56 protein-coding genes (2 of these 56 only partly in view) are annotated in these 55,224 nt (G+C 60.5%); 26 read left to right on the top strand and 30 right to left on the bottom strand.

Features of this window, described 5'->3' with window-relative positions; all coding sequences use genetic code 11:
• Together OC71_RS12845 and OC71_RS12850 are read right to left on the bottom strand one after the other, a co-directional pair.
• Positions 1-328: the 5' portion of a methyl-accepting chemotaxis protein gene (locus OC71_RS12845; protein ID WP_041069482.1), read on the bottom strand. The gene continues 1,154 nt to the left of window position 1, outside the view; the window shows 328 of its 1,482 coding nt (coding positions 1-328); the start codon lies at positions 326-328; its stop codon lies off the left edge, out of view.
• Positions 329-451: 123 nt separating this feature from the next.
• Entirely contained in the window at positions 452-1,258 is an 807-nt protein-coding gene (locus OC71_RS12850; protein WP_041069485.1) for a TatD family hydrolase, read from the bottom strand.
• Between the two features lie 237 nt (positions 1,259-1,495).
• On the opposite strand from OC71_RS12850, the gene OC71_RS12855 reads away from it, so the two are divergent.
• The 3 genes from OC71_RS12855 (at position 1,496) to OC71_RS12865 (ending at position 4,018) form a co-directional block, all read left to right on the top strand.
• Positions 1,496-2,917, top strand: a complete 1,422-nt coding sequence (locus OC71_RS12855; RefSeq protein WP_041069488.1) for a transglycosylase SLT domain-containing protein — start codon at positions 1,496-1,498, stop codon at positions 2,915-2,917.
• A gap of 108 nt (positions 2,918-3,025) precedes the next feature.
• Positions 3,026-3,460 carry a DoxX family protein gene (locus OC71_RS12860; protein ID WP_041069491.1) on the top strand — a complete coding sequence of 145 codons (435 nt, stop codon included), beginning with the start codon at positions 3,026-3,028 and terminating at the stop codon, positions 3,458-3,460.
• Between the two features lie 249 nt (positions 3,461-3,709).
• Positions 3,710-4,018, top strand: a complete 309-nt coding sequence (locus OC71_RS12865; RefSeq protein WP_041069494.1) for a hypothetical protein — start codon at positions 3,710-3,712, stop codon at positions 4,016-4,018.
• A gap of 5 nt (positions 4,019-4,023) precedes the next feature.
• On the opposite strand, the gene greB is transcribed toward OC71_RS12865, so the two are convergent.
• From greB to OC71_RS12880, 3 genes are read right to left on the bottom strand one after another with little or no spacing between them, the layout of a single operon-like run.
• Positions 4,024-4,521 (bottom strand): transcription elongation factor GreB, encoded by a 498-nt coding sequence (gene greB / locus OC71_RS12870; protein ID WP_007964774.1) that lies wholly within the window; start codon positions 4,519-4,521, stop codon positions 4,024-4,026.
• A 34-nt stretch (positions 4,522-4,555) separates the two neighbouring features.
• A complete protein-coding gene (locus tag OC71_RS12875; RefSeq protein WP_041069498.1) occupies positions 4,556-7,060 on the bottom strand; it encodes an ABC transporter permease in 2,505 nt (834 codons plus the stop codon).
• Positions 7,060-7,743 carry an ABC transporter ATP-binding protein gene (locus OC71_RS12880; RefSeq protein WP_041069503.1) on the bottom strand — a complete coding sequence of 228 codons (684 nt, stop codon included), beginning with the start codon at positions 7,741-7,743 and terminating at the stop codon, positions 7,060-7,062. Before OC71_RS12880 ends, OC71_RS12875 begins: the two co-directional genes overlap by 1 nt.
• Positions 7,744-7,753: 10 nt before the next feature.
• Here OC71_RS12880 and OC71_RS12885 point away from each other — a divergent pair, with 10 nt between their 5' ends.
• The 3 genes from OC71_RS12885 to OC71_RS12895 all read left to right on the top strand — a co-directional run bounded on the left by OC71_RS12885 (position 7,754) and on the right by OC71_RS12895 (position 9,819).
• Positions 7,754-8,359 carry an arylesterase gene (locus OC71_RS12885; RefSeq protein WP_041069506.1) on the top strand — a complete coding sequence of 202 codons (606 nt, stop codon included), beginning with the start codon at positions 7,754-7,756 and terminating at the stop codon, positions 8,357-8,359.
• 57 nt (positions 8,360-8,416) lie between these two features.
• Entirely contained in the window at positions 8,417-8,710 is a 294-nt protein-coding gene (locus tag OC71_RS12890; RefSeq protein ID WP_003226812.1) for a hypothetical protein, read from the top strand.
• A gap of 137 nt (positions 8,711-8,847) precedes the next feature.
• Positions 8,848-9,819 (top strand): L,D-transpeptidase family protein, encoded by a 972-nt coding sequence (locus OC71_RS12895; RefSeq protein WP_041069516.1) that lies wholly within the window; start codon positions 8,848-8,850, stop codon positions 9,817-9,819.
• A 123-nt stretch (positions 9,820-9,942) separates the two neighbouring features.
• Here OC71_RS12895 and oprI read toward each other — a convergent pair whose 3' ends face one another.
• Positions 9,943-10,194 carry an outer membrane lipoprotei OprI gene (gene oprI / locus OC71_RS12900; protein ID WP_025113130.1) on the bottom strand — a complete coding sequence of 84 codons (252 nt, stop codon included), beginning with the start codon at positions 10,192-10,194 and terminating at the stop codon, positions 9,943-9,945.
• Positions 10,195-10,829: 635 nt separating this feature from the next.
• Here oprI and OC71_RS12905 point away from each other — a divergent pair.
• Positions 10,830-11,111: a GNAT family N-acetyltransferase gene (locus OC71_RS12905; protein WP_025113131.1), complete on the top strand. Its 282-nt coding sequence runs from the start codon at positions 10,830-10,832 to the stop codon at positions 11,109-11,111.
• Positions 11,112-11,173: 62 nt separating this feature from the next.
• Here the strand turns inward: OC71_RS12905 and OC71_RS12910 are convergent, their stop codons facing one another.
• Together OC71_RS12910 and OC71_RS12915 are read right to left on the bottom strand one after the other, a co-directional pair.
• The gene (locus OC71_RS12910) at positions 11,174-12,250 is read right to left on the bottom strand and encodes a 3-deoxy-7-phosphoheptulonate synthase (protein ID WP_003226802.1); all 1,077 of its coding nucleotides are present in this window, start codon (positions 12,248-12,250) and stop codon (positions 11,174-11,176) included.
• A 129-nt stretch (positions 12,251-12,379) separates the two neighbouring features.
• Positions 12,380-12,823, bottom strand: coding sequence for a PilZ domain-containing protein (locus tag OC71_RS12915; protein WP_041069521.1), 444 nt, complete (start codon positions 12,821-12,823; stop codon positions 12,380-12,382).
• On the opposite strand from OC71_RS12915, the gene OC71_RS12920 reads away from it, so the two are divergent.
• The 5 genes from OC71_RS12920 (at position 12,822) to cysB (ending at position 16,791) form a co-directional block, all read left to right on the top strand.
• Positions 12,822-13,208 (top strand): co-chaperone YbbN, encoded by a 387-nt coding sequence (locus OC71_RS12920; RefSeq protein ID WP_041069524.1) that lies wholly within the window; start codon positions 12,822-12,824, stop codon positions 13,206-13,208. The two genes, OC71_RS12915 and OC71_RS12920, sit on opposite strands and share 2 nt — an antisense overlap.
• Entirely contained in the window at positions 13,209-14,165 is a 957-nt protein-coding gene (locus OC71_RS12925) for a putative 2-dehydropantoate 2-reductase (protein WP_041069526.1), read from the top strand.
• Positions 14,166-14,195: 30 nt separating this feature from the next.
• On the top strand, positions 14,196-15,101 hold the full coding sequence (locus OC71_RS12930; RefSeq protein WP_041069529.1) for a 5'-nucleotidase: 906 nt from the start codon (positions 14,196-14,198) through the stop codon (positions 15,099-15,101).
• A gap of 98 nt (positions 15,102-15,199) precedes the next feature.
• On the top strand, positions 15,200-15,703 hold the full coding sequence (locus OC71_RS12935) for a universal stress protein (RefSeq protein ID WP_041069532.1): 504 nt from the start codon (positions 15,200-15,202) through the stop codon (positions 15,701-15,703).
• A gap of 113 nt (positions 15,704-15,816) precedes the next feature.
• Positions 15,817-16,791, top strand: a complete 975-nt coding sequence (gene cysB, locus OC71_RS12940; protein ID WP_007908591.1) for an HTH-type transcriptional regulator CysB — start codon at positions 15,817-15,819, stop codon at positions 16,789-16,791.
• A gap of 9 nt (positions 16,792-16,800) precedes the next feature.
• Here cysB and OC71_RS12945 read toward each other — a convergent pair whose 3' ends face one another.
• Together OC71_RS12945 and OC71_RS12950 are read right to left on the bottom strand one after the other, a co-directional pair.
• Complete coding sequence (locus tag OC71_RS12945) at positions 16,801-17,283, bottom strand: GreA/GreB family elongation factor (RefSeq protein WP_041069537.1); 483 nt, start codon at positions 17,281-17,283, stop codon at positions 16,801-16,803.
• A 2-nt stretch (positions 17,284-17,285) separates the two neighbouring features.
• A complete protein-coding gene (locus OC71_RS12950; RefSeq protein ID WP_041069540.1) occupies positions 17,286-17,696 on the bottom strand; it encodes a hypothetical protein in 411 nt (136 codons plus the stop codon).
• 124 nt (positions 17,697-17,820) lie between these two features.
• On the opposite strand from OC71_RS12950, the gene earP reads away from it, so the two are divergent.
• Together earP and OC71_RS12960 are read left to right on the top strand one after the other, a co-directional pair.
• Positions 17,821-18,963 (top strand): elongation factor P maturation arginine rhamnosyltransferase EarP, encoded by a 1,143-nt coding sequence (gene earP, locus OC71_RS12955; protein ID WP_041069542.1) that lies wholly within the window; start codon positions 17,821-17,823, stop codon positions 18,961-18,963.
• A gap of 48 nt (positions 18,964-19,011) precedes the next feature.
• A complete protein-coding gene (locus tag OC71_RS12960) occupies positions 19,012-19,581 on the top strand; it encodes an elongation factor P (protein WP_003226785.1) in 570 nt (189 codons plus the stop codon).
• Positions 19,582-19,644: 63 nt separating this feature from the next.
• Here the strand turns inward: OC71_RS12960 and OC71_RS12965 are convergent, their stop codons facing one another.
• The 4 genes from OC71_RS12965 to OC71_RS12980 form a co-directional block, all read right to left on the bottom strand.
• A complete protein-coding gene (locus tag OC71_RS12965; protein WP_041069545.1) occupies positions 19,645-20,658 on the bottom strand; it encodes an alpha/beta hydrolase in 1,014 nt (337 codons plus the stop codon).
• Between the two features lie 33 nt (positions 20,659-20,691).
• Complete coding sequence (locus OC71_RS12970; protein ID WP_041069547.1) at positions 20,692-21,111, bottom strand: organic hydroperoxide resistance protein; 420 nt, start codon at positions 21,109-21,111, stop codon at positions 20,692-20,694.
• A gap of 271 nt (positions 21,112-21,382) precedes the next feature.
• Positions 21,383-21,838, bottom strand: coding sequence for a MarR family winged helix-turn-helix transcriptional regulator (locus tag OC71_RS12975; protein WP_041069550.1), 456 nt, complete (start codon positions 21,836-21,838; stop codon positions 21,383-21,385).
• A 73-nt stretch (positions 21,839-21,911) separates the two neighbouring features.
• A complete protein-coding gene (locus OC71_RS12980; RefSeq protein WP_041069552.1) occupies positions 21,912-22,868 on the bottom strand; it encodes a LysR family transcriptional regulator in 957 nt (318 codons plus the stop codon).
• 112 nt (positions 22,869-22,980) lie between these two features.
• On the opposite strand from OC71_RS12980, the gene OC71_RS12985 reads away from it, so the two are divergent.
• Entirely contained in the window at positions 22,981-23,730 is a 750-nt protein-coding gene (locus tag OC71_RS12985) for a sulfite exporter TauE/SafE family protein (protein ID WP_041069555.1), read from the top strand.
• Here OC71_RS12985 and OC71_RS12990 read toward each other — a convergent pair.
• Complete coding sequence (locus OC71_RS12990) at positions 23,720-24,574, bottom strand: LysR substrate-binding domain-containing protein (protein WP_047295460.1); 855 nt, start codon at positions 24,572-24,574, stop codon at positions 23,720-23,722. The two genes, OC71_RS12985 and OC71_RS12990, sit on opposite strands and share 11 nt — an antisense overlap.
• A 96-nt stretch (positions 24,575-24,670) precedes the next feature.
• Between OC71_RS12990 and OC71_RS12995 the strand changes: the two genes are divergently transcribed.
• Both OC71_RS12995 and OC71_RS13000 read left to right on the top strand, forming a co-directional pair.
• Complete coding sequence (locus OC71_RS12995; RefSeq protein WP_041069561.1) at positions 24,671-24,892, top strand: DUF1127 domain-containing protein; 222 nt, start codon at positions 24,671-24,673, stop codon at positions 24,890-24,892.
• Positions 24,893-24,956: 64 nt separating this feature from the next.
• Positions 24,957-26,183: a winged helix-turn-helix domain-containing protein gene (locus OC71_RS13000; RefSeq protein ID WP_041069564.1), complete on the top strand. Its 1,227-nt coding sequence runs from the start codon at positions 24,957-24,959 to the stop codon at positions 26,181-26,183.
• Positions 26,184-26,281: 98 nt separating this feature from the next.
• Here OC71_RS13000 and OC71_RS13005 read toward each other — a convergent pair whose 3' ends face one another.
• Positions 26,282-27,628 carry a class II 3-deoxy-7-phosphoheptulonate synthase gene (locus tag OC71_RS13005; RefSeq protein ID WP_041069567.1) on the bottom strand — a complete coding sequence of 449 codons (1,347 nt, stop codon included), beginning with the start codon at positions 27,626-27,628 and terminating at the stop codon, positions 26,282-26,284.
• 153 nt (positions 27,629-27,781) lie between these two features.
• Between OC71_RS13005 and OC71_RS13010 the strand changes: the two genes are divergently transcribed.
• Entirely contained in the window at positions 27,782-28,537 is a 756-nt protein-coding gene (locus OC71_RS13010) for a spermidine synthase (RefSeq protein ID WP_041069570.1), read from the top strand.
• Positions 28,538-28,650: 113 nt separating this feature from the next.
• Here the strand turns inward: OC71_RS13010 and OC71_RS13015 are convergent, their stop codons facing one another.
• Positions 28,651-29,442, bottom strand: a complete 792-nt coding sequence (locus OC71_RS13015; protein ID WP_041069573.1) for a crotonase/enoyl-CoA hydratase family protein — start codon at positions 29,440-29,442, stop codon at positions 28,651-28,653.
• 421 nt (positions 29,443-29,863) lie between these two features.
• On the opposite strand from OC71_RS13015, the gene OC71_RS13020 reads away from it, so the two are divergent.
• Complete coding sequence (locus tag OC71_RS13020; RefSeq protein ID WP_007964821.1) at positions 29,864-31,537, top strand: DEAD/DEAH box helicase; 1,674 nt, start codon at positions 29,864-29,866, stop codon at positions 31,535-31,537.
• Between the two features lie 117 nt (positions 31,538-31,654).
• On the opposite strand, the gene OC71_RS13025 is transcribed toward OC71_RS13020, so the two are convergent.
• Positions 31,655-32,422, bottom strand: a complete 768-nt coding sequence (locus OC71_RS13025; protein WP_041069576.1) for a class III extradiol ring-cleavage dioxygenase — start codon at positions 32,420-32,422, stop codon at positions 31,655-31,657.
• A 103-nt stretch (positions 32,423-32,525) separates the two neighbouring features.
• On the opposite strand from OC71_RS13025, the gene OC71_RS13030 reads away from it, so the two are divergent.
• Positions 32,526-33,182: a thiopurine S-methyltransferase gene (locus OC71_RS13030; RefSeq protein ID WP_041069579.1), complete on the top strand. Its 657-nt coding sequence runs from the start codon at positions 32,526-32,528 to the stop codon at positions 33,180-33,182.
• A gap of 198 nt (positions 33,183-33,380) precedes the next feature.
• Here OC71_RS13030 and htpX read toward each other — a convergent pair whose 3' ends face one another.
• On the bottom strand, positions 33,381-34,268 hold the full coding sequence (gene htpX / locus OC71_RS13035; protein ID WP_041069582.1) for a protease HtpX: 888 nt from the start codon (positions 34,266-34,268) through the stop codon (positions 33,381-33,383).
• 303 nt (positions 34,269-34,571) lie between these two features.
• The gene (locus tag OC71_RS13040; protein ID WP_003226761.1) at positions 34,572-35,783 is read right to left on the bottom strand and encodes a pyridoxal phosphate-dependent aminotransferase; all 1,212 of its coding nucleotides are present in this window, start codon (positions 35,781-35,783) and stop codon (positions 34,572-34,574) included.
• Between the two features lie 223 nt (positions 35,784-36,006).
• Between OC71_RS13040 and msrB the strand changes: the two genes are divergently transcribed.
• From msrB to OC71_RS13055, 3 genes are all read left to right on the top strand, one after another.
• Entirely contained in the window at positions 36,007-36,402 is a 396-nt protein-coding gene (gene msrB, locus OC71_RS13045) for a peptide-methionine (R)-S-oxide reductase MsrB (RefSeq protein WP_041069831.1), read from the top strand.
• Between the two features lie 191 nt (positions 36,403-36,593).
• Positions 36,594-37,079 carry a glutathione peroxidase gene (locus OC71_RS13050; protein WP_027613435.1) on the top strand — a complete coding sequence of 162 codons (486 nt, stop codon included), beginning with the start codon at positions 36,594-36,596 and terminating at the stop codon, positions 37,077-37,079.
• Positions 37,076-37,537 carry a MarR family winged helix-turn-helix transcriptional regulator gene (locus OC71_RS13055; protein ID WP_041069585.1) on the top strand — a complete coding sequence of 154 codons (462 nt, stop codon included), beginning with the start codon at positions 37,076-37,078 and terminating at the stop codon, positions 37,535-37,537. Before OC71_RS13050 ends, OC71_RS13055 begins: the two co-directional genes overlap by 4 nt.
• Here the strand turns inward: OC71_RS13055 and OC71_RS13060 are convergent.
• Positions 37,521-39,842, bottom strand: a complete 2,322-nt coding sequence (locus tag OC71_RS13060) for a response regulator (RefSeq protein WP_041069588.1) — start codon at positions 39,840-39,842, stop codon at positions 37,521-37,523. The two genes, OC71_RS13055 and OC71_RS13060, sit on opposite strands and share 17 nt — an antisense overlap.
• Before the next feature lie 166 nt (positions 39,843-40,008).
• Between OC71_RS13060 and OC71_RS13065 the strand changes: the two genes are divergently transcribed.
• Positions 40,009-40,899, top strand: coding sequence for an ATP-binding protein (locus OC71_RS13065; protein ID WP_041069591.1), 891 nt, complete (start codon positions 40,009-40,011; stop codon positions 40,897-40,899).
• The gene (locus OC71_RS13070) at positions 40,896-41,378 is read left to right on the top strand and encodes a GAF domain-containing protein (protein ID WP_039770434.1); all 483 of its coding nucleotides are present in this window, start codon (positions 40,896-40,898) and stop codon (positions 41,376-41,378) included. The genes OC71_RS13065 and OC71_RS13070 overlap by 4 nt, the downstream gene beginning before the upstream one ends.
• Here the strand turns inward: OC71_RS13070 and OC71_RS13075 are convergent, their stop codons facing one another.
• The 8 genes from OC71_RS13075 to OC71_RS13110 form a co-directional block, all read right to left on the bottom strand.
• Positions 41,379-44,324: an HD domain-containing phosphohydrolase gene (locus tag OC71_RS13075; protein ID WP_041069603.1), complete on the bottom strand. Its 2,946-nt coding sequence runs from the start codon at positions 44,322-44,324 to the stop codon at positions 41,379-41,381. It abuts the gene before it with no gap.
• Between the two features lie 48 nt (positions 44,325-44,372).
• Positions 44,373-48,017, bottom strand: a complete 3,645-nt coding sequence (locus OC71_RS13080; protein WP_041069606.1) for a transporter substrate-binding domain-containing protein — start codon at positions 48,015-48,017, stop codon at positions 44,373-44,375.
• Positions 48,018-48,025: 8 nt separating this feature from the next.
• Entirely contained in the window at positions 48,026-48,652 is a 627-nt protein-coding gene (locus tag OC71_RS13085; RefSeq protein WP_041069609.1) for a response regulator transcription factor, read from the bottom strand.
• Between the two features lie 347 nt (positions 48,653-48,999).
• The gene (locus OC71_RS13090; protein WP_003226741.1) at positions 49,000-50,328 is read right to left on the bottom strand and encodes a deoxyguanosinetriphosphate triphosphohydrolase; all 1,329 of its coding nucleotides are present in this window, start codon (positions 50,326-50,328) and stop codon (positions 49,000-49,002) included.
• Positions 50,329-50,404: 76 nt separating this feature from the next.
• On the bottom strand, positions 50,405-51,568 hold the full coding sequence (locus OC71_RS13095) for an EAL domain-containing protein (RefSeq protein WP_041069612.1): 1,164 nt from the start codon (positions 51,566-51,568) through the stop codon (positions 50,405-50,407).
• A 124-nt stretch (positions 51,569-51,692) separates the two neighbouring features.
• Complete coding sequence (locus OC71_RS13100) at positions 51,693-52,031, bottom strand: hypothetical protein (protein ID WP_041069615.1); 339 nt, start codon at positions 52,029-52,031, stop codon at positions 51,693-51,695.
• Positions 52,028-52,414 carry a phage holin family protein gene (locus tag OC71_RS13105; RefSeq protein ID WP_041069617.1) on the bottom strand — a complete coding sequence of 129 codons (387 nt, stop codon included), beginning with the start codon at positions 52,412-52,414 and terminating at the stop codon, positions 52,028-52,030. Before OC71_RS13105 ends, OC71_RS13100 begins: the two co-directional genes overlap by 4 nt.
• 2 nt (positions 52,415-52,416) lie before the next feature.
• Positions 52,417-52,731 (bottom strand): YqjD family protein, encoded by a 315-nt coding sequence (locus tag OC71_RS13110; protein WP_025113166.1) that lies wholly within the window; start codon positions 52,729-52,731, stop codon positions 52,417-52,419.
• Between the two features lie 305 nt (positions 52,732-53,036).
• On the opposite strand from OC71_RS13110, the gene OC71_RS13115 reads away from it, so the two are divergent.
• Positions 53,037-54,245 carry an ammonium transporter gene (locus OC71_RS13115; protein ID WP_041069622.1) on the top strand — a complete coding sequence of 403 codons (1,209 nt, stop codon included), beginning with the start codon at positions 53,037-53,039 and terminating at the stop codon, positions 54,243-54,245.
• Here the strand turns inward: OC71_RS13115 and OC71_RS13120 are convergent.
• Positions 54,242-55,224, bottom strand: the 3' portion of a protein-coding gene (locus OC71_RS13120) for a monovalent cation:proton antiporter-2 (CPA2) family protein (RefSeq protein ID WP_041069626.1). It continues 730 nt past the right edge of the window; only the last 983 of its 1,713 coding nucleotides appear in the window; its start codon lies off the right edge, out of view; the stop codon is at positions 54,242-54,244. The genes OC71_RS13115 and OC71_RS13120 overlap by 4 nt on opposite strands.

Below are 55,224 nucleotides of genomic sequence, written 5' to 3' on the forward strand. Positions count from 1 at the left end.
TTAACGGGTTACTGCCGAACAATGGCAGGTGATTGATTTCGTTCCAGCCGTTGTCGTCGCTGATCTCCAGCACCGGCTGATCGTTGAGGCGCGGCGCTTCCCCGCGTTTGAAGGTCAGAATCTGATCAGCCTTGGGCAATGCCTGCCCGGCCGGCCAGGCCTTGAGCAATTGTGCCTGGGCCTGGGCGGATGCCTGCGCCGCGTGGCTGCGCGCCTGCTGTTCCAGTTGCACGGCGTACAGCACCAGCAGCAGGGTGGTGACGAAAGCGACCGCATTGACCGCCCAGAATTTGTATTTCAGCGAGATATTGCTAAGCCAGGCACCCATGGAGGTCTTCTCTGATAGCGGAAACAGTTTTGGCAAGGTGCCAGCATTGTGCCGCTATGCAGATCTGCGGATCTTGATACACATCAAAAGAACGCATCGCTCCCACAGGAGAATTTCGGTGTGTCAGGGAAGCGCGGGGAGGTTGAAGAACGCGCGGGCACACGCGGTGGTGTGCGCTGCCAGGTCTTCCTCGCTCTCGCCTCGGTGCAACGCCACTTCGCGCAATACTTCGGTCAGATACGCCGGCTCATTGCGGCCGTTCTTCGGCTTTGGCCGCAAGGTGCGGGGCAGCAGATACGGCGCGTCGCTTTCGAGCATCAGTCGTCCGCGTTTGATCTCCTTGACCAGCGAGTGCAGGTGCGTGCCGCGGCGCTCGTCGCAGATCCAGCCGGTGATGCCGATGTGCAGGTCCAGATCCAGGTAACTGAACAAGGCTTTTTGCTCGCCAGTAAAGCAGTGCACCACAGCGGCGGGCAATTGATCACGGAAGTCCCGGAGGATCTCCAGCAAGCGCTGACTGGCATCGCGTTCGTGGAGGAACACCGGCAATTGCAGTTCTACTGCCAGCGCCAGATGTTCTTCGAGGACTTTTTCCTGTTGCGGGCGCGGCGAGAAATCACGGTTGAAATCCAGCCCGCATTCACCCACGACGACCACGTTTGGCTCGTGCAGCAGACTGCGCAACCGGCGCGCGCTGTCAGCATTCCAGTCACTGGCCGAATGCGGGTGAATGCCAGCGGTGGCGAACAGCTGTTGGCCACCGTCATCCAGTTGCCGGCACAGCTCCAGCGCCTGTTCGCTACCTTCGACGCTGGTGCCGGTCAGCACCAGTTGGCAGACCCCGGCAGCGTAGGCGCGGTCGAGCACGGCCTGATGTTTTTCAGCAAAACTGGGGTTGGTCAGGTTGACGCCGATATCGATGAGTTGCATGGTTCTACCTCGGGCCGAAGGCCGGAAAGCATACCAGAGCTGTAGATTTATAAGAAAAGCCAAGAACTACAAAGAGTTATAGCTGTCTTTTGATGCCGTGACAGAGCCCGGGTTGGCGCAAAAGCCATCACTGTGCCAGTCTCTCGCACTTTGCCAGCGCTCCAGGCGCTCTGTTTTCGTCGGCGATTTTGACCGTTCAGCGGTTAAAAAACGCCCCGTATTCTTTCCGGAGAGTGGATGCATCGTCCCTCGGTTTTGCTCCTGTTGTGTGCGTCGTTGCTACTGCCGATAACGGCGGTTGCGCGCTTGCCCGGGCCACAGCAAGCCGTACCGGCCGCCAAGGTCCGCGACCTGTCGGAGATACGCAGCAGCCGCGTACTGCGAGTGCTGGTCAACCAGAGTCGCAACAGCTCTGGAGAAGTCCAGGGCCAGGCCATCGGTGTCGAATACCATCGCCTGCGCGCCTTCGAGCAGTACCTCAATGGCCACGCCCGCGACGGCCAGGAAGTCACTCTCAAGATCATTCCCAAAGCCAAGGATCAACTGCTCGGCGCGTTGCAACGCGGCGAAGGTGATCTGGTGGCGCCCGGCGAGCTGCTTGATCTGCAGCCGGGCCACTCGGTGGCCAGCAGCGAGCCGATCGCCAGCAATGTGCCGCTGGTGCTGGTCGGTATCAAGGGCGAGCGTCGTTACACCAAGGTCGAGCAGCTTTCCGGCAAGACCCTGGCCTTGCCAACCGGCAGTGCGGCAGGGGACGCGGTGAGCCAGCTCAATCAGAAACTGGCGCTGCACAAACTGGCGCCGATCAAGATCGAATGGGTCGATCCGACGCTGGCGGTCGAGGACGTGCTGGAGATGGTGCAGGGCGGAATTTTCCACCTGACTATCGTTGAGCAACCGATCGCCGAGCGCTGGGGCAAGATCCTGCCCAAGCTGCGTTTTGACCGGCAATTGATGATCAGTGAACCGGGTGAGGAGTACTGGTTTGTGCGCCGTGATGCCTCGATGCTGCGGGCGAGCATCGATCGCTTTCTGGTCGGCTACAGGAAGCCGGCGAACGAGGATGCCGAATTCCTGCGGATCTATCGGCGCCTCTACCAAGTGCACTATCCGTTGGCCAAGGCTGACCGTCAGCGTCTGGAAAAACTGCGCCCGACCCTGCAAAAACACGCCGACGCGCAAAGCATGGATTGGCTGAATCTGGCGGCGCTGGCCTTCAAGGAGTCGGCCCTGCAACCCGGCGCCCGCAGCGGCAGCGGCCCGACCGGGCTGATGCAGATCACTCCGTCCGCGGCGCAGCGGGTCGGTGTGAACAACATCCAGAATCTCGATGCGAATGTGCAGGCCGGGGCCAAGTATCTGGCGATGATCCGTCGCAAGTTTTTCAACAGTCCGAAACTCAATGAGCGCGAGCGCATGGCGTTCACCCTGGCGGCCTACAACATCGGCCCGGAGCGGGTGCAAGGCATGCGCGCCGAGGCGCGCCGGCGCGGGCTGAATCCGAACCAGTGGTTCTTTCAGGTCGAGCGCATCGCCATGGAGCAGGTGGGCATGGGCCCCGTCAGCTATGTTAATAGCGTGAACAAGTATTACCTGGCGTTCGACCGGGAGCGGGAGTCGCTGGAGCCCCGGGGACAGAAAGTCGCCTCACGTAAATGATCTAATAATTTGATTGTTATGGCGGAATAATTGCGCTTTTAACATGAATTTAACTGATTAATATAGCGGCCAATCCCAACACACTTCTCGCAAAACAAGGAATGCCTCATGAGCTCACTGATCAACAAGGTTCTGTTCACCCGCGCCGGTTACGGCCTGACCATTCTGCGCATCGCGGTCGGCGTGATCTTCGCCGCGCACGGTTCGCAAAAACTGTTTGGTCTGTTCGGTGGTTACGGTCTGGCGGGCACCGCGCAATACATGGACAGCATCGGTCTGCACCCGGGTTACCTGATGGCCACGCTGGCCGGTGGTACTGAGTTTTTTGCCGGTCTGGCGTTGATTATCGGCCTGCTGGCGCGCCCGGCGGCGCTGGGTCTGACCTTCCTGTCGCTGGTGGCGATCTTCACCGTGCACATCAGCAACGGTCTGTTCATGGCCAACAACGGTTACGAGTTCGCCCTGGCGTTGCTCGGTGGCAGCCTCGCGGTGATGATCGAAGGCGCCGGCAAGCTGTCGGTGGATCGCGCCATCGCCGGTTGAGCGCTCTGGATCAAGCAAAAGGCCCGCATTGTGCGGGCCTTTTTTTGTTGTGGCTGATTCTTGACACTCATCGGTCACGTTCTCTAGGATGTTGCTCATGCGCCGATTTAAACAGCTACTTGCGGGGCGCCAGGTGACTCAGACAGTTGCCGTCAGAAGCCGGAACAAGGCTTCGAAATACCGCTAAAGCGCTGGTTCGGTGTTGCCTCTCACCTGCCATGCAGACTTTTGAGGCAGAGACACGACACGATGAATGCACTACGCCCTCCAACACGTCCCGCGCCGATCACGGCACATATCACCCAACGCAATCCAAAAATCCTGCTTGGCGGCAAACACCAGCCGACGCTGTTGCGTTATCTCGATGGCTGGCCACGTCGCAGCGGCGGTCCTGCCGCGTTCCTGATCCAGTTCGTTGAAGACGGCGAGTCGCTGGCGCGCTTTGCCAGTGACAGTTTTGACCTCGCCGTGATTCAGGCACCAAGCGCTGAAGACGCTCCGGAAATGATCAAGCAACTGACCCGCGTTGCACGGCAGGGTTTGATCACCCGCCGCTGAAACGCTCAGGGATAGTCGATCGCCACGATATAGACAAACTGCTCACCGGTTGGCGTCTGCACCCGAACCTCGGCGTCCAGCGCCTTGCCGATCAAGGCACGAGCCAGCGGTGAGTCAATGCTGATCAGACCCAGTTTCAGATCCAGTTCATCCGGGCCGACGATGCGGTAGCGCGATTGCTTGCCGTCTTCGTCCTCGATGGTCACCCAGGCACCGAAGTACACCTTGTTCGGATCGCTGGGTTTTTCGCTGACGACCTTCAGTGCTTCGAGTCGCTTGGTGAGAAAACGCACGCGGCTGTCGATCTCGCGCAGCATTTTCTTGCCGTAGGTGTACTCGGCGTTTTCCGAACGATCACCCTGCGCCGCTGCCTCGCTGACTGCCTGCGTCACTTGCGGGCGGCGCACATGCCACAGTTCATGGAATTCGGCGCGCATCCGCGCTTCACCTTCAGGGGTGATCAGCGCGGTGCCGGCGGTGCGGGGAGGGCGATAACGGCTCATGGTAACTTCTTGTGGTGACGAAGGCTGGAGTCTATCAACCCTCGCGCAAGACTGTCAGCGGACTCGCATTCAGTGCTCGACGCGTGCCGAACACGCCGGCACCGCCAATCAGTGCGGCGCCAATCAATGGCAGCACCAGCAGCCATGGATGCGGATGCCATGGCAGATCGAAGGCAAAGCGATACAACACCAGACTCACGACTTCCGAACCGATCGCCGCCAGCAAACCGCTGACCGCGCCGAGCAGACCGAACTCGATACGCCGCGCCTTGACTAGCAACTGCCGTTGCGCGCCCAGTGCGCGTAACAACGCGCCTTGGCGAATGCGCTCGTCCAGCGTGGCCTGCAAGCCAGAGAACAGCACCGCCATCCCCGCCGCCAGCACAAATAACAACACGTATTCCACCGCCAGGGTGACCTGAGCGAGGATGCTGCGCAGCTGTTCGAGCAAGGCTTCGACCTGAAGGATGGTCACCGCCGGGAATGCCCGTGACAGTTCGACAATCTGCTGATCGTGACCGGGTGCCAGATAGAAACTGGTCAGGTAAGTCGCCGGCAGATCCCTCAGGGTGCCGGGCTGGAAGATCATGAAGAAGTTCGGCTGGAAGTTGTCCCAATTGATTTCGCGCAGACTGGTGACCCTGGCTTCACGATTGACCCCGCCCACGCTGAACACCATGCGATCGCCGAGTTTGAGCTTGAGGCTTTCGGCGACTTTGCCTTCCACCGACACGCCCGGTATGTCTTCCGAGGGTTGCCCGGTCCACCACACACCGGCGGTGAGCGTGTTGCCGGCCGGCAAGTCGGCGGCCCAGGTCAGGCTCAAGTCGCGTTGCACTGCGCGGTCGCCGGCGGAATCCTTGCTGACGATCTGCTGCACCGGTTCGCCGTTGATGCTGATCAGCCGTCCGGGCACCACTGGGTACAACGGTGCCGCTTGAGCCGAGACTTTGATCAGGTGGTCGGTGAAGGCTTGTTTGTCCGCTGGCAGGATGTTCAGGGCAAAGTAATTCGGTGCGTTTTTCGGCAACTGGTTTTGCCAGGTGTCGAGCAGCTCGCCGCGCAGCAGAGCGATCAATGCCATCGACAACAGGATCAGACCGAACGCCAGCGCCTGCCCGGCCGCCGCCAGCGGATGACGCAACAACTGACCCAGACCGAGGCGCCACGGCAGCGGCGCACGGGCGAGCATCCGTCGCAGGCTGTTGAGCAGCAACAACAGCAAACCACCCAATACCAGCGCCGCGATTACACCGCCGCCCAGCAGGGCGAAAGTCAGCAACAGATCCAGACTCAGGCGCCACATGATCAGACCCAGTGCGCCCAGTGCCGCGCCGTAGACCATCCAGGTACTCGACGGAATCGGCAGCATGTCACGGCGCAGCACGCGCAGTGGAGGTACCCGACCCAGCGCAGCAAGCGGTGGCAGGGCGAAACCGGCGAGTGCGACCAGGCCCGTACCGATGCCGGCCATCGCCGGAAACAGGCCGCCTGGCGGGATATCCGCGGGCAGAAGATCATGCAGTAGAGCAAACAGCCCCAGTTGTGCCAGCCAGCCAAGCACCGCGCCACTGAGGGCGGCGAACAAACCCAGTACGCTCAGTTGAATACTGAACAACAGCATGGTTTCTCGACGCGACAAACCGAGGCAGCGCAGCAAGGCACTGGCGTCGAAGCGACGACTGGCAAAGCGGTTTGCAGACAGTGCCACGGCCACGCCGGCCAGCAGTACCGCGACCAGACTGGCCATGTTCAGATAACGCTCGGCCTTGCCCAGTGCGCCGCCAATCTGCCGGTTGCCGTCACGCGCATCCTGAATGCGCTGATTGGCGGCAAGGCCCGGTTTGAGCAATTGCCGATAGGTTTCCAGCGCCTGCGGTTCGCCGCGCCACAGTTCGCGATAACTCACGCGGCTGCCGGGTTGCACTACGCCGGTGGCGGCGAGGTCATCGAGGTTGATCATCACCCGAGGCGTGAGGCTGTAGAAGTTGCCGGCGCGATCCGGTTCGTAGGTCAGCACGCGGGTCAGTTTCAGCGTTTTCATGCCGACGTCGATGCTGTCGCCGATTTTCAGGTCCAGGGCGGTCAGCAAGCGTGCCTCGACCCACGCTTCACCGGGTTGCGGTTCGCCGCCGGTTGTCTCGGCGGCAAGCGGCGCCGGGGCACTTTTCAGTTCGCCGCGCAGTGGATAAGCGCGGTCGACGGCTTTGATGCTCGATAACTGAATGCCGTTGTCGGTGGCGACGACGCTGGAAAACTCCACCACCTGTGCATGATTCAAACGCAGCTCGGTGCCGCTGCGAATCTGTTCGTCGCGGGCTGGCGAACTGCCTTCGAGGACCAGGTCGGCGCCAAGGAACTCGGTGGCGCGCAGCATCATTGCGCCGTTGAGACGGGCGCCGAAGTAACCGATGGCGGAACTCGCGGCCACCGCCACCAGCAGGGCGAAGAACAACACGCGAAGTTCGCCGGCGCGAGCATCGCGCAGCAATTGGCGAAGGGCGAGACTGAACAGGCGCAAGAGCGGCAGACGTGCCATCAAGGCTCCAGAGGGGCGACCAGCAGCCCGGCTTCAAGTCGAATCAGGCGCCGGCAGCGATGGGCCAGGCGTTCGTCGTGGGTCACCAGTACCAGCGTGGTGCCGCGTTCCTTGTTCAGTTCGAACAGCAAGTCGCTGATGCGCTCGCCGGTGTGGCTGTCGAGGTTGCCGGTGGGTTCGTCGGCGAACAGCACGTCGGGCTCGGCAGCGAAGGCGCGGGCAATCGCCACGCGCTGCTGTTCACCACCGGAGAGCTGGCGCGGCGAGTGCGTCAGGCGCTGGCCGAGGCCGACGCGCTGCAACAATTCAGTGGCGCGCTCACGGGCGTCCTTGCGGCCATCGAGTTCCAGCGGCAGCATGACGTTTTCCAGGGCGTTGAGGCTGTCGAGCAACTGGAACGACTGAAAGACGAAGCCTACGTGCTCGGCACGGATGCGCGCGCGCTGGTCCTCGTCGAGACTGCTCAGGCCTTGTCCGGCGAGAATGACTTCGCCGCTGCTCGGCAAATCGAGACCGGCGAGCAGGCCGAGCAGGGTGGATTTGCCGGAACCGGACGCGCCGACGATGGCCAGGCTGTCACCCTGGTTCAGTTCCAGGCTGAGTTCGTGCAGGATAGTCAGTTCACCTTCCGCGCTGGGAACCACTTTGCTGAGGTTCTTCGCGGTGAGAATGCTTGCGCCCATGGAGAATCCGATGCGTGTGTGGTTTTTGAGTGCTGGCCTGGCCTTGATGTGCATGGCCCAGAACGCAGCGGCGGGTACTGTCCTGATCGTTGGCGATAGTATCAGCGCCGGTTTCGGACTGGATACCCGCCTGGGGTGGGTATCGCTGCTCGAGCAACGGCTCAAGGCTGAAGGTTTTGACGACAAAGTGGTCAATGCCTCCATCAGCGGTGACACCAGTGCCGGAGGCCAGGCGCGCCTGCCGGCGCTGCTTGCAGAGCATAAGCCGGAACTGGTGATCCTCGAATTGGGCGGCAATGACGGCCTGCGCGGAATGCCGCCAACGCAATTGCAACAAAACCTTGCGGCAATGATCGACAGCTCGCGCCAGACCGGTGCCAAGGTGCTCCTGCTCGGCATGCAATTGCCGCCCAACTACGGCAAGCGTTACACCGATGCCTTTGCCGAGGTCTACGGCAAACTTGCGGACGAGAAAAACATCCCGCTGGTACCGTTTTTCCTCGAAGGCGTGGGCGGGCATCCCGAGCTGATGCAGGCCGATGGTCTGCACCCGGCAGTCGGGGCTCAGGGCAAGTTGCTGGAAAATGTCTGGCCGACACTAAAACCGCTGTTATGAGGCTTTTCTAGTGGCAGGCTTTCGGCTAATGTGGCGCCCCCTTATTTGGAGCCCCCGATGCCGCGTCCTGCCTGGTCCCTGTTTGCCTACCAACTGATCGAGCCTGACGAACAGCTGGATCTGTTCGCCTGCCAGGAAGTGCGGGTGCATCTGGTGACCCGTCAGCTCGAACTCGGTGGCTCGGCAGACCGCACGTTGTGTGGCAGTCTGCTTCCAGCACAACCGCGTTGGTCGAGTGTGGATCGTCGGGTGTTTCAGGATCAGCGTCTGTGTTCGTTGTGCCGGGCGATTCTCGAGTCGCAGAAGCGCGGCACCTCGCCGATCTGGCCTGAGTTGCGATTCGAACTCTAGGATCAACAAATCGCAGCCTGCGACAGCTCCTACATGAAGACTTCTGGCTGGCCATCGGCGCATCTCCCCGAATTCCCGAGGTGCGGTGTACAATCGCGCCCTTATACCCCTTGTTGATCATGCGAAGGATTTTCCGGATGTTGCCGCGCTTTCCTGCCGTCACCCGCTGCCTGTCACTTGCCGCCCTGTGTGTGGCCGGTCCCGTTGCTGCATTGGAGTTTCCCCTGCCACCGCCTGGTGAGGACATCATCGGCCAGGTGCAGGTGATCAAGGCCAAGTACGAAGACACTTTCGCTGACCTGGGGACCAAGTACGACCTGGGCTATTCGGAAATGGTCGCGGCCAACCCGGGTGTCGATGCCTGGCTGCCGGGCGCGGGTACTGAAATCGTTCTGCCGACGCGGTTCATTCTGCCGCCGGGGCCGCGCGAGGGCATCGTGATCAACCTCGCCGAATACCGTCTCTACTACTACCCGAAAGGCCGGAACGTGGTGTACACCTTCCCGCTGGGTATCGGCCGTGAAGGTTGGGGGTCGCCAATCGCGCATACCTCGATCACCGCCAAGACGCCGAACCCGACCTGGACCCCTCCTGCGTCGATCAAGGCCGAGCACGCCGCTGATGGTGATCCGCTGCCGAACGTGGTGCCGGCCGGTCCTGACAATCCGCTGGGCCCGTTCAAGTTCACCCTGGGCACCCCGGGCTACCTGATCCACGGCTCGAACAAGAAGTTCGGCATCGGCATGCGCACCAGCCACGGCTGCTTCCGGATGTTCAACAATAACGTCCTGGAAATGGCGGCCATGGTGCCGGTCGGGACTTCGGTGCGCATCCTCAATGACGCGTACAAGTTCGGCAGCAGTGGCGGCAAGGTCTATCTGGAAGCGCACACGCCAATCGACGACAAGGGCAATCCGTCGGTGGTCGACAAGCACACGGCGGTGATCAACGCGATGCTCAAGCGCGAAGACGTGACCAACAATCTGCGCGTGAACTGGGATGTGGTGCGTGATGTGGTGGCGGCCGAAGACGGTTTGCCAACCGAAATCGGCACGCCGAATACCTCGGCTCCGATTGTCTCGAGTGCGCCGATCGACCTGCAGCAATAAGCTCGATCCAGACCCGCCGATGCAAGAAGCGTCGGCGGGTTTTTTATTGTCCGGACAAAAGCTGCAGGCACAAAAAAGCCGACCCAGAAACTGGGTCGGCTTGATAACAATCCCGAGGGATTATTACTTGCGGCTAGCTTTGTCCAGCATACGCAGAGCACGCTCGTTAGCTTCGTCAGCAGTCTGTTGTGCTTTTTGAGCAGCAGCCAGAGCTTCATCAGCTTTACGGTATGCTTCGTCTGCACGAGCCTGGGCGCGAGCAGCTGCGTCTTCAGTAGCGGTCAGACGTGCTTCGGTTTCTTTCGATGCGCTGCTGCAACCGGTAGCCAGAACTGCGGCCAGAGCCAGAGCAGAGAATTTCAGAACGTTGTTCATCGTGTTCCCCTTCAAGGACTTTCAATTAAGTGGCTTTCTCCTCCGATTGAGGAAATAGCCGGCGTACATACTACCCATTACTTGTAGTAAGTAAACTGACGTAGCGCAAGAAGCAAAAAAAATTGTAGGCGTTGATTCTTTTTCGAGCAACTTTTAACGGGGCTGATTAAAAAATATCCAGCTGCAAGCCCCTGCCTGAGCGAGTTAATGAGAAAAAGTTCCCGCTGTCACGTGCTGTTTTCGGCGTCTTGCACCAAGTCTGCCTAGATGAATTCGTCTACACTTTTGTTCCGATTTTGCATGACGCCTCACATATCTTTGTCGCTCTTGAGGTGACTTTAAAGAAGAGCCTGCGTCTTAAGTCTCGACATCCGGCAATGTTCAGGTGAGCGCCTCGGGATATGTTCCCCGCGCCTGCCACTACGCCCATCGGAGTTATCCGTACAACCTGCACGATGACGAGCGCACCTTGAGCATTTTTGCCAATGGTGCCTACTATTTATCACGTGCTCGGTTGCGCGAGATCGGTGTGGCTTTTCTCGGTGTCCATCAGGCACGGGGTGGCGTAGATGTTCCTTCGCCGGAAAAACATCGGTAAGGTAGGGGTCAGAATTCAAGACCCGCGAGGAGTAGTGATGAGCGAGGCGTTGTCCATCCACCATGACCAGGCTGGTCATCAGTTCGAGACCAATGTGGACGGTCATCGTGCCTACCTGACCTATATGGATCTGGGGAAACAGACCCTGGATATCTACCGCACCTTCGTGCCCAACGCCCTGCGCGGTCGAGGCATCGCGGCAGCGCTGACCGAAAGCGCGCTGCAGTACGCCGAGGAAATGGGTTATACGGTGATTCCTTCGTGCTCCTACGTCGAGCGCTATATGGAGCGCCATCAGAAGCGCGCTGCGAAAATCTGATCACCCCTACACACAAAAACGCCGGGCAATGCCCGGCGTTTTTTATGCCTGCGAAACGCTGATCAGCTGCGCTGACGCTTAGGCAGCACATCCTTGAGCTTGGCGTGCATGCTGCGCAGGGTGTTCTCGGTGGCGGACCAGTCGATGCAGGCATCGGTGATCGACACGCCGTATTGCAGGTCGGCGAGGTCTTTCGGGATGGCCTGGCAGCCCCAGTTCAGATGGCTCTCGACCATCAGGCCAATGATCGACTGGTTGCCTTCGAGGATCTGGTTGGCGACGTTCTCCATCACCAGCGGTTGCAGGGCCGGATCCTTGTTGGAATTGGCGTGGCTGCAATCGACCATGATGTTCGGCTTGATCTTCGCCTTGTTCAGCGCCTGCTCGCACAGGGCGACGCTGACCGAATCGTAGTTCGGCTTGCCGTTGCCACCACGCAGCACCACGTGACCGTAGGCGTTGCCCTTGGTGGTGACGATCGACACGCCACCTTCCTGGTTGATACCGAGGAAGCGGTGCGGGCTGGAAACCGATTGCAAGGCGTTGATCGCCACGGTCAGGCCGCCATCGGTGCCGTTCTTGAAGCCGACAGCCGAAGACAGGCCGGAAGCCATTTCACGGTGGGTCTGGGATTCGGTGGTACGCGCGCCGATGGCCGACCAACTGATCAGATCCTGCAGGTACTGCGGGGAGATCGGGTCGAGGGCTTCGGTGGCGGTCGGCAGGCCTTTCTCGGCCAGGTCCAGCAGCAACTGGCGACCAATGTGCAGGCCGTCCTGAATCTTGAACGAGTCATCCAGGTACGGATCGTTGATCAGGCCTTTCCAGCCGACGGTGGTCCGTGGCTTCTCGAAATACACGCGCATGACCAGATACAGGGTGTCGGAGACTTCCTCCGCCAGCACCTTGAGGCGGTCGGCGTATTCGTGGGCAGCCTTGATATCGTGGATCGAGCACGGGCCGATCACTACGAACAGACGGTGGTCGGTGCCATCAAGAATGTTGCGAATGACTTCGCGGCCCTTGGTGACGGTGCGCAGCGCAGCATCGCTCAGAGGGATATCACGCTTGAGCTGATCGGGAGTGATCAGGGTCTCGTTAGAGGCGACGTTTAGGTCGTTGATCGGTAAATCAGCCATCGTTTACTCGTCAGGTCACGGGTGCCGGCCGCCAGCGATCCCCGCGCGGCGGAGCACAGCAGATTTAAGCGCGTCGGGGAGCCGAACCTTAGCGCGTCAGACGCGGCTCGACAATGGGCAAGCGCCGCTTTAATCCAGCACTGGCTGGGCAAAAGCCTTGCGCACGCTGTCGTGGGAGAACTCGTTGGCGTGTTGTTCGACCCATTGCAGGGCCAGCGCCTGAATGTCCTGCAGGTCGTCATGGGCCTCGTTCATGCGGCAATAACGTTCGATCTGGCACACCTGTTCGCCCATCCGGGCGCTGAACAGCGTCTGCTCATCAGTGAACGCGATCCCCACCAGATAGCCCTTTTTGCGTCGCAGGCACCACGCCACATAGCCCGGAAAACAGAGGTCGGCATTGAGCGTCGGCAAGCGCACTTCAAGGGCGGTGCCGTGGCGCCAGGCGCGGTGATAATTGCAAGCGATCCCGCCGAGGCTGATAGTGTGCAGCTGTTGCCTGGAAATACACTCGGGCTTGAGCAAGGTTAATTCAACCGGCACTTCGTCCGGATGAGGAATGAAACGTCCCATGAGCACAGACTCCCTGTGTCGGCCATTTGACATTGTTTCCCCCAGTATAGTGGTCGAATCGGAGCTGACCGATTTCGACGCCGACCAGCGGCTGCTGGCGATGAGCGGCGTTTCGCTGGTGATTTTCACCAGCGTCGGCTGTTCCAGTTGCCGCTATGCCAGAGAGGTGTTGCCCGGGTTCGCGCTGGCGGTGGATCGCCTGTGCTGGATCGATGCGGGCAACAACGGCGGGCTGGTGGAACGCTATCAGGTCTTTCATTTGCCGGCGCTGTTTGTGGTGCGCGACGGCGAGTTCTTTGGAGCATTGCACACGCGCCTGGCCGCCGCTGCGCTGAACGCGGCAGTTACGCAGGCGCTGGGTCGAATTGCAGAGGAGTTGCCATAGATGGTGGGAGCACACAGCAAACCGGTGATCGGGATTATCGGCACCGGCGCAATTGGCGGGTTTTACGGTTTGGTGCTGGCGCGCGCCGGTTTCGATGTGCACTTTTTACTGCGCAGTGAGTTTTCAGCGGTGGCCGAGCGGGGGTTGCAAGTGGACAGTGCCGTGCATGGCACGCTGACACTGAACCCGGTGCAAGCGTATGCCAAGGCCGAGGACATGCCGGCCTGCGACTGGTTGCTGGTCGGCGCCAAGACCACCAGCAGCGCGGGTCTGGCCCCAGCGATCATTGCCGCGGCCAGGCCCGGTGCGAAAGTGCTGGTGCTGCAGAACGGTCTGGACGTCGAAGACAGCTTGCGTGAGTTGCTACCTGACTCCCTGCATCTGCTCGGCGGTCTGTGCCTGATCTGCGTGCATCGCGAAGGCCCGGGGCATATCACCCATCAGGCCTTGGGGGCGGTGAACGTCGGCTATCACAGCGGCCCGGCGACGGACGATGCGGCGCGCATGGCGCTCGTTGAAGAGGGCGCCAGTCTGTTCCGCGCCGCGGGCATCGATTCGCAGGCGATGGCCAATCTGCAACAGGCGCGCTGGCAGAAACTGGTGTGGAATATTCCCTACAACGGTCTCTCGGTTTTGCTCGGCGCCGGCACCACGCCGCTGATGGCCGACGCTGACAGTCGCGCGTTGATTCAGGCATTGATGGCTGAAGTCGTGAAGGGCGCCAAGGCCTGCGGTCACGATATGCCTCCCGGTTACGCCGAGTACTTGTTCACAATGACCGAGAAAATGCCCGATTACTGGCCGAGCATGTACCACGATTTTCTGCACAAGCGGCCGCTGGAGCTGGAAGCGATTTACGCCCGGCCACTGGCCGCCGCCAAGGCGGCAGGATGTGAATTGCCGCGAATCGATGCGCTGCATCGCACGTTGGGTTTCATCGACCGACGCAACACCTGAGTCGGTTTTTTGCGGGAGTGGGGGGAAGGCATGGCCAAGAACATCGATGACAAACTGGTGCTAGCGATTTCGTCTCGCGCCTTGTTCGACCTGAGCGAGAGTCACAAGGTCTACCTGTCGAGCGGCGTTGAAGCCTATCGGCAATACCAGATCGAACACGAAGACGAAATTCTCGCCCCCGGCGATGCGTTCCCGCTGGTGGAAAAACTCCTGAGCCTCAACAGTCGCCTCGACCGCGCCCGGGTCGAGGTGATTTTGGTTTCGCGCAACAGTGCCGATACCGGCCTGCGCGCGTTCAACTCGATTCATCACTACGGACTGGACATTTCCCGGGCGGCCTTCGTCGGCGGACGCAGCCCGTATCCGTATCTCAAGGCCTTTGGCTGTGACCTGTTTCTGTCCACGCACGCCGAGGACGTGCGCGCCGCACTGGATGCCGGATTTGCTGCAGCGACAATCCTGTCTGGTGGCGCCAGCCGTGCCGCGAGTGATGAGTTGCGCATCGCCTTCGACGGTGACGCGGTGTTGTTCTCCGACGAATCCGAGCGCATTTATCAGTCCGGCGGGCTGGAGGCGTTCCAGGCGAAGGAACGCGAGTCGGCACGCGAGCCATTGCGCGGTGGGCCGTTCAAAGGTTTTCTGGCGGCGCTCAATGCGCTGCAACGCGAGTTCCCGGAGGACGACTGCCCGATCCGCACGGCGCTGGTCACCGCGCGTTCGGCACCGGCCCATGAGCGGGTGATCCGCACCTTGCGCGAGTGGGATATCCGCCTCGACGAGTCGCTGTTCCTCGGCGGATTGACCAAATCGGCATTCCTCGAAGCCTTTGCCGCCGACGTGTTTTTCGACGATCAGGCCGGGCACTGCGAGCTCGCCCGTGAAGTGGTCGCCACCGGCCATGTGCCGCATGGCATCAGCAACGAAACGTCGATCTAAAGCCCCTGTGCTTCAAGACGTTGCGTCGCACGTCGTAGTCGCCAAGGCACTGCTAAGCTGAATCAAATCTCCGCCATGTTGGCACGCGAGGAGGTCATATGATTCGTTCGATGCTGTATGCCACTGACCTCGGTCTGTACGCACCGTTAGTGATGCAGCATGCCCTGGCACTGGCGCGGACATTCAATGCCGACTTGTACGTGGTGCATGCAGTGGAGCCCATGGGGCTGTTTGCCGAGTCGGTATTGCAGAGTTATCTCGACGAACAGGCATTGAACGAATTTCACAGTCAGGGTCTGAAAACTGTCATCGCCAGTATCGAGCAACGGGTGCTGGACAGTTTTCGCGAAGAGCTGGGCGACGAGGGCGAGCAGGATCTGCAGCGGATTTGCGCGGTTCGGGTGGTGCAGGGCGATCCGGCACAGGTGATTCTCGACCAGGTGCAGAAACTCTCTGTGGATTTGTTGATCGTAGGCACTCACAGTCACGGCGTAGGGGCGGAAACGCCTTTGGGGCGCACGGCGACCCGGGTCCTGCAATTGGCCAAGGTGCCGGTCTATCTGGTGCCGTTGGTGGAGCGTCGGCGCCGGGGGGATCGCTGAAGCGGGAATAATGGCGTTTTGATAAAAAAGTTCTAGATTTATTCATCAAACCATTAATATAGTTATATACCGTCGCTGATGCCCGTGGCGTCTACCTGCTTTGAGGGATACATATGAAGCTTCAACAATTGCGCTACATCTGGGAAGTGGCGCACCACGACCTCAACGTTTCCGCTACCGCCCAAAGCCTTTACACCTCGCAACCGGGTATCAGTAAACAGATCCGTCTGCTGGAAGACGAACTTGGCGTTGAAGTGTTTGCCCGCAGTGGCAAACACCTGACCCGCGTCACCCCGGCCGGCGAGCGCATCATCACCACCGCAGGCGAAATCCTGCGCAAGGTCGAAAGCATCAAGCAGATCGCTCAGGAATTCTCCAACGAGAAGAAAGGTACCCTGTCGATCGCCACCACCCACACCCAGGCACGTTACGCATTGCCGCCGGTGATCAGCAATTTCATCAAGCAATACCCGGACGTGGCGCTGCACATGCACCAGGGGTCGCCGATGCAGATCGCCGAGATGGCGGCTGACGGCACGGTCGATTTCGCCATCGCCACCGAAGCGCTCGAGCTGTTCGGTGATCTGGTGATGATGCCGTGCTATCGCTGGAACCGTTGCGTGGTCGTGCCTCAGGGCCATCCGCTGACCAAGTTGCCGAAGCTGACCCTCGAAGCGCTGGCCGAATACCCGATCGTGACATACGTGTTCGGTTTCACCGGCCGTTCGAAACTCGACGAAGCCTTCAGTCATCGTGGCCTGACGCCGAAAGTGGTGTTCACCGCGGCCGACGCCGACGTGATCAAAACCTACGTGCGTCTGGGTCTGGGTGTGGGCATCGTCGCCAAAATGGCGGTCGACACCAAGCTCGATAACGACCTGGTGGTGCTGGATGCCAGCGAACTGTTCGAGTCGAGCATCACCAAGATCGGTTTCCGTCGCGGTACGTTCCTGCGTGGTTTCATGTGCGACTTCATCGAGAAGTTCGCTCCGCACCTGACCCGCGAAGTGATGGCCAAAGCCATCCAGTGCCACAACAAACAGGAACTGGAAGAGCTGTTCGACGGCGTCGAATTGCCGGTCCACTAAGTCCCCGCCTCAAAGCACCTCGGTGACAGCGAACTGTTGCCGGGTGCCTGCCACCAGAATCTCCACCTCATCGCCCTCGAGCTTGCCCAGCAGGCTTTTGCCCAGCGGCGAGCGTGGGCTGATGACGGTAATCGGCTGACCCACCACATCGACTTTCAAGCCCGCTGCATCCGGGGCCAGAAACAGCCATTGTTCGCGACCCTTTTCGTCCTCCAGACCGAGCAGGGCACCGATCTCGATGCCGCGATTTTCGTCGTAGGCGCGCAGCGTCAGGTTCTGGCACAGCGCCAGTGACTGGCGGATTTCCTCGACGCGTTTCGCCTGACCCGCCGCCAGATAGGAAGCCTCAAGTCCGAGGGTGTCGTACTTGTTCTCGGCGATGTTCTCTTCGTGGGTCGCGGTTTCATAAGCGGTCTGCGCGGCGCGCTCGGCGATGTCGAGGTCGGCGCGCAGTTTGTCGAGGATCAGTTGGTGGACGGTGTGTTTGTTCATGATCAATCGCAGAATTGCAAAACGTTGGCGCGGCTCTTTTCGCTCGGCGCAGTCTGGTCCTGTTGCAGCCAGAACTGGCATTTCGGATTCGACTGGTTGCGACTGCTGCCGCGAGCCTGATCCAGGCGTGCCTGCTGCTCGTTCTTGCGCAGGTTTTCTTCGTACTGTTCGAACAGGGGACTCTGTGGCGGAATGTCCGGTTGTACCTGGACGGCCGCTGGCGGCTTGGCCAGTTGCTGCACGGCCTGGGCAACCGGCGCCAGTTGTTCGGTCAACACAAAACGCGAAATCAGCCAGCAGGTCAGGGCGATGGCCAGAAAGCCCAGCCACATGCCCAGGGCAATACTGCCGGTCAGTTGCAACGCGCTGAGCTGAACGGGCAAGGGACGACGCGGGTTGGGACGATAGGGCATGGCTGCCTCCTGGCGGATGATTGCGGGCAAGTGGCGATTGTCGCACGAAGATTAATCGCCGTCGGCTCTTCTGCGCGAGGTCATTTATGCGGACAATCAGCGCTTTTGCCAACGGGAGTCTTGCATGTCGGTACCGAAAACCCGCTGGGATATTTTTTGCACCGTGGTCGACAACTATGGCGACATCGGCGTGACATGGCGTCTGGCCCGGCAACTGGTGGCCGAACATGGACTGGCAGTGCGCTTGTGGGTTGATGACCTGCGCGCCTTCGAACGCATCTGCCCCGAGATCGACATCCACCTTGCGCAGCAATCGCAGCAGGGCGTCGAGGTGTGGCACTGGCCGAGCGACTGGCCGCAGACGGAAGCGGCGGACGTGGTGATCGCCGCGTTTGCTTGTCAGTTGCCAGCTGCTTATATGGACGCCATGGCCGAGCGGCAACAGCCGCCGCTGTGGATGAACCTCGATTATCTCAGCGCTGAAGACTGGGTCACCGGTTGTCACGGTTTACCGTCGGTGAAGTACAAGTCGGTGCAGAAATTCTTTTTCTTTCCCGGATTTCGACCTGGGACCGGCGGCTTGCTGCGTGAAAGCGGTCTGCTTGAGCGGCGCCGGCAATTTCAGCAGGACGCGGCTGCGCAGCGACAATTCCTGCAAGGCCTGGGCGTAGATCGCGCAGCGGACGCACTGCTGATCTCGTTGTTCGCCTATGAAAATGCCGGGCTGGACAGTTGGCTGGATGCGTTGGCGGCCGACAGCACGCCGACCCATCTGCTGGTGCCGGAAGGGCGGATTCTCGGTGACGTTGCGCGCTGGCTCGGGGTCGATGCGTTGGCTGTCGGCGATCTGGACGTGCGTCAGGCACTGACGGTGCAGGTGCTGCCGTTTGTCCGTCAGGATCAATACGATCAGTTGTTGTGGTGCTGCGATTTCAACGCGGTGCGCGGGGAGGACTCGTTTGTTCGCGCACAATGGGCTGGGCGACCGATGCTCTGGCACATTTATCAGCAGGACGAAGACATCCACCTCGACAAGCTCGATGCCTTTCTCGCGCTCTACACCAAAGGGCTTTCCCCAGCCGCTGCCGAGGCTACGAGCGGTCTGTGGCGGGCCTGGAGTGCCGGGCAACCGATCGGCGAGCACTGGCTCAAGGCCCGTAAACACTGGCCAGAGCTGCAGGAAAACGCCGAGGCGTGGTGTCTGGAACAAGGCTTGCAGGCGGATCTTGCCACGGCGCTGGTACAGTTTTACCTAAATTGGATATGATACGCGGCCTAGATTTTTGTAAATCCCATCCAAATTCGGATATTCGCAATGAAAACTGGTAAAGAACTCAAACCCGGTACCGTGATCCGTATCGACAACGATCCTTGGCTGGTTCAGAAAGCTGAATTCACCAAGTCGGGCCGTAACAGCGCGATCATGAAGACCAAGCTGAAGAACCTGCTGACCGGTTACAAGACCGAAACCGTTTACGGTGCGGACGACAAGCTGGACGACGTGATCCTGGATCGTAAAGAAGCCACCCTGTCTTTCATCAGCGGTGACACCTACACGTTCATGGACACCACTGACTACACCATGTACGAGCTGAACGCCGAAGACATCGAAAGCGTTCTGCCTTTCGTTGAAGAAGGCATGACCGACGTTTGCGAAGCCGTGTTCTTCGAAGAGCGTCTGGTGTCCGTAGAACTGCCGACCACCATCGTGCGTCAGGTTGACTACACCGAAGGTTCCGCTCGCGGTGACACTTCCGGCAAGGTGATGAAGCCTGCCAAACTGAAGAACGGTACCGAGCTGTCGGTTGCTGACTTCATCGAAATCGGCGACATGATCGAGATCGATACCCGCGAAGGCGGTTCCTACAAAGGCCGTGCCAAATAAGCACTGCTTTTTACGGAAAGAAAAAGCCCGACCATTGAGTCGGGCTTTTTTGTGCCTGATGAATTACTTCTTCAGGTGCTGTTTCAGTTCTTCCGAAGCCTGCAGCATTGCCGAACGCACTGCCGGTACCTGGCTGACCACGTTGAGCAATCCGTAGTCGTGGATCATGCCGTTGTAGCGCACTGAGGTCACCGGCACGCCGGCTTCGTCGAGTTTACGGGCGTAGGCTTCGCCTTCGTCACGCAGGACGTCGGCCCCGGCGGTCTGGACCAGTGCAGGCGGCAGGCCTTTCAATTGCGCGGTTGTGGCCCGCAGCGGCGAGGCGTAGATCTCGTTGCGCTGACTGGCGTCGGTGGTGTAGTTGTCCCAGAACCACTTCATCATGTTGCGGGTGAGGAAGTGCCCCTCGGCGTACTGGTTATACGAACCGGTGTCGAAATTGGCATCGGTCACCGGCCACAGCAGCACCTGGAATTTGATCGCCGGGGTGCCTTTGTCTTTGGCCATCAAGGCGACGACTGCCGCCATGTTGCCGCCAACGCTGTTGCCCGCCACCGCCAGACGCTTGCCGTCGACGTTGATCTCTTTGCCGTGTTCGGCCACCCATTTGGTCGCGGCGTAAGCCTGGTTGATCGCTACCGGGTAATGCGCTTCCGGCGAAGGGGTGTAATTGACGAACACCGCCGCCGCCCCCGAACCGGCCACCAGATCCCGCACCAGACGTTCGTGGGTCGGGAAATCCCCCAGTACCCAGCCACCGCCATGGAAGAACATGAACACCGGCAGCTCGCCCTTGACCCCGGCCGGCCGGACGATGGTCAGGCTCAACGGTTGGCCATCGACCTGGATAGTCTTCTCGCTGACGTCCGCTTTGGGCAGCGTCAGTTTGACCCCGGACTGCGCGCCTGTCAGCACGGCGCGGGCATCCTTGGGCGTCAGCTGTTCTATCGGTTTGCCAGTGCCGGCATTCAGTGCATCGAGGAACGCCTGGGTGTTGTGTTCAACCTCCCCGGCAAATGCGCTCTGGATGGACAGGGCGAGAAGGGTACCGGTCAAGACTTTGCTGAAAGTGTTCATGTTCATTTCCTGTACGGGCCAGAGTGTCAGTGATTACACGGTGACGTGCAGACGCACATCGACGTTGCCGCGAGTGGCGTTGGAGTACGGGCAGACCTGGTGGGCAGCGTCGACCAGGCTTTGTGCGTCAGCCTGTTCCAGGCCCGGCAGATTGATGTGCAGGTCGATGTCCAGACCGAAACCGCCAGGAATCTGGCCGATACCGACGTGAGCGGTGATTGAGGCATCGTCCGGGATTTTGCGTTTGGTCTGACTGGCAACGAATTTCAGGGCGCCGATGAAGCAGGCCGAGTAGCCGGCAGCGAACAGTTGCTCAGGGTTGGTGGCCGCGCCGCCGGCACCGCCGAGTTCTTTCGGAGTAGCCAGTTTGACGTCGAGGATGTTGTCGCTGGAGATCGCACGACCATCACGGCCGCCAGTGGAGGTTGCGATTGCGGTGTAGAGCGTTTGCATGGTGTGAGCCTCATTGAGTGTGTTTATTTGCGCTAATTGTTTGCGCGCTAAGTAAGTGCGAAGTGAATGTAGCTCGCTAATGTTTAGTGCGCAAGATAATATTTTGAAGAAAGTGGGAATGGGCGCTTGGATCGGGCTGGGTCGTGATCTCAAGCTTTTGATATAGAAGGTTTTTTTGAACGTAAAACGAGAGGAAAAATTTTCGGGGGGTAAGCGGGGAATGTGCGATTCGCCTGCAGGCGCAAGGCTGCGCCCACAGGGAAGGGGAGTCTTAAGCGAGGCTGTCTTGCAAATGACCACGCAATGCCTGCAATTCAGCTTGCAGGTTTTGCAGGCGCTCCAGCGTGAAGCCACTGGCCCCCAGGATGCATTGAGGCACGGTTCGGGCCTTGTTCTTCAAGGCGCGTCCCTGGGCAGTCAGTTCAACGATCACCACGCGTTCATCCTCACGGCTGCGGGTTCGGCTGAGCAGACCTTCACCTTCTAGCCGTTTGAGCAACGGTGTCAGCGAGCCTGGATCGGTCAGCAACCGCGTGCTGATTTCGCCCACGGTCAAACCATCCTTCTCCCACAGCACCATCATCGCCAGATATTGCGGATACGTCAGGCCAAGCGCTTGCAACAGCGGCTTGTAGACCTTGGTCATCATCAGCGAAGTGGAATGCAGGGCGAAGCAGGCCTGATTGTCGAGCAGCAGGTCGTCGCAGGTGTCGCGTTCGGTGGTCATGGCAAAGCCTTGTTCGGTGATGGGCTTGAATCTAGCGCCCGAATGTTTAATGCGCCAGATAATTATCCAGAATCTAGTGCCGACCCAGTTCGCGCTGTAGCGCAATATCCCACGGCGGCACCGGGCTGAAGCGGGTCTTGAGGTATTCCAGCAGCAGGCGGCTACGCGAATGGGTCTGTTGTTCCATGCGCAGCGCATAGATGCCGGTGGTCTCTGGTGGCGGTAGGCCGTTCTCGCAGAATAGCGGCAGCAGTTCGCCGCGCAGCAGGTATTCACTGGCCAGCCAAGTGGGCAAATGCGCGATGCCCAGCCCGGCCAGTGCCCCGCACACCAGCGCTTCGGCATTGTTGGCGCTCATGCGGATGCGCGCGGGGCGATGCAGTTGCATTTGCCCGTCCAGTTCGAAGCGCCAGGCGAAGGGCGGGGCGAGACCTTCCCAATCAAGTCCGTCATGTTCACTCAACTGCGCGGGATGACGCGGTGCGCCACGGCGTTTGAGGTAATCGGGGCTGGCACAGGCAATGCGCACCATGCTCGCCAGCGGCGTGGCGACCAGCCGTGTATCGGCTATTTGCCCGGCGCGCAGCACCAGATCGACTTTGCCCAGATTCGAGCCGTGCATGTCGATAAAGCTGTCGATCAGGTGCAATTGCACGTCGAGGCCCGGGTACAGCACCAGAAAGTCAGCGATGACCGGCGCGAGATGGCGGCGACCAAAAGCGGCGGGGGCATCGACGCGGATCAAGCCTTCCGGCGCACTGCTCAACGACACCGCTTCGGCACGGGCCAGTTGCAGTTCGCTGACAATGCGCCGCGCCCGTTCGGCAAATGCCAGCCCGGCCGGCGTGGCGCGCACCGCATGAGTGCTGCGGATAAACAACTGGCTGCCGACCGCGCTTTCCAGGCTGTCGATGCGTCGGGCGACGGCGGATGGCGTCAGCGGATGTCGACGCGAAGCCGCAGAAAAGCTCCCGCTCTCCAGCACATCGAGAAACAGCCCAAGTTGTTCGGTCAATTGATTGGGATTCATCAATCAGTTCAATGCCTATGCGGTTTTGGCACAGCCATTGTGCGTTGCTGTGCGTTTCCGTGCCAGCGCTGACTGCGTAGGATGGGTCGCCTGACGTCTGAGGAATAACGCTGTGATCGAGTTTTTGCTGTACTTGTTGTTTGGCGCCGCCCTCGGCACGTTGGGCGGGATCTTCGGCATTGGTGGCGGGCTGATCGCCATTCCGCTGCTGGGCGTGTGGTTCGGCCTCGATCAACAGATCGCCCAAGGCACGGCGCTGGTGATGGTGGTGCCCAATGTGATGCTGGCGCTGTGGCGTTATCACCAGCGTAATCGCATCGAACTGCGCCACGCGCTGCCGCTGGCGATCATGGGTTTTTGCTTTGCGTGGATTGGTTCGATCTGGGCGGTGGGCATTGATGCGCAAACCATGCGGATCGGTTTTGTCGCTTTCCTCGTGGTGCTCTCGGCGTACAACCTGCTGAAGATGTTCGGCAAAAAAACGGCAGTGAGTTCAGAGATGCGTTACTCATGGCCATGGCTGGGTGTGCTTGGCGCGGCGTCCGGAACCATGGGCGGTCTGTTCGGTGTCGGCGGGGCCGTGGTGGCGACGCCGGTCCTCACCAGTCTGTTCGGTACTAGCCAGGTGGTTGCTCAAGGCCTGTCGCTGGCACTGGCGCTGCCCAGCACCGGCGTGACCCTGATGACCTATGCGGTGCATCACGAGGTCGACTGGATGATCGGCCTGCCCCTGGCCATCGGCGGTCTGGCGAGCATCAGTTGGGGCGTCAAAGTCGCCCACGCCATGCCGGAAAAACTGCTGCGCGGGCTGTTCTGCGGTTTCCTGGTGCTGTGTGCGGTGATGCTCGCGTTTAAAGTTTGAAGCCTTCGACGATGTGCTCGGCAAGGCATTCGGTGATCGGCGACGGGTTGTTCAGGTTGCGGATCAGCATGATGCTGGCCTCGGGCAGCAGCGGCAGGTCTTCGTTGGCTCCGAGAATACGCATGTCCGGGGTGATCAAACTCTCCAGTTGCGCGGTGATCGCCAGACCCGCGCTCACCACCGCCATCAGTGCCGACAGGCTGGTGCTGTTGTAGGCGATGCGGTAATCGCGGCCCATCGCGTCGAGCGCATTGCAAGCCCACAAGCGGCAGAAACAATCACTGTTGAACATCGCCAGCGGCAGCGGCGTCTGCTCGTGCGCGCTGAAATTCTGCGCCTCGGCCCAGACGAAACGCTCTTTGCGCAGCAACTGGCCGATCTCGTTGCCCGGCTCGCGGGTGACGATCGACAAGTCCAGATCGGTGCGCTGCAACAGCTGTTTGCTGGACTCGCAATGCACTTCGATCTGGATCAGCGGGTAGAACTGAGCGAATCGCGACAGGATCCCCGGCAGAAACCGCATCACGTAATCGTCCGGCGTACCGATGCGCACGGTGCCGACCATGTGCGGCTCGCGCAGGGTGTTGAACACTTCGCTGTGCAATTTCAGGATGCGCCGCGCGTAACCCAGCAGCACCTGGCCCTCGGCAGTCAGGCGCACCTGGCGGCCGTCGCGCTCGAATAGCTGGCGTTGCAGCACATCTTCTTCGAGGCGCTTCATCTGCATGCTCACCGCCGATTGCGTGCGGTTGACCATTTCGCCGGCGCGGGTAAACCCGCCTTGATCGGCAATCGCGACGAAGGTGCGCAGGACATCGGTATCGATACTGGGGTAGGCCGACAATTGATGAATCTCCGTGATGAATGCCATCAGAAACATTCGTTGGATTGATCTTAGCGCCAGCGCGAGACTTGAGCCATCCACAAGGAGGGCAACACGATGAAAGGTCAAAGAGAATATGTAGACGACGCAAAATTTTCCGGCCACGGCCATATTGTTTCCGATCTGCTGCACAGGTTCAGCCGCTGGTACGAACTGCACCGTGAGCGCGAGTTGCTCGCCAGTCTGAGCGACGAAGCGCTGAAGGACATCGGGGTCAGCCGTGCCGACGTCGAGCACGAGGCCATCCGGCCGTTCTGGGACGATCCGATGCATAAATGATCAGGGCCTTACTACACAAACCACTTTCAGGTGAGGTAGGTTGCGAGCAGACAAGGAGATGCTCATGCCCGCGACTCTGGCCTTTTCCCTCAAACAGGCGCGACGTCTGGCGCTGGTCGCCCAAGTATTCAACGGGCGCCAGCCGCCAACCGTCAAGGCGCCGCAACTCAACCGGCTGATCGAACGGCTGGGTCTGCTGCAGATCGACTCCGTCAACGCCGTGGTGCGCTCGCACTACCTGCCGCTGTTTTCCCGTTTGGGTTCCTATTCCGCTGATTTGCTCGACCAGGCCGCCTGGAGTACAGGGCGACGTCGCACGTTGTTCGAGTACTGGGGTCATGAAGCGTCGTTGCTGCCATTGACCATGTATCCGTTGATGGGGTGGCGCATGCAGCGGGCAAGGAATGGCAGGGACATTTATCAGCAACTGGCAAAGTTTGGTCTGGAGCAGCAGAGCGTTGTGCGCCGGGTCTTGAGTGCGGTCGAGGAGCGTGGTGCATTGGGTGCCGGCAGTCTGTCGACCCGCGAGGACAAGGCCGGGCAGTGGTGGGACTGGAGTGCGGAAAAGCATGCGCTGGAATGGTTGTTCGCTGCAGGTGAAGTGACCGTGGCCGGTCGCCGCGGTTTTGAGCGTTTGTATGATTTGCCGGAGCGGGTCATTCCCTCCTCGATTCTGCAACAAGCGTTACCTGACGAGGCTGAGGCGCAACGTGGCTTGTTGCTGCACGCGGCGCAGGCGCTCGGCGTCGGTACGGAAAAGGATCTGCGGGATTATTTCCGTTTGAATCCTGCGGATGCGCGCCCGCGTCTGGCGGAGCTGGTCGAGGACGGGCAGTTGCAGACCTGTGAAGTCGCCGGTTGGCGACAGATCGCCTACTGCCTGCCGGAACCGAAGGTGCCGCGCAAAGTGGTTGCCAGTGCACTGTTGTCGCCGTTCGATTCGTTGATCTGGGAACGCAGTCGCACCGAGCGGCTGTTTGATTTCCGCTATCGGTTGGAGATCTATACGCCGCAAGACAAGCGGGTCTATGGCTATTACGTGCTGCCGTTCTTGCACAACGAGCGGATTGCCGCGCGGGTCGACCTGCGGGCCGAGCGAGCGTCGGGGCGCCTGGCGGTGCACGCGGTGCACGAGGAAGTGCCGGGGCTGGATGAAGAGGGGATGCTGGCGCTGGCGTTGAATCTGCGGCAGATGGCCGATTGGCTGGGGCTTGCGCGGGTTCAGCTTAATTGTCAGCGTGAGAGTGCGGCGCGGTTGCGGGTGGCGTTGGCGCAGATCGGCTGTGACTGAGCTGGCCTCTTCGCGAGCAGGCTCGCTCCCACATGGGTTTTGTGTACGACACAGATCCAGTGTGGGAGCGAGCCTGCTCGCGAAAGCAGCGATGCGGTCTAGCGGCGAACTTGTTTCAAAGTTTCAGCTATGAGGAACGCCAGTTCCAGCGACTGATCCGCATTCATCCGCGGATCGCAGTGGGTGTGATAACGATCCGACAACCCGTCTTCCGTGATCGGCCGCGCGCCACCGATGCACTCGGTGACATTCTGCCCGGTCATCTCGATGTGAATCCCGCCGGCATAAGTGCCTTCGGCTTCATGCACCTGGAAGAACTGCTTCACCTCACCCAGGATCTGCGCGAAGTCGCGGGTCTTGTAGCCGCTGCTGGCCTTGATCGTGTTGCCATGCATCGGGTCGGAACTCCACAGCACCTGCTTGCCTTCACGCTGTACCGCGCGGATCAGCGCCGGCAGGTGATCGCCGACCTTGTTCGCGCCCATCCGCGCAATCAGGTTCAGGCGGCCGGGGTCGTTGTCCGGGTTGAGCACGTCGATCAGGCGGATCAGGTCGTCCGGGTTCATGCTCGGGCCGACTTTGACGCCAATCGGGTTGTTCACCCCGCGCAGGAATTCGACGTGAGCACCGTCGAGCTGACGGGTACGGTCACCGATCCACAGCATGTGCGCCGAGCAATCGTAGTAATCGTTGGTCAGGCTGTCGCGACGCACGAACGCTTCTTCGTAGTTCAGCAGCAGCGCCTCGTGGGCGGTGAAAAAACTGGTTTCGCGCAGTTGCGGCGAGCTGTCCATGCCGCAGGCGCGCATGAATGCGAGGGTCTCATCGATGCGGTCGGCGAGGTGGCTGTATTTCTCGGCCAGTGCCGAGTTGGCGATGAAATCCAGGTTCCACTTGTGCACCTGATGCAGGTCGGCAAAGCCGCCCTGGGCAAAGGCGCGCAACAGGTTCAGGGTGGCGGTGGACTGGTGATAGGACTGCAGCAGGCGCTCCGGATCCGGCACGCGGCTCTTTTCGTCGAAACCGATGCCGTTGACGATGTCGCCCCGGTAGGCGGGCAGGGTCACGCCGTCGAGGGTTTCGTCGTTGGCCGAGCGCGGCTTGGCGAACTGACCGGCCATGCGCCCGACCTTGACCACCGGGCAACCGGCGGCGAAGGTCATTACGATCGCCATTTGCAGCAACACTTTGAAGGTGTCGCGAATCTTCGCCGCCGAGAACTCGGCAAAACTTTCCGCGCAATCGCCGCCCTGCAACAGGAACGCCCGGCCCTGAGTCACTTCGGCAAACTGGCGGCGCAGCTCGCGTGCTTCACCGGCAAACACCAGCGGCGGATAGCTGGCCAGGGTCTGCTCGACCTGGCGCAGATGCGCGGCGTCGGGGTATTGGGGTTGTTGCTGGATCGGCAGGGCGCGCCAGCTGTCAGGACTCCAGGGTTGGCTCATCACGGTCTCTAATGGGTTCTACGCACGGGAAGGCCATGGTAGCAGCAATTAGTGCGTGACCTGCTCCCGCCCCATCACCGACAATCGCCGCTTTGCCACGGCGCCGCAGCGGTGCCATCGCGTCACCGCGCCCGGTGACCATCAGGAGACGAAATGACTGAGGAGCGCGTCGAGCTGTTGCTCGCCGAGGTACAGGATGAGTTCGGCGTGATTCGCGTGCTGGAAGTGGCCGATTACCGCTTTCTGGAGTTCGGCGATGCCATCGAACAAAGCTGCGTGTTCACCGCCGATCCGAGCTGGCTGGAGTACGACTACACCCGGGCGATGCTGATTGGCGCGTTGTGCCATGAACAACCGGAGAGCGCGCTGTTTCTTGGCCTCGGTGCCGGTACGCTGACCCAGGCCTGCCTCAAGTTCCTGCCGCTGGAAGATGTCGAAGCCATCGAACTGCGCCCGGACGTGCCGCGTTTGGCCATCGAATACCTGGGGCTGGATGACGATCCGCGTTTGTACATTCGGGTCGGCGATGCGCTGGAATTGCTGCCGACGGCCGAGCCTGCGGATCTGATCTTTGTCGACCTGTACACCGATGTCGGCCCGGGTGTCGGGCATCTGGCCTGGAGTTTTCTCGGTGACTGTCAGAAGCGTTTGAATCCGGGCGGCTGGCTGGTGATCAACCAGTGGGCCACCGATGATGGCAAACCCTTGGGCGCCGCGTTGCTGCGTGGGCTCTACCACCGGCATTACTGGGAACTGCCGGTGAAGGAGGGCAATGTGATTCTGATTGTGCCGGCGGATCTCGATCAGGAGCTCGACATGCAGGCGTTGACCGCCCGCGCTGAAGCGCTGGCGCCGCGGTTGGGGTATTCGTTGCAGTCGTTGATCAACAGTATTCGCCCAGCCACCTGAGCGGCGACTCGGTCAACTGTAGGAGCTGCCGAAGGCTGCGATCTTTTGACTTTGATTTTAGAAACAAGATCAAAAGATCGCAGCCTTCGGCAGCTCCTACAGGGAGGAGTTCATCAGATCCCTTTGAAGATGCCTGGCCGCCGCTCAACCAGCGAGCTGATGCCTTCCTTGGCATCCTCACTCCCCAGCAACTTCTTCACCATTGCCGGCAATCCTTGTGCCGCCGCCGTCTCACCTTCATACCGTGCCTGCCGCGCCGACATCAGCGTTGCCTGCACCCCCAACGGTGCCTGCCGGGCAATCCGTTCGGCCAGTTCGATCGCCCGTGGCAACAGATCCTCACTGGCCATTACTTCCTGTACCAAACCCAGGCGCAATGCATCATGCGCATCGAACTCATCGCCGGTCAGCAGCCAGCGCATCGCGTTGCCCCAGCCGGCCACCTGATGAAAACGCAAGGTCGCGCCACCAAAAGGAAAAATCCCCCGCTGCACTTCCATTTGCGCGAAGCGGGTATTGCTCGCGCACAGGTTGATGTCAGCGGCCAGCATCAACTCGATGCCGATGGTCAGGCAGTAGCCTTGTGCAGCCACAATCACCGGTTTGCTCACTCGCGGCCCGACGAAAACACCCCACGGGTCGCAACCGCCCGTCGGAACCTGCCAGCCTTCGGCGAGGGCGGCGCTGGTGTTGAGCAGATCCAGACCGGCGGTAAAGTGCTCGCCATGCCCGAACACCACGGCCACTCGCGCGTCACTGTCGGCCTCGAACTCACCATAGGCCAGGCTCAGGTCATTGAGCAGATCGAGGTCGAAGGCATTGCGTTTGGCGGCCCGGTCGAGGCCAATCAAGTGGACATGACCACGATGTTCGCGGCTGACGCGGCCGGGGCAGGGCTGATTCATGGGTAGATCCTCGGGCGGGAAGGGCGGGTGCAGCGACGGTATGCCGCACATCGATGAATCGTTTAAGCGTCATCACCCGCAAGGCCGGGCCTTTGCAAAATAGACCTTCGCACGATTATCCGCAAAACCCCGTTACACAGCGGTGACACAGCGATTCAGCTGATAAAAAAAGCTCCCTTTTTGGGCAAATTCCGGTATAGTGCGCGCCGGCCTTTAACCGGGCCGCGTTTAGGTAGCGCAATTCCCCGAAGTCAGCTTCGGCTGCACGTCCGCACTGCGGGCTCTTCCTTGACGATTCTTTTTCATTCATACGTTTTCGCAAATCCCCGCCGACAAAGCTGCCAGGGCGACTCTTGAGTCTCAACACGGCATGCGCAGCTTTGGAGCATGGGTCTTTGCGGATGCACTTAGAGGCAGACCCATGACCCAGGAAATCGGCGGCTTCGCCGCTCTTGAACTTCATCCCAATATTGTCGCTGCAGTAGTCGCTACCGGCTATGAAGAGCCTTCGGCCATTCAGCAGCAGTCGATCCCGATCATCCTCGCCGGTCACGATATGATTGGTCAGGCGCAAACCGGTACCGGTAAAACCGCTGCCTTTGCCCTGCCTATCCTGCACCGCATTGATCCGTCCAAGCGCGAGCCGCAAGCTCTGATCCTGGCCCCAACTCGTGAGTTGGCGCTACAAGTTGCAACCGCTTTCGAAACCTACGCCAAGCAAATGCCGGGCGTAACTGTTGTGGCTGTCTACGGCGGCGCGCCGATGGGCCCACAATTGAAAGCAATCCGTAATGGCGCACAGATCGTTGTCGCCACGCCGGGCCGTCTGTGCGACCACCTGCGTCGCGACGAAAAAGTCCTCGCTACCGTGAACCACCTGGTTCTGGACGAGGCGGACGAAATGCTCAAACTGGGCTTCATGGATGACCTGGAAGTGATCTTCAAGGCCATGCCGGAAACCCGTCAGACCGTATTGTTCTCGGCAACCTTGCCGCAGTCGATCCGTGCCATCGCCGAGCGCCACCTGCGCGATCCGAAGCACGTGAAGATCCAGAGCAAGACTCAGACCGTTACCGCGATCGAACAGGCTCACCTGTTGGTTCACGCTGACCAGAAGACCTCTGCCGTTCTCAGCTTGCTGGAAGTGGAAGACTTCGACGCGCTGATCATGTTCGTGCGCACCAAGCAAGCGACCCTGGATCTGGCCAGTGCCCTGGACGCCAAAGGCTACAAAGCCGCTGCGCTGAACGGTGACATCGCCCAGAACCAGCGTGAGCGCGTCATCGACTCGCTCAAGGATGGCCGTCTGGACATCGTTGTCGCGACCGACGTGGCTGCCCGTGGTCTGGACGTTCCGCGCATCACCCACGTGTTCAACGTGGACATGCCGTACGATCCGGAATCCTACGTGCACCGTATCGGCCGTACCGGCCGTGCCGGTCGCGAAGGTCGTGCGCTGCTGCTGGTGACTCCACGTGAACGCCGCATGCTGCAAGTGATCGAGCGTGTCACCGGCCAGAAAGTTGCCGAAGTGCGTCTGCCGGACGCTCAAGCTGTGCTCGATGCACGCATCAAGAAACTGACCAACAGCCTGTCGCCGCTGGTTGCCGATGCCGAATCGACTCACGGCGAGCTGCTCGATCGTCTGACCGCTGACATCGGTTGCACCCCGCGTGCACTGGCTGCAGCCCTGCTGCGCAAGGCAACCAACGGTCAAGCGCTGAACCTGGCAGCGATCGAGAAGGAACGTCCACTGGTGCCGAACAACGCACCGCGTGGCGACCGTCCTGAGCGTTCCGGTGATCGTCCTGATCGTGGTGACCGCGAGCGTCGCGCGCCAATGCCTCTGGGCGAAGGCCGTGCCCGTTGCCGTACCGCGCTGGGTGCGCGTGACGGTATCGCCGCCAAGAACCTGCTGGGCGCCATCCTCAACGAAGGTGGTCTGGCCCGCGAAGCGATCGGTCGCATTCAGGTGCGTGACAGCTTCAGCCTCGTCGAGCTGCCGGAAGATGGTCTGGACAAACTCCTGACCAAGCTGAAGGACACTCGCGTCGCTGGCAAGCAGCTGAAACTGCGTCGCTACCGCGAAGATTGATCTGCCCTCGGGCTGATTGATCAAACATGAAAAATCCCCGACTGGTTCGGGGATTTTTTATGTCTGCTTTTTGCCTCGCCCCACAACCCTGTGGGAGCTGGCTTGCCAGCGATGACGTCAGCCGAAGCGATAGATATCCATACCCAGTGCACCCATCGTGAAGCCTTTATGCGCTACGCGGAACTCACCTCCCGCGCCACGGGCGAAATACAACGGCAACAAATGCTCATCACTCGGATGGCTGCGCACCGCATTTGGTGCCTGCTGACGATAGTCGTGCAACGCCGCTTCGTCATTGGCCGCCAACTTGTCGATCATCCAGTCACGAAAATCCCGCGCCCACGGCTCGACGCTTTCCGGGCCGGCATGCCAGTCCAGCTCGCGCAGGTTGTGGGTGATGCTGCCGGAGCCGATCAGCAAAATACCCTGCTCGCGCAGACTCGCCAGTGCGTGCCCGACACGGGTTTGCAACACCGGGCCGCCGCGACTCGGCAGCGATACCTGCACCACCGGAATATCCGCCTGCGGGTACATCAGTGACAGCGGCACCCAGACGCCGTGGTCGAACGGTCGTTGCGCATCGAGGCGAGCCGGCAGATGGGCAGCGTTGAGCAGTTCGGCCACTTCGGTGGCCAGTTGCGGATTGCCCGGAGCCGGATATTGCACTTCAAACAGGGCGCGGGGAAAACCGCCGAAGTCATGCCAGGTTTCGGGCTGCGAATGGCTGCTGACCAGTAATTCCTGGCTTTCCCAGTGGGCAGAGACAATCACGATGGCTTTCGGTTTGGGCAGTTCGGCCGCCAGGCGCTGCAGAGCCGGGCCGCTGGCGCCGGGCTCCAGCGCCAGCATCGGCGAGCCGTGGGAGATAAACAGGCTGGGAAACATAGAAAGGTTCCTGAGCGGTAAGATGGTGCCATCTTCAGTCAGATCATTGATCTAAATCTAATATAAGTTTTAACGCCTTTTGATCGAATTTTTGGGGTGAAGCATGCAGCCTGAGTTTTGGCACAAGAAGTGGGAATCCAATCAGATCGGCTTTCATCTGCCTGAGGTCAACCCGTATCTACAGCGTCACTGGCCGCAGTTGGCGATCCCGATGCAGGCGCGGGTGCTGGTGCCGTTATGCGGCAAAAGCCTGGATCTGTTGTGGCTGGCCGGGCGCGGACATCAGGTGCTCGGGGTCGAGTTGTCGCAGAAGGCCATCGAGGACTTCTTCAGTGAGCATCAGGTAGCGCCGCAGGTCAGCGACGAGGGACCGTTCAAGGTCTATCGCGGCGATTCCATCGAGTTGTGGTGCGGTGATTTCTTCGCGCTGACTGCAGACGATGTAGCGGACTGCGCGGCATTGTACGACCGCGCAGCGTTGATCGCCTTGCCGCCTGCGATGCGTGAACGCTATGCGGCGCATCTGCAGCAAATCCTGCCGCCGGTTGTGCAGGGGCTGTTGATCACACTGGATTACGATCAGGCGCAGATGTCCGGGCCACCGTTTGCGGTGAGCGACGATGAGGTGCAGCGCTTGCTGGGGGGGGCCTGGCAGGTGCGAATGCTGGAAGAGCAGGATGTGCTGGGGGAGAGCTGGAAGTTTCTGCAGGCGGGGGTGACGCGGTTGGAGGAGCGGGTTTACCGGGTTTCTGGTCGATAGGTTTGTATTGGCTGTGCGGGCCCCATCGCTGGCAAGCCAGCTCCCACAGTGATCTGCTGCGTCCTCGAATCCAGAAAACACCACAAAACCCTGTGGGAGCTGGCTTGCCAGCGATGGGTCCAGATCAGCCAACACACAATCCCGAGCACAAAAAAGGCCCGCATCACTGCGGGCCTTTTTATTGTTACGCCGGTCGGATCAACCGCGACGACGCAGCGCGTCGATACGCTCTTCCAGCGGCGGGTGGCTCATGAACATGCGGGCAAAGCCCTGTTTGATGCCACCGTTGATGCCGAAGGCGTTCAGAGTGTCCGGCATGTGTACCGGCAGGCCCTGTTCGGCGCGCAGGCGTTGCAGCGCGCCGATCATCGCGTTGGTGCCCGCCAGACGTGCGCCGGCTTCGTCGGCACGGAATTCGCGCTTGCGCGAGAACCACATGACGATAGCGCTGGCGAGGATGCCTAGGACCAGTTCGGCGAAGATGGTCGCCACGTAGTAGGCAATGCCCTGGCCTTCTTCGTTCTTGAAAATCACCTTGTCGACGAAGTTGCCGATGATCCGCGCAAAAAACATCACGAAGGTGTTCACCACGCCCTGGATCAGCGCCAGGGTGACCATGTCACCGTTGGCCACGTGACCGATTTCGTGGGCCAGAACGGCTTTCACTTCATCCGGCGAAAAGCGCTCGAGCAGGCCCTGGCTGACTGCGACCAAAGCGTCGTTCTTGTTCCAACCGGTCGCAAAGGCATTGGCCTCGTAGGCCGGAAAAATACCGACTTCGGGCATCTTGATCCCGGCTTCGCGGGACAGTTGCTCGACGGTTTGCAGCAGCCATTGTTCATGCCGGGTACGTGGCTGGCTGATGATCTGGGTGCCGGTGCTCATCTTGGCCATCCACTTTGAGATGAACAGCGAGAACAGCGAACCGGCGAAACCAAAGACCGCACAGAAAACCAGCAGCTGACTGAGGTTGAGATCAACCCCGTTGGCCGCCATGAACCCGTTGAAGCCGAACAGGCTCAGGGTGATGCTGGCTATCAGCACGACCGCCAGGTTAGTGGCCAAAAACAGCAGGATGCGCATCATGGTTGTAGAAATCTCCTCAAGCTAAAGATGTAGCGTACTGCGGGGTATATAAGGTGCGGCACGGGGTGATTCAACTGAGTGACTATTTCAAACTGTGTCCTACAGCGGATTCCGGGGCTGCAGGCCATTGCCCACGACCGAAACCGAAAGGGATGACAGCCAGCCGCCACCCGCCACCACTGCGCCAGAGGCGTGTGGACTATACGAATCGCAAGTGTAGAAGGCCCTGCGAGGCGAGGAGGGCAGAAGTGTTGCTGAATCAGACAGTGCGCAACGTTCGGACCGTTGCGCACTGTCGACCGGTTACTGGCGGTAGGATTTGAGGAAGTTGCCGATACGTCCGATGGCCATCTCGAGGTCGTCGACGCGGGGCAGGGTTACCACGCGGAAGTGATCCGGCCACGGCCAGTTGAATGCCGTGCCTTGCACCACCAGCAGCTTCTCGGAGAGCAGCAGGTCGAGGACGAATTTTTCGTCGTTGTGGATCGGGCAGACCTTCGGGTCGATCCGCGGGAATGCATACAGCGCGCCCATCGGCTTGACGCAGCTGACGCCCGGAATGTCGTTGAGCAACTCCCAGGTACGGTTGCGCTGCTCCAGCAGGCGACCTTGCGGCAGCACCAGATCATTGATGCTCTGATAACCGCCGAGGGCAGTCTGGATCGCGTGCTGGCTCGGCACGTTGGCGCACAGGCGCATGTTGGCCAGCATGTCGATACCTTCGATGTAGCTCTGGGCATTGTGTTTCGGCCCGGAGATGGCGATCCAGCCGGAGCGAAAACCCGCCACGCGGTAGGATTTCGACAGACCGTTGAAGGTCAGGCACAGCAGGTCCGGCGCCAGCGAGGCGGTGCAGATGTGCACGGCATCGTCATAGAGGATCTTGTCGTAGATCTCGTCGGAGAACACCACCAGATTGTGCGCGCGGGCGATTTCCAGCATGCCCAGCAGTACTTCCTTCGAGTACACCGCACCGGTCGGGTTGTTCGGGTTGATGATCACCATGGCCTTGGTGTTCGGCGTGATCTTGGCCTTGATGTCGGCCAGATCAGGGAACCAGTCGGCACCCTCGTCGCACAGGTAGTGAACGGCGTTACCGCCGGCCAGGCTCACGGCGGCGGTCCAGAGCGGGTAGTCCGGGGCCGGTACCAGCACTTCGTCACCGTTGTTGAGCAGCGCCTGCAGCGACATCACGATCAGCTCGGACACGCCGTTGCCCAGGTAGATGTCCTCAATGCCGACACCTTCGACATTCTTTTGCTGGTAGTACTGCATCACCGCTTTACGGGCGCTGAACAGGCCTTTGGAATCGCTGTAGCCTTGGGCGGTCGGCAGATTGCGGATCACGTCCTGGAGAATTTCGTCCGGCGCTTCGAAACCAAACGGTGCCGGGTTGCCGATGTTCAGCTTGAGGATGCGCTGGCCTTCCTCCTCCAGACGTTTGGCGTGCTTGAGCACCGGTCCGCGAATGTCGTAGCAGACGTTGGCGAGCTTGTTCGATTTGCTGAACTGCATGGCGATGTGATCCCGAAAATGAACGATCCAGACGGCGGATGGCCAACCGTACTGGGATTCCTGCGTCTTCGCACAGGCGGAGTCTTGCGCGGTGGCGCCAATAATCCGTTTGAATGCGCCCGGTCTGGCTGCCAGACTGGCGTGTGACGAGGCGCAATCATACGTGCCACCCGATCCGTGGAAAAGGTACAGATCGGGCTTTTTCAGCCGTTGAGGTGTGATGATGGAAAAGTTGGAAAAAACCCTGGAAGAATGGCGTGCGATGCTCGATCCCGAGCAGTACAACGTGTGCCGGCTCAGTGCGACCGAACGGCCGTTCTCCGGCAAATACAACGCCACCAAAACCGACGGCATTTATCATTGCGTCTGCTGCAATGAGCCGCTGTTCGACTCCCAAACCAAATTCGATTCCGGCTGCGGCTGGCCGAGCTTCTACGCGCCGATCGGCGAAAGCGCCATGACCGAAATCCGCGATACCAGTCACGGCATGATCCGCACCGAGGTCAAATGCGCTCGCTGTGACGCGCATCTGGGCCACGTGTTTCCCGATGGTCCGCCACCGACCGGCCTGCGTTATTGCATCAACTCGGTGTGTCTGAATCTCGAGCCGCGCGATTGAACTGCTCACTCGACCGGCTGGTTTGATCCACCCTGTAGGAGCTGCCGAAGGCTGCGATCTCTTGATTTTTAAAGATCAAAAGATCGCAGCCTTCGGCAGCTCCTACATGATGGCAACTCAATTAATTAAATTGCACACAATTTAATTGCTCGCTATGTTTGGCCTTTGCCGATAACCCGTGGAGCCGTGTCATGAGCGACAACCTGCTGAATATTCCTGTCACCACCATCAAGGGTGAACAAAAGACCCTGGCCGATTTCGCCGGGAAGGCCGTTCTGGTGGTCAACACCGCCAGCAAATGCGGCTTCACCCCGCAATACAAAGGCCTGGAAGAGCTGTGGCAGACCTACAAGGATCAGGGCCTGGTGGTGCTGGGGTTTCCATGTAATCAGTTCGGCAAGCAGGAGCCAGGCAACGAGGGTGCGATCAGCGAATTCTGTGAGCTGAATTACGGCGTGAGTTTCCCGTTGTTCAAGAAGATCGATGTCAACGGTTCTGATGCGCATCCACTGTTCGTACAGTTGAAAAAACGCGCTCCGGGTCTGCTCGGCTCCGAGGGCATCAAGTGGAATTTCACCAAGTTCCTGATCGGCAAGGATGGGCAACTGGTCAAGCGTTTTGCCCCGACCACCAAGCCGCAGGACATCAGCGGCGAGATCGAAGCCCTGCTCAAATGAACGGCCTGCCCGACGATTCGCTGAAGCTCGACAGTCAGTTGTGCTTCAAGTTGTATGCCGCGTCCCGGGCGGTGATTCGCGCTTACAAGCCGATGCTTGATCAGCTCGGCCTGACGTACCCGCAGTACTTGGTGATGCTGGTGCTGTGGGAGTGGCAGGACAGAGCGCCGGAGCAACCGACGGTCAAGGCGTTGGGCGAGCGTCTGGCGCTGGACTCCGGCACTCTGACGCCGTTGCTCAAGCGGCTTGAGCAATTGCAGTGGGTGCAGCGCCAGCGCTCGACGCGTGACGAGCGTGAAGTGCATCTAGGCCTGACCACCCAGGGCCAGGCGTTGCGCGAGCAGGTCGGGCCGCTCAAGGCCCGATTGTTGTGCGACAGCGGCGTGGACCTTGATCGGCTCAACGATTTGCGTAACGGTCTCGATCACCTGCTGGGGCAGATCAAGGCGCTGACGTAGTCGGAATCCACTGGTCGAGCAGGGCCGCCAGCTCTTCGCGGCGGAACGGCTTGGCCAGATAATCGCTCATGCCGGCGGCACGGCAGCGCTCGCGCTCCTCGGACATGGCGTTGGCGGTCAGTGCCACGATCGGGAGGTGCGGCCAGCGCCCGCTCTGGCGAATCTGCCGGCTCGCTTCGTAGCCGTCCATCACCGGCATGTTGCAGTCCATCAGCACCAGGTCGAACTCATCGTGCTCCAGTTGATCCAGCGCTTCGGCACCGTGGGCGGCGACCACCACGTCGCACCCGAGCTTGCCGAGCATGCCTTTGGCCACCAACTGGTTGACCGGATTGTCCTCCACCAGCAGCACGCGTCCGCGGCGTTGAACCAGCTGGCTTTCCTGCTGCGCATCGTTGTTCGTGGTGATGTCTGCGAGCAGAATGCGCCGCAGGATCTGATACAGCGCGTTGCGTGCCAGTGGTCGGGCCTGTTGCTGCAATGGCGCCAGCGCTGCGGCCTCTTCGCTGGGCATGAAGCTGCCATAAGCGGTCACCACCAGGATCGGCGCGCTGAGGGTCGGGCGCAGACTGAACAGGCATTCCGGGCAATCGGTGATCAGCAGATCGGGTGACAGGCCCAGCAACGGGTCGTCCATGGTGCGCTGTTCATACGTCACGCCCCACACCGGCAGCAATGTTTTGAGCAGTTCCGCCAAGCCGCTGCTGGCCGCGGTGATCGCCAGTACCTTGCCGTGCAGCGGTGGCGGCATGATCGCCCGGGTATGGCACGGCAGCGGCAGGTCGGCACAAAACTGACTGCCGAAACCGGCCTCGGAACTGATGGTCAGTCGACCCTGCATGGCTTCACAGAGGTTGTAGGTCAGCGCCAGGCCGAGACCGGTGCCGCCATACTGCCGGGTGATACCGGCGCCCGCCTGGGTGAACGGCTGGAAGATTTTCACCTGGGCTTCCTGGGCGATGCCGATACCGGTGTCGCAGACCTCGATACGGACCCCGTCGTTATGGGCTGACAGACGCACATCAACCCGGCCGAAGCGGGTGAACTTCAGGGCATTGGACAACAGGTTGCTGACGATCTGCCGCACCCGGGTCGGGTCTCCCAGCACCAGAGCGGGGAAGTGCGGATCGATCAGGCAGGTCAGCTCGACGCTCGGCGCGGCGTTCTGCGACAGCAGGTTGGCGGTATCCTCGATCAGCGAGCCGAGGTCGAACGGGATGTGCTCGAGCTCCAGTTGCCCGGCATCGAACTTGGACAGGTCGAGAATATCGTTGAGCAGCTCCACCAGCACCTTGCCCGAGTCATGGGCAATTGACAGCTGTTGCTGTTGTTCGGCGTTCAGCGGGCCGTCAAGGGACAGGGCGATCATGCCCAGCAGACCGTTGAGCGGGGTGCGGATCTCGTGACTCATGTTGGCAAGGAACGCCGAGCGTGCTTCGGCCATGTCCAGTGCGGTGCTGCGGGCGATCTCCAGTTCTTCGTTGGACTGGCTGAGCCGGGTGTTGATCGCCTTGAGCTCGGCGGTGCGGGCCGAAACGATGTGCTCCAGCTGCCCGAGGTAGTCGGTCAGGCGGTTTTCGGCGTTGCGGCGCTGCTGGATTTCCGTGGCGATGTTTTCGAACTGCTGGTTGGCGACTTTGACCAGCACGCCGATTTCGTCATTGGCGTGTCCGGCCGGGCATTCCAGCGTTGTCGGTTCTGCGCTGCGTGCGTCGCGCGCACTGAGTTCACGAATCAGCCGTACCAGTGGCTTGGTCAGCATCACGTAGAACAACGCCAGCAGGATCCCGGTGAGGATCAGGCTGCGGGCAAACCCGTTGAGCAAAGTGACTTCGGCGCGGCGCAGGAAACGGCTGCCGAACGCGTACGTGTCGACTTCAAGGCTGAGGATGCCCAATGATTCGTCGGGCAGGTGGTCGAGGTACAGACGGTCTTCGAACTGGCGTTTGGCGCCGAACAGGAAGTCGCTGATCACCCGATAGCCGCTTTGCAGCTCCGGGCGTTTGACGTTGGCCAGCACGTTGCCGTTGTTGTCCGTCAGTTGCGCCGAGATGATCGCCGGCGAACGCAACAGCCCCAGGGTCAGTTCCTGCGCCAGTTCCGCGTCGATGTTGTAGGCGATCCGCGATGCCGGATTGTGGCTGATTTCCAGCAAAGACAGGATTTCACGGTTGATGGAGGCGTCTTCGCTGGCATAATCGATGCCGATTTGCAGCAGGCTGAGCAGCGTGCCCAGAATGAACCCGACCAGCACAGTGAATCTGGCTTGCTTGTAAGACAGCCGGTGGGTGAATTTGATATCCATGGGGTGTTGAACCACTTCCGTTTCCCTTCGCTGCTCAAGCATAGTCGATCATGTCTGGATACCGAGGTTCCCGAATCGCCTTGTAACAAGGCCTGAGCGGGGGATTGAAATCTGTCTGTCGTCGCTGTATCGACATCATCACTGTGAACGTGCCCGAGGAGAAGACGTGGATTCCCGATTGAATGCTTTTCTTGAACGCGCCGAGTCGGTTCTGGCGCGGATCGAACCCTTGCTGCCGGCGCCACGTCCGCTGATCGACTGGGACACGTGCCTGGCGGCGCGCTGGCAGCGAGACGGGCGTAGCGGGTACTTGCTGCCGCTGGACGTCAGCCTCGACATGCGCCTGTCCGACCTGATCGGTGTCGACCGTCAACTGGAGCAACTGGGCCGCAACACCCAACAGTTTCTCGACGGCATGCCGGCTAACCATGCGCTCCTCTGGGGTTCGCGCGGTACCGGTAAATCCTCGCTGGTGCGCGCGCTGCTGGCTGAGCACGCCAAGGCCGGCTTGCGTTTGATCGAGATCGAACGCGATCATCTGGCCGACCTGCCGCGCGTGGTCGAGCAGATTGGCAAACTGCCACAGCGTTTCGTGCTGTTTTGCGATGACCTGTCGTTCGAATCCGGCGAAGGCGATTACCGCGTGCTGAAAAGCGTGCTCGACGGCTCGCTCGAGCAGGCCCCGGACAACGTTCTGCTATACGCCACTTCCAATCGCCGCCATCTGGTGCCGGAGAAGGAAAGCGACAACGAAAACTGGAAGCGTGTCGACGGCGAGCTGCACCCGAGTGAGGCGGTGGAAGACAAGATCGCCTTGTCGGACCGTTTCGGTCTGTGGCTGTCGTTTTATCCGTTTACTCAGGAACATTTTCTCAATGTCGTCGAACACTGGATCGGCCAGTTGGCCGCCAAGGCTGGCCTGAGCTGGCAGCGCGACGAACAACTGGACATCCTCGCCGTGCGCTGGGCCACCGGGCGCGGCAATCGCAACGGCCGTTGCGCGTACCAATTCGCCCGTTACTGGGTGGGACTGAAATTGCTGGAGCACAAGGCATGATTGATTTGCAACAAAGCGGCCAGGGCCTCGAAGGCTATGGCATGTTGGCCGCACAACTGGAATCGCTGCTGGCGGACGAGCGCGATTTCATCGCGAATGCCGCGCAGTTTTCGGCGTTTCTGTTCAACCAGCTCGATGACTTGAACTGGGCGGGTTTCTACCTCAATCGCAATGAAGAGCTGGTGCTCGGTCCGTTCCAGGGCCAGATCGCTTGCGTGCGCATTCCGTTCGGGCGCGGCGTGTGTGGCGCCGCGGCGGCCAGTCTGCAGACTCAGCGCGTCGAAGACGTGCATGCGTTCCCGGGCCATATCGCTTGCGACAGCGCTTCCAACAGCGAGTTGGTAGTGCCGCTGGTCAAGGACGGTCGGTTGATCGGCGTACTCGATCTCGACAGCCCGAAACTGGCGCGTTTTGGCACCGACGATCAGGCGGGTATCGAGCAATTGGCGGCGATCTTCCTGCGTCTGACCGACTGCTGATCAGGCACTCAGGCCAGCCTTGCGCAGCAGGCTGGCCGGATCCACCGCATCGATCTGGCGCGGATCGAGAAACCGCGCAGCGTATTGCATGTAAACCCCGTCATTGATGAACAGCGCGAACAGCTCGGCGTCGATGTGCGCCTCGCGGCACATGGTGGCCATGATCGCCAATGCCTCGCTCAGGGTTTTGGCTTTCTTGTACGGCCGATCCGCAGCCGTCAGCGCCTCGAAAATATCGGCAATCGCCATCATCCGTGCCGGCAGGCTCATGTCTTCGCGTTTCAGGCGCTTTGGATAGCCGCTGCCGTCCATTTTTTCGTGATGCCCGCCGGCGATTTCCGCAACGCTGTCCAGGTGCCCGGGGAAGGGCAGGTGGCTGAGCATCAGGATCGTCTGCACCATGTGGTGATTGATGATGTAGCGCTCTTCGCGGGTCAGCGTGCCCCGGGCAATGCTCAGGTTGTACAGTTCGCCGCGATTGTATTTGTAGCGCGGCACATCCAGTTTGAACCCCCACGGATTGTCTTCCGGAATCAGTTCACTCTCGGCGCGTTCGATCAGGTGTTCGGGCTTGTCCGCCAGCAGTGGCTCGCTGACTGGCAGCGTTGGCGCGGGCGTTTGCGCCTGACGGCGGTTTTCCTCCCATGACACCCCCAGGCGATCATCGAGGGTGCGCATCCAGCGCCGCTCGGCGATGCGCTCAAGGCGCTGCAGATCGGCGGGTGCCATGGCTTCGCCGCCCAGATTGCAGCGGGCAACAAAGGCAAAGTCATCGTCCAGTTGCGTCAGCGCGGCGTCACGCTGTTCGCTCAGTTGCGCCGCGTTGCCGCCGAGCGCCAGCGCCTGCCAGTAACTGACCCAGGCGTCGCGCTTGAGCACTTCGAAACGGGTGCGAATTTCGTGGATGCGATCGTTGAGGGTTTCCAGTTTGGTCGCCTTGTCGACGACATATTCGGGTGTGGTGACCTTGCCGCAATCGTGCAGCCAGGCCGCGATGTGCAGGGCTTCCCACTCGTCTTCGTTGGGCTGATAACGCTGAAATGCCGGTGCCTGGCTGGCGGCAGCGGCTTGCGCAAGCATCAAGGTCAATTCCGGCACACGCTGGCAGTGGCCGCCGGTGTAGGGGCTCTTGGCGTCGATGGCGCCGGCCAGTAACTGGATGAACGCATCGAGCAACTGCTTCTGTTTCGCTTGCAGACGCTGACTTTCAATACTCACCGCCGCCGCACCGGACACTGCTTGCAGGAAGGCGATGCGGTCCGGGCGCAGTTTTTCCAGATCCTGAGCGTTGCCGCTGTCGTTGATCAGCAGAATCAACAGGCCGATGGTCTCGTTGTGACGGTTACGCAGGCGGATACCGATCAGGTGGATGCGCGGCGACTGCATGGCCAACAGGACGTTCTGCAAGTCTGCGGCCTGCTCGAAGCCAAGGCTGCTGACCACGTTGTCGGCGTGGATCAGTTGCTGAAACCAAGCCGGGCCCTGATCTGCCAGCAGGTCCTGGCCGAGCACGTTGAGCCTGCCCGGCTCCTGCGAAACACCGTCGATCACCAGCCCATAGGGTTCCATCCGGTTGCCGTCGCTTTCGCGCAGATAGATCAACCCTGCCTGGGCCTGGGCGATCTGCACCGTTTCGAACAGCACCCGTTGCAGCAGCGGGGCGAAGCGGGTTTCGGCGCTGAGGCTGTCGGTGATGCGGAAGAAGCTGGCGAGTGTCTCTTTCATGCGCGCCATCGACAGGCTCAACTGGTCGACCTCCAGCACCGGCGAGCGGCGGGTGACCGGAAAATTGAAATCGAAACTGCGGATCGCGTCGGCTTCCTTGACCAGCGCGTGCAACGGTTTGACCAGAATCCGCGAGATCAGCCAGCCCAGCGGCAGGCACAGCAGCAAGATCGCGAGGGTGATCAGCGCGCCTTGCCAGCGCATGCGGTAGGCGTCGGCCAGCAGTTCGTCCTCCGGCACCAGCAGGGCCATCTGCAAACCGTTCGGCCCACCTTCCTGCAGGTTGCTGCGGGCGACGATCCAGTGGCGCCCATTGACGTCGAGCCGTTTGCCCTGATGGGGCGCGGACAGCAACGCGTGCAGGTTCGGGCTCAGGTCGGCGGCCTTGGCCAGGCGCGCGCTGCGGTCGTCGACAATCAGCCGGCGGCTATCGGGATAGGCCACCGCATTGCCATCGGCATCGAACAACACGATTTCGGTGGAGGGGGTGACGACATGCTTGAGCAAGGTGGCGGAAAGTGCTTCAAGGGTCAGGTCGGCACCGATGACGGAGTCTGCGCTGCTGCGACGGGCGAGCGTGGTGCCCACATTGTGCGTGGAGAAAAATACATAGGGCTCAGTGGTGATCTGGTCACCCTGTTGCAGGGCGTTGATGTACCAGTTGCGGGTACGCGGGTCGTAGCGGTCGTCGGAATTGACGTCGTGCCCCACCGGCGCCAGTGTCTGATCGAAGAACAGTGACTGCGACGATACGGTGCCGCTGGCGTCGTGCTCGATGCTCCAGACCTGATAGACCGCGGTCGGCGGCGCCTTGAGCAGGGTTTTAAGGGCGTTGGTACGCAAGGGTCGAACCATGAAGAAGTCGCCGTTGCCGTACCCCAGATACAGCGACGCGAGATCGCTGTTGTCCTTGAGTGACTGAGTGAACGGCTTGAGTAGCGCCAGACGCTGCTGCAGGTTCGAAGCATCGGCTGCCTGATCGTTGGCCAGAAGGCTCAGCAGGTGCCGGATCGGTTCGTAAGTTGAATGCAGGTCCAGGCGCACGTCCTGTTCGATGCGATTGAACAGGTTTTCACTGCTCGACAGGATGATCCGGGTGGTCTGGCGATAATTGAACAACCCCAGCACAACGCCTGTCAGCAAGAGCAGGAAGGTGAACATGACGCTGATGTGCACGTGCAACGGGAATCGGCGTTGATCCGGGCGCAGTGGGCTGGGCATTGCTGACTCTCCATTGAAGTAAACACACTGCTCAGCGTCCAAGCATAGTTAAGGCTCGCCCAGTGTGCCTTCTTCTAAAGGTTCCAGTTGTCGCTGCAATGCCTGCTCCAGTTCGACAATCGCTGCGTCGGTGGCCTCGGTGCAGCGCACGATGGTCGCCAGCGAGGTTGTCTGCAGGCAGGCTTGTTCCAGCGCATCGCAACAGGCAATCAGGCGCGAGGCCTGGGCGATCCGGGCGGCACCCTTGATCTTGTGTGCCACGACCGCCAATGCTTCACGGTCATTGTGCGGCGCCAGGGCCAGAAGCTCCTCGCGATCCAGACGGCTACTCTTTAGCAGTTGCGTGAGCAGGCGCCGGGCTTGCTGCGGATTGCCACCGGTCAACTGATTCAGGCCCTGAAGATTGAACGCCGGCCCCGGCGATGCCGGTCGCAACCCGTTGACCCAATGGTTCAGGGCGCTGAGGCTCAAGGGTTTGAACAGGCAGTCATTCATGCCAGCCTGTTTGCAGCGCTTGACCTCTTCGGGCTGGGCATTGGCCGTGAAGCCCAGCACCGTACAAGGTGCGCGGCCGGTGCGCCGTTCCTGTTGGCGGATGGCCTCGGTCAGTTCATAGCCGTTCATCACTGGCATGTTGCAGTCGGCGATGACCAGATCGAATTCGCCGGCCTGCCAGACTGCAAATGCGCTTCGCCCCTCTTCGGCAACACTGAAACGATGACCGAGGAATTCCAGCTGCTGGCACAGCAGCAGGCGGTTGGCCGGATGGTCATCAACCACCAGAATGTTCAACGGTGTCGCAGACGGGGCGATCGGCTGTGCGGTTTTCGCTACGGTGGCCTTGCACGGCAGCGTTTGCAACGGCAACGACAGGCAGACCTGGGTGCCGATCCCGGGCTGACTGCTCAACTGCAGTTGACCGCCCATCATTTCACAGAGGTTGCGGCTGATGACCAGCCCCAGGCCCGCACCGCTGCGAGCCTGTTGCCGACCACTGTTGGCCTGGGAAAACGGTTCGAACAGGCGTTGTTGATCTTCGGTGCTGATTCCGACTCCGGTGTCGTGAATGGTCAGTTGGATCAGGGAATACACGCCCGCGTGGTTGGGTCGTACGTCCAGCGCGATGCGCACTTGTCCGCGCTCGGTGAATTTGATGGCGTTGCTGATCAGATTCGACAGGACTTGCTTGAAGCGCAACGGATCCAGCTCCACGTCGACGGCGAGTCCGGGAGGATTGACCGTCAGGGGCAAGGCGAGGTTTTTCTGGCGGGCCAGACCGTCGAAAATTCTGACCACTGACGCCACGGTTTCGACCAGATTGACCCGCTCGGGGCTCAGACTCAGGTGCCCGGACTCGATTCGTGCGATATCGAGGATGTCGCCGATCAGGCCCAGCAGATCCTTGGCCGAACAGTAAGCGGTTTCGATGGATGAGCGATCCGGTGCCTGATCGCTCATGCGCTCGAGCGTCAGTTCGAGCATGCCGATGATGGCATTCATCGGCGTACGGATTTCGTGGCTCATGGTCGCCAGAAAGGTGCTTTTGGCGCGGTTGGCGTTGTCCGCCTGCTCCTTGGCCGTGCGCAGCTCATCGAACAATTGGCGACGTTCACTGATGTCGATCCAGCCACCGATGATCCCTTGTACTTCGCCGCTGGAGTCGCGGTACGGCAGGATCCAGTGATAGATCGTCAGGCGCCGGCCACCGATGTGCAGCGGACGGTCGAGCAGCAGCGGCGTCCCTTCGGCCACCACCCGTTGGTAATCCGCCTGGAAGGCCTGGGCTTCGAAGGCATTGCTCAGGGTGCCCTGCATGACACTTTTGCCGATCACGTCTTCGCGTTTGGCGTTGAAGGCTTCCAGATAGCTGTCGTTGCAGCTTTGCAGCAGACCCCGGCGGTCACGCACGTAGATCGGGTGAGGGGTGCCGTTGACCAGCGAGCGCATGAATTCGAACTGATCGTTGAGCGCGCGCTCGGCGGCCTGACGTTGCTTGATCTGGCGACGCATGTAGGCGTTCCAGAGCAGTGACAGCAACAGCAGCAGGCATGCCGCCCCGATCAGTTGGTAAAACAGGCGCTGGTATTGATGCCAGTTGCTTTGCGCGGCATTGGAAAAACCGCGCCAGCGGCTGTTGATGACGCCCAGTTCTTCGGGGCTGATGCTCAGCAGCGCTTTGTCGAGGATCGAGCTCAGCTCGCGGTTGTCACGCGCCGTGGCCAGCGAGAAGGCGGCCTGGCGAGTGCCCAGAGTCGTGGTGATCTGCAACTGATGTTCGAAGATCCGCGACGAGATCAGGTAATTGGCGATGACCAGTGAGGTGACCGCGCCATCGGCCCTGCCTTCAGCGAGCAATGTCGCGGCGCCGAAGGTGTCCGAGGTTTCGGTCAGGCGGATATCGGGAAACTCGCGGCGCAGGTAATCGGTCATGGGGCTGCCCTGGGCAATCGCCAGGTATTTGCCCCTGAGCTGAGCCGGATGCGTCGGGCTGTCGGGGGATTTGCGGGTCAGCAGGACGAAGGAGTTTTCCAGATAGGGGCGACTGAATTGCAGGGTTTTTTCCCGCTGCGGGCTGGGAAGCAGCGCCGCGATCAGATCGACCCGATGCTGATTGATCTGCTCCACCATGTCGCCGTCGCTGCGGCTGCGCACCAGTTCGAAGCGCATGCCGGTGCGCAAGCGCAGCAGCTCAAGCAGGTCTGCGGTAATGCCGCGCAGATTGCCATCGCTGTCGAAGAACGTCAGCGGGGCGAACGCTTCGTTCACCACCACACGCAGCACCGGGTGCTGTTTGAGCCATTGCTCTTCGTGATGGGTCAGTTGCAGCTTCTGGTCGGTCAGCAGAATGTCGCTGCCGGCGCTCCAGCGCTTGGCGATGCTGTCCCGTTCACTGGTCGGTATGGCCTGTAGCACGGCGTTGATGATGGCCAGCAGTTGCGGGTTTTCGGCGTGTACGGCAAAACTGAAACCGTGGGCTTCCTGTTTGCCGAAATTGGCCATGCGGATGTTGTTCAGATAGCCCTTGTTGATCATGTAGTGGGTGGAAATGGTATCGCCCAGAAACACGTCGGCCTGATCAAACGCCACCGCGTTGATTGCGTTTTGGTAGGACGGATAGGAGGTCAGGATGGCTTTGGGATACAGCGCCCGGACCTCGTCCTGGGGCAGATAGTGATAGACCATGCTCAGGCGCAGACCGGCCAGTCCCTGGGTGAGCGTGCGGGATTCGTCTTCACGGGTGACCAGTACCGGCTGATCGATGGCGTAGGGCGTTGAAAGCAGGATGTCAGCGTCACTGGCTTCGAAACCGTTGGCGGTACCGAGCATGTCGACCTGACCGGCTTTCAATGCGCGCAAGGCGGCTTCCCGTGAGGCAAAGCGCTGGACCCGCACTGGCAGTCCGCTGGCCTGTTCGAGGAGGCCGGCGTAATCGGCGGTAAAGCCCTCATAATCGCGACCGCTGGCCGTCATGTCGAACGGTGGATAATCCGGTGCGGAAGTGCCCAGTATCAGTTCGCTGCGCGTCTGCAGCCATTGTCGCTGCGCAGGCTCCAGTGTCACGGACAGTGCTTCATGACCCGAACGGCTGCGCAGCACATACTCTTGCGCCGTAACGAGGTCGGCATGGCTCTGAGTCGCCAGGCACAGGCTCGCACACAAGAGGGCAAGATAGATCTTTAAACGACTGGGCATTCGGGCTCTCACACTAGTGCGTTGCGTTTGGCCATCTCGATAAGTTCCACCAGCGACCTGGCTTTCAGTTTCTGCATCAGGCGTTTTTTATAGGTACTGACAGTCTTGTTACTGAGAAACATGCCTTTGGCAATTTCCTTGTTGGTGCGCCCTTGGGCAAATAACTGCAGAACCATGAGTTCCCGATCATTGACGGACTTGAATAACTCCAGTTCGGCATAACGAACATCATCGCTGCGCACCGGATTCAACGCCTGGCTGGGGAAATAGTTGTAACCGGAAAGTACCGCCTTGATCGCACTGACCAGTTCGCTCAAGTCTTCTTCCTTGCACACATAACCGGATGCGCCGGACTGCATGCAGCGAATGCCGAACAGGGTCGGGCATTGTGCGGTCAGCACCAGGGTCTTGAGCGGAGTCCCCATGGCGTTGAAACGGGCGAGGACTTCTAGGCCGTCGAGTTTGGGAATGCTGATATCAAGGATGATCAGGTCGGGCATGCATTCGCGGACCATCTGCATGGCATCGACCCCGTTATCGGTTTCGCCGACGACCTTGTAACCTTCATGCTCGAGCAGCATCCGAACGGCAAGCCGGATGACGGGGTGATCATCGACAATAAAAACGGAGTTCATAATCAAATCCCATACGTGCGCGAATAAAGCGCGCACCTTAGCTCAGATAAATGAGCGGCCGCATGAACTCCCATGGCTCTAGCAGCGATATAGGACAAGTCCTACACACTAAAGGGAAAGCGACTACGATCAAACTCAGTGTCGCGTAAGGAAGTGTTTAGGTTATTTGTTTATCTGAATGTTGTAAGTTGCTTGTAGAGTATTGAACAAGCAGGATTTGTCCGGGCTTTTTTGAGTGTTAAACAAATGACCTGTGGAAGTCACAAGTATCGCGCACTGTTGCGCCGGTTCAATAGACCATGCACTCAACCGGGCAGTCATGGCGACCCGGTGAGCGCGGTGTTCTGTCAGTGGCTGGAGCGTCCGGTCATCTCCAGCGCCATGTCGCTGGCGTAGCTGTCGGTCATCCCGGCGATGAAGTCGATCATGCGCAGAAACGAAGTGTGCAACGGGCCATGGGGATCCGGCGCATTGTTGCCCAGCAGATCGAGGATGCGTCGGCTCTTGAACGACGGCGTGCGGCCGCCATGTTGCTCCAGCGCGGCGCCGCAGAACGCGTTGAGGAGAATTTCCAGGGTGGTGTAGGCGCCGATTTCATGCAGCGTCTTGCGCTTGTCCTGAAAAATCTTCTTGCGCGCAATGTCCTTGGCGTTCAGCACGCAGCGTTTGGCCGGGCCGTGCATGTGTTCCACCAGGTCGCCGTGCAGAGTGCCTGCCAGCAATGCGTCCTGTTGTTCGACGAACGCCCTGGCGGCGGCGTTGGTCAAGTGCTCGATGGCCTTGCCGCGCAGGATCGCCAGTTTGCGTCGACGCGAATCCTGCGGGCCGAGCTGGCGATAGGTTTCCGGCAGATCGTCTCCCACCAGGCCGAGCAGCAGCGATTCAACCTCCGCGTACTCCAGCAGTTCCATTTCCAGGCCGTCTTCGAGGTCGATCAGCGCATAGCAAATGTCGTCAGCCGCTTCCATCAGGTATACCAGCGGGTGCCGCGCCCAGCGTTGGTCTTCCAGTTGTGGCAGGCCGAGCTTGTGGGCGATCTGCTCCAGCAGTGGCAGTTCGCTCTGATAACAGCCGAACTTGTGCTTCTTGTAGCCCAGCGAGTCGGCGTGACGTGCGGTCCACGGGTACTTCAGATAGGTGCCGAGGGTGGCGTAAGTGAGGCGGGTGCCACCGTCGAACTGGTGATACTCAAGCTGAGTCAGCACCCGAAAGCCCTGCGCGTTGCCTTCGAAATTGAGGAAGTCACCGCGCTCGGCTTCGCTCATGCCGTCGAGCCAGCCGCGCCCGGCGGCTTGCTGGAACCAGTGACGAATGGCGTCTTCACCAGAGTGGCCGAACGGCGGGTTGCCGATGTCATGGGCCAGGCAGGCCGATTGCACGACCATGCCCAGATCGCTCGGATCGCACCAGTCGGGCAGGGCACTGCGCAAGGTTTCGCCGACGCGCATGCCCAGCGAGCGGCCGACGCAGCTGACTTCCAGCGAGTGGGTCAGACGGGTGTGGATATGGTCGTTACTCGATACCGGATGCACCTGGGTCTTGCGCCCCAGACGGCGGAAGGCGCCGGAGAAGATGATGCGGTCGTGGTCTTTGTGGAACGGGCTGCGGCCTAGCTCTTGCGGGCTGTGCAGCGGTTTTCCAAGGCGTTCGCGGTTGAGCAGGGTCTGCCAATCCAAGGCTGGTTCTCTCCGTCGGTGACTGGGATGACTGTTGCCCTAGCTTCCCGGTTCAGGCTCGCACCTGCAAGCGTAACTACAGGCCCGCGGCATCAATATCGATCAGCAGCAGGCGCTCACCGTTATCGAAGAACTGCCCGGCGGTCAGGCAATACTGGTTGCTCGTGGCGTCGCGGTAGGTGCTGGACAGCGTCAGGCGACGTTCCTCCCAGCCTTCGGCCAGCAAATGATAGAAGTACGGACGCCATGACCAGTTGTGGCCCAGGTAGCGGTTATCGGCGACCCAGCCGTTGTTCCGCCATTCAAGGTTAGGCGTGAGTTGGGTGCCATGCCGGTCGCATTGGTAGAACCGCAGCAACCACGGAAAGGCTTCGAGTTGCGGCAGCGCACTGAGCGGTGCGTGGGCCTGAGCCCAGGCCTGGAGAATCGCCATCAGTTCGCTGAGCTGTTGACGCATTTGCATCAGGCGCCCGCGTTCAGCCAGTTTCTGCCGCACGTAACGCTGGCGCAATTCAGCGAAGCGCTGCACGAAGGCATCCGTTGGATAGAACGCCTCCTGCGCCCGGGCGAACAGGAAGCCCTGAGCGTAGCGCGAACCGCATTCCAGAGCGAAATTGAGCTGGGCCTCGGTTTCCACACCTTCGGCAATGATCCAGCAGCCGGTCTTCTCGGCCATTTGCGCCAGTGCCTTGACCACGTCACTGCTCGGCCCGCCGAGTGCGGCAGCCTGGAACAGGCGCATGTCGAGTTTGAGGATGTCCGGCTGCAAGGCCAGCACCCGATCGAGCTGCGAATAACCGGCGCCGAAATCATCAATCGCAATCCGCGCTCCCGCGTCGCGATAACGGGCCACCACTTCGGCCAGACGCTGACTGTTGCCGCCCAGCTCAGTGATCTCGAACACGATGCGTTGCGGGTCGACGTCGTGTCGCAACATTTGCTTGAGGCTGGGCAGCGGCTGTTCGGCGCGCAGGCGACTGATCCAGCGTGGCGACATGTTCAGGCTGAGAAACCACTCCGGGGGGGCTTCATGCAGTCGGCTCAGGGCGTTATCGCGGATCTGCCGGTCGAGGCGGCGCAGAGCGATGGCGGGTGTGCGCGGGTCGGCAAACAACGGCCCGACCGAGGCCAGTTGGCCGTCGGACTGGCGCAGGCGACCCAATGCTTCGACGCCTGCAATACGCCCGGTGGCGGTATCGATGAAAGGTTGAAAGCAGGCGAGCGGTTGCCCGTCGATCACGGGGCCTCCTTAGTCGTTCTTGTTCTGGGTGAACCCCGCCGACCGGGTAGGCGCGCGGGATTGAACCTCCGGGTAAAGAGGTTCATCCCGCGGATATTGCAAGAATGCAGCCAGATGCGCCGGCTCAGCGTTTACCCGAGCTCTGCATCACCAGTCTGATCAGCGGCCCGAGGCTGGTGCCCAGACGTATCAGCCGGGTCAGGCCGCCGACGCCACCGCTTTTCGCGCCCTTGCCGGTGATAAAACCCAACAGGGTCACAGCAGCCACGCCCCATAGCGGCGCGTGCTTGATGCCGAAACCTGCTTGCAGGTTTTGCGTCATCCCGCGCATGCGCTGCAAGGGTTGCAGCACTTGCCCGGCTTCATGGCGGATTTCCTGCCGGTGCATTTCCATACGCAGGCGGATCAGTGCCTTGCGCATTTCCCGGCGCGAGCTGTTGTGTGGCAGTTCAGGCAAGCTCATGGCAACAGGCGCTCCCGATCGTTGGCCAACTCTTCCAGCGTGCCGTGGAAGGGCGAGGATTCATCGAAGACGGCTGCTTTGAGGCGTAGCCCACAGAAAGCGGCGGCCAAGGTGTAGAACACGCACAGGCCGATGATTGCCGCCAGGCGATAAGTGTCCCAGAACACGATCAGCACCAGCGTCGACAGACCGACCAGCAACAGCAGGGCAAACACCAGCGCCAGGCCTGCGAACAGCAAGAGGCTGACGGTGCGTGCTTTCTGCTCCTGCAACTCGATGCCGAACAGTTCGACATGGCTGTGCAGCAAGCCGAGAACAGCGGCGCCCAGGCGCCGCGTGGAGGATGAAGTGCCCGACCCCAGGCCGGATTCGCCGATCGACATGATCAGCGCCGAGTGGCCAGCAGGCCAATCAGAAAGCCCACGCCGGCAGCGATGCCCACCGACTGCCAGGGATTGGCCGACACGTAGTCTTCGGTGGCGGTGACGGCGGCCTGACCGCGATCGCGCAGAGTGTCTTCGGTCAGCTTCAGGGTTTCACGGGCGCGCAACAGGCTGTCGTGGATCTGCTCACGCAGCTCATCGGCCTGATCGCCCGCCAGCGTCGCGGTGTGTTCGAGCAACCGCTCGGTGTCGGCGACCAGAGTCTGGAAGTCGTTCATCAGGATTTCTTGAGCGGTCTTTGCCTTGATGCTGGCCATGGGTGGATCTCCGTAAGTGACGTCTGAAGCGTTCGAGTATGAGCCTTGCGCGAAGGTTCAGTACAAATGACTGGTACAGCTTTTGCTATGTCCTGGTGCGTTCTGCCGCGCTCGTGCGCTGTTGGCGGGCGTACATGCAGCAAAACCTTAACTCAAATAATCCTGGTCCGTGTCAGGACATCGACCTTGTGCGCCAAAGCGGTTCACTGCAGCGCCACTGCGGTGTCCGGCGGGGCGCAACTTGGTGCATGAATTGTCCGCGCGAACCGCTTTGGTGCCTTTTTAGCCTTCAGGTCTGCCTCTTTATGGAAAATCTGCAAAGCGCTGTGGACACGCTGGTCCACAGCTCCAACACGTTGTTCATTCTGATCGGTGCGGTGATGGTGCTGGCGATGCACGCCGGTTTCGCCTTCCTTGAAGTCGGCACGGTGCGCCAGAAAAATCAGGTCAACGCGCTGTCGAAAATTCTCAGCGACTTTGCCGTTTCGACGCTGGCCTATTTCTTTATAGGCTATTGGATCTCCTATGGGGTGACCTTCATGCAGCCGGCGGCGGTGCTGAGTGCGGATCACGGTTATGGTCTGGTGAAGTTTTTCTTCCTGCTGACCTTTGCCGCGGCGATTCCGGCGATCATCTCCGGCGGGATTGCCGAGCGTGCGCGATTCGTTCCGCAGTTGTGTGCGACAGCGCTGATCGTGGCGTTCATCTACCCGTTTTTCGAGGGCATGATCTGGAACGGCAACTACGGTCTGCAAGCCTGGCTGACGGCACGCTTTGGCGCGGCGTTCCATGATTTCGCCGGTTCCGTGGTGGTGCACGCCATGGGCGGCTGGCTGGCACTGGCAGCGGTTTTGCTGCTCGGTCCGCGCAACGGGCGTTATCGCGAAGGGCGCCTGGTGGCGTTCGCGCCATCGAGCATTCCGTTTCTGGCGCTCGGTTCGTGGATTCTCATCGTCGGCTGGTTCGGCTTCAACGTGATGAGCGCGCAGACCTTGCAGGGCGTCAGCGGTCTGGTGGCGGTCAACTCGTTGATGGCCATGGTCGGCGGCACCGTGGCGGCACTGATCGCCGGGCGCAATGACCCAGGCTTCCTGCACAACGGCCCGCTGGCCGGGCTGGTAGCCGTCTGCGCCGGTTCCGACCTGATGCATCCGGTAGGCGCGCTGGTAACTGGCGCACTGGCCGGTGCCTTGTTCGTCTGGTGTTTTACCGCCGCGCAAGTCAAATGGCGCATCGACGACGTCCTCGGCGTATGGCCGTTGCACGGTCTGTGCGGCGTGTGGGGCGGGATCGCCTGCGGCATCTTCGGCCAGACTGCGCTGGGGGGGCTTGGCGGGGTCAGCCTGATCAGTCAGTTGATCGGCAGCGCGCTGGGTGTGCTGGTCGCACTGATCGGCGGATTCGCCGTCTACGGCGTGATCAAGGCCTTGCACGGCCTGCGCCTGAGTCAGGAACAAGAGTATTACGGCGCCGACCTGTCGCTGCACAAGATCGGCGCGGTGAGCCAGGACTAGGCTTCCTCGTCTTCCGCGCCGGGATAGAAGCCGTGCAGCAGACGATAGCGATCAATGCGCACCTGATCGATTTGCTCCTGCACCTTATGCGCTGGCAGGCCAAGCATGACCAAGGCGTGGGAGGCGAGCATCAGGCTCGATTCCAATAGCTCCGGCACCACTTCGCTGGCGCCGGCGGCTTTGAGTTCAGCCCATTGGCTGTCGTCGCGGGTACGCACCAGAATCGGTATCCGCGCATTGAGCCGGCGCGCTTCCTTGAGAATCCGCAGGCTGACATCGCTCTGATCCACGGCGATCACCAGCAGCCGGGCGCGCAACAGTCCGACGGCGGTCAGCAGGTCGCCGCGCGCAGAGTCGCCGTAATGCACCTCGCTTTCGCCGGCTGCGGCTTCCTGCACACGTACCGGATCGTTATCCAGCGCGATATAAGGCTGATTGGCATTGCGCATGAAGCGGCCGATGGATTGACCGACACGGCCGTAACCGCAGATCACCACATGTTGATCCAGCCCGGCATTGAGGGCGCTGATTTCCTCGATTTGCGCCTCCTGGTTCGGCTTGCGGTGCAGGCGCGCGGCCATTTGCGGCGCGGCGCGCAATAGCAGTGGCGTCAGCAGCATCGAGCAGAAGGTTGCCGCCAGCAGCAGGGCGCCCAGCTCGTTAGGCAGCATCTGGTTTTGCTGCATTTGCGCCATTAACGCGAAGCAGAATTCCCCACCCTGCGCCAGGGCCAGGCCGCTGCGCCAGGCGGTTTCGTGATCACTGCCGCGCCATTTCACCAAGAGCGCGACGACCGTGCCCTTGATCAGCATCAGGCCGAGGGTCAGGCCGAGAATCAACACACTGTGACTGACGAACAGTTGTAGGTCGATCAGCATGCCGATGCTGACGAAAAACACCCCAAGCAGAATGTCGCGAAACGGCCGGATGTCAGCTTCGATCTGATGGCGGTAGTGGCTTTCGCCGAGCAGCATCCCGG

The organism is Pseudomonas sp. W15Feb9B, from assembly GCF_000828175.1.
Classification (GTDB): Bacteria; Pseudomonadota; Gammaproteobacteria; order Pseudomonadales; family Pseudomonadaceae; genus Aquipseudomonas; species Aquipseudomonas parakoreensis.

What these genes read in the sequence shown, in the direction of transcription:
- OC71_RS13085 (WP_041069609.1), bottom strand. Translation starts at nt 48,652, where the DNA reads ATGAACTCCGTTTTTATTGTCGATGATCACCCCGTCATCCGGCTTGCC.
- OC71_RS12865 (WP_041069494.1), top strand. Translation starts at nt 3,710, where the DNA reads ATGAATGCACTACGCCCTCCAACACGTCCCGCGCCGATCACGGCACAT.
- OC71_RS13055 (WP_041069585.1), top strand. Translation starts at nt 37,076, where the DNA reads ATGAACGGCCTGCCCGACGATTCGCTGAAGCTCGACAGTCAGTTGTGC.
- greB (WP_007964774.1), bottom strand. Translation starts at nt 4,521, where the DNA reads ATGAGCCGTTATCGCCCTCCCCGCACCGCCGGCACCGCGCTGATCACC.
- OC71_RS12995 (WP_041069561.1), top strand. Translation starts at nt 24,671, where the DNA reads ATGAAAGGTCAAAGAGAATATGTAGACGACGCAAAATTTTCCGGCCAC.
- OC71_RS12925 (WP_041069526.1), top strand. Translation starts at nt 13,209, where the DNA reads ATGGTGGGAGCACACAGCAAACCGGTGATCGGGATTATCGGCACCGGC.
- OC71_RS13115 (WP_041069622.1), top strand. Translation starts at nt 53,037, where the DNA reads ATGGAAAATCTGCAAAGCGCTGTGGACACGCTGGTCCACAGCTCCAAC.
- OC71_RS13070 (WP_039770434.1), top strand. Translation starts at nt 40,896, where the DNA reads ATGATTGATTTGCAACAAAGCGGCCAGGGCCTCGAAGGCTATGGCATG.
- OC71_RS13040 (WP_003226761.1), bottom strand. Translation starts at nt 35,783, where the DNA reads ATGCAGTTCAGCAAATCGAACAAGCTCGCCAACGTCTGCTACGACATT.
- OC71_RS12915 (WP_041069521.1), bottom strand. Translation starts at nt 12,823, where the DNA reads ATGGGACGTTTCATTCCTCATCCGGACGAAGTGCCGGTTGAATTAACC.
- msrB (WP_041069831.1), top strand. Translation starts at nt 36,007, where the DNA reads ATGGAAAAGTTGGAAAAAACCCTGGAAGAATGGCGTGCGATGCTCGAT.
- OC71_RS12860 (WP_041069491.1), top strand. Translation starts at nt 3,026, where the DNA reads ATGAGCTCACTGATCAACAAGGTTCTGTTCACCCGCGCCGGTTACGGC.
- OC71_RS12885 (WP_041069506.1), top strand. Translation starts at nt 7,754, where the DNA reads ATGCGTGTGTGGTTTTTGAGTGCTGGCCTGGCCTTGATGTGCATGGCC.
- cysB (WP_007908591.1), top strand. Translation starts at nt 15,817, where the DNA reads ATGAAGCTTCAACAATTGCGCTACATCTGGGAAGTGGCGCACCACGAC.
- OC71_RS13005 (WP_041069567.1), bottom strand. Translation starts at nt 27,628, where the DNA reads ATGAGCCAACCCTGGAGTCCTGACAGCTGGCGCGCCCTGCCGATCCAG.
- OC71_RS12855 (WP_041069488.1), top strand. Translation starts at nt 1,496, where the DNA reads ATGCATCGTCCCTCGGTTTTGCTCCTGTTGTGTGCGTCGTTGCTACTG.
- OC71_RS12935 (WP_041069532.1), top strand. Translation starts at nt 15,200, where the DNA reads ATGATTCGTTCGATGCTGTATGCCACTGACCTCGGTCTGTACGCACCG.
- OC71_RS12945 (WP_041069537.1), bottom strand. Translation starts at nt 17,283, where the DNA reads ATGAACAAACACACCGTCCACCAACTGATCCTCGACAAACTGCGCGCC.
- OC71_RS13030 (WP_041069579.1), top strand. Translation starts at nt 32,526, where the DNA reads ATGCAGCCTGAGTTTTGGCACAAGAAGTGGGAATCCAATCAGATCGGC.
- OC71_RS12965 (WP_041069545.1), bottom strand. Translation starts at nt 20,658, where the DNA reads ATGAACACTTTCAGCAAAGTCTTGACCGGTACCCTTCTCGCCCTGTCC.
- OC71_RS13050 (WP_027613435.1), top strand. Translation starts at nt 36,594, where the DNA reads ATGAGCGACAACCTGCTGAATATTCCTGTCACCACCATCAAGGGTGAA.
- OC71_RS13060 (WP_041069588.1), bottom strand. Translation starts at nt 39,842, where the DNA reads ATGGATATCAAATTCACCCACCGGCTGTCTTACAAGCAAGCCAGATTC.
- OC71_RS12920 (WP_041069524.1), top strand. Translation starts at nt 12,822, where the DNA reads ATGAGCACAGACTCCCTGTGTCGGCCATTTGACATTGTTTCCCCCAGT.
- OC71_RS13110 (WP_025113166.1), bottom strand. Translation starts at nt 52,731, where the DNA reads ATGGCCAGCATCAAGGCAAAGACCGCTCAAGAAATCCTGATGAACGAC.
- OC71_RS13000 (WP_041069564.1), top strand. Translation starts at nt 24,957, where the DNA reads ATGCCCGCGACTCTGGCCTTTTCCCTCAAACAGGCGCGACGTCTGGCG.
- OC71_RS12880 (WP_041069503.1), bottom strand. Translation starts at nt 7,743, where the DNA reads ATGGGCGCAAGCATTCTCACCGCGAAGAACCTCAGCAAAGTGGTTCCC.
- oprI (WP_025113130.1), bottom strand. Translation starts at nt 10,194, where the DNA reads ATGAACAACGTTCTGAAATTCTCTGCTCTGGCTCTGGCCGCAGTTCTG.
- OC71_RS12975 (WP_041069550.1), bottom strand. Translation starts at nt 21,838, where the DNA reads ATGACCACCGAACGCGACACCTGCGACGACCTGCTGCTCGACAATCAG.
- OC71_RS13080 (WP_041069606.1), bottom strand. Translation starts at nt 48,017, where the DNA reads ATGCCCAGTCGTTTAAAGATCTATCTTGCCCTCTTGTGTGCGAGCCTG.
- htpX (WP_041069582.1), bottom strand. Translation starts at nt 34,268, where the DNA reads ATGATGCGCATCCTGCTGTTTTTGGCCACTAACCTGGCGGTCGTGCTG.
- OC71_RS12905 (WP_025113131.1), top strand. Translation starts at nt 10,830, where the DNA reads ATGAGCGAGGCGTTGTCCATCCACCATGACCAGGCTGGTCATCAGTTC.
- OC71_RS12875 (WP_041069498.1), bottom strand. Translation starts at nt 7,060, where the DNA reads ATGGCACGTCTGCCGCTCTTGCGCCTGTTCAGTCTCGCCCTTCGCCAA.
- OC71_RS12895 (WP_041069516.1), top strand. Translation starts at nt 8,848, where the DNA reads ATGTTGCCGCGCTTTCCTGCCGTCACCCGCTGCCTGTCACTTGCCGCC.
- OC71_RS13020 (WP_007964821.1), top strand. Translation starts at nt 29,864, where the DNA reads ATGACCCAGGAAATCGGCGGCTTCGCCGCTCTTGAACTTCATCCCAAT.
- OC71_RS12970 (WP_041069547.1), bottom strand. Translation starts at nt 21,111, where the DNA reads ATGCAAACGCTCTACACCGCAATCGCAACCTCCACTGGCGGCCGTGAT.
- OC71_RS12960 (WP_003226785.1), top strand. Translation starts at nt 19,012, where the DNA reads ATGAAAACTGGTAAAGAACTCAAACCCGGTACCGTGATCCGTATCGAC.
- OC71_RS13025 (WP_041069576.1), bottom strand. Translation starts at nt 32,422, where the DNA reads ATGTTTCCCAGCCTGTTTATCTCCCACGGCTCGCCGATGCTGGCGCTG.
- OC71_RS13075 (WP_041069603.1), bottom strand. Translation starts at nt 44,324, where the DNA reads ATGCCCAGCCCACTGCGCCCGGATCAACGCCGATTCCCGTTGCACGTG.
- OC71_RS13100 (WP_041069615.1), bottom strand. Translation starts at nt 52,031, where the DNA reads ATGAGCTTGCCTGAACTGCCACACAACAGCTCGCGCCGGGAAATGCGC.
- OC71_RS12980 (WP_041069552.1), bottom strand. Translation starts at nt 22,868, where the DNA reads ATGAATCCCAATCAATTGACCGAACAACTTGGGCTGTTTCTCGATGTG.
- OC71_RS12930 (WP_041069529.1), top strand. Translation starts at nt 14,196, where the DNA reads ATGGCCAAGAACATCGATGACAAACTGGTGCTAGCGATTTCGTCTCGC.
- OC71_RS13105 (WP_041069617.1), bottom strand. Translation starts at nt 52,414, where the DNA reads ATGTCGATCGGCGAATCCGGCCTGGGGTCGGGCACTTCATCCTCCACG.
- OC71_RS13015 (WP_041069573.1), bottom strand. Translation starts at nt 29,442, where the DNA reads ATGAATCAGCCCTGCCCCGGCCGCGTCAGCCGCGAACATCGTGGTCAT.
- OC71_RS12950 (WP_041069540.1), bottom strand. Translation starts at nt 17,696, where the DNA reads ATGCCCTATCGTCCCAACCCGCGTCGTCCCTTGCCCGTTCAGCTCAGC.
- earP (WP_041069542.1), top strand. Translation starts at nt 17,821, where the DNA reads ATGTCGGTACCGAAAACCCGCTGGGATATTTTTTGCACCGTGGTCGAC.
- OC71_RS13010 (WP_041069570.1), top strand. Translation starts at nt 27,782, where the DNA reads ATGACTGAGGAGCGCGTCGAGCTGTTGCTCGCCGAGGTACAGGATGAG.
- OC71_RS12910 (WP_003226802.1), bottom strand. Translation starts at nt 12,250, where the DNA reads ATGGCTGATTTACCGATCAACGACCTAAACGTCGCCTCTAACGAGACC.
- OC71_RS12890 (WP_003226812.1), top strand. Translation starts at nt 8,417, where the DNA reads ATGCCGCGTCCTGCCTGGTCCCTGTTTGCCTACCAACTGATCGAGCCT.
- OC71_RS12850 (WP_041069485.1), bottom strand. Translation starts at nt 1,258, where the DNA reads ATGCAACTCATCGATATCGGCGTCAACCTGACCAACCCCAGTTTTGCT.